Source organism: Streptomyces sp. NPDC091371, assembly GCF_040684275.1.
In the GTDB taxonomy this organism is placed as follows: Bacteria; Actinomycetota; Actinomycetes; order Streptomycetales; family Streptomycetaceae; genus Streptomyces.
Genome location: NZ_JBFBFP010000051.1, coordinates 1 through 53,642, shown reverse-complemented (window position 1 = coordinate 53,642; position 53,642 = coordinate 1). Strand labels below are relative to the sequence as shown.

Annotated in this window: 46 protein-coding genes and 4 pseudogenes; 37 read left to right on the top strand and 13 right to left on the bottom strand. The window is 72.0% G+C overall.

Annotated elements, in window-relative coordinates; all coding sequences use genetic code 11:
• Window positions 1–1,464: 1,464 nt before the first annotated feature.
• Entirely contained in the window at window positions 1,465–1,764 is a 300-nt protein-coding gene (locus tag AB0O21_RS34700) for a YciI family protein (protein WP_365178049.1), read from the bottom strand.
• 26 nt (window positions 1,765–1,790) lie between these two features.
• Here AB0O21_RS34700 and AB0O21_RS34695 point away from each other — a divergent pair, with 26 nt between their 5' ends.
• A complete protein-coding gene (locus tag AB0O21_RS34695) occupies window positions 1,791–2,471 on the top strand; it encodes an endonuclease V (protein WP_365178046.1) in 681 nt (226 codons plus the stop codon).
• A 10-nt stretch (window positions 2,472–2,481) separates the two neighbouring features.
• Here AB0O21_RS34695 and AB0O21_RS34690 read toward each other — a convergent pair whose 3' ends face one another.
• Complete coding sequence (locus tag AB0O21_RS34690; RefSeq protein ID WP_365178043.1) at window positions 2,482–3,696, bottom strand: saccharopine dehydrogenase NADP-binding domain-containing protein; 1,215 nt, start codon at window positions 3,694–3,696, stop codon at window positions 2,482–2,484.
• A 93-nt stretch (window positions 3,697–3,789) separates the two neighbouring features.
• On the opposite strand from AB0O21_RS34690, the gene AB0O21_RS34685 reads away from it, so the two are divergent.
• From AB0O21_RS34685 to AB0O21_RS34635, 11 genes are all read left to right on the top strand, one after another.
• Window positions 3,790–4,191 carry an MmcQ/YjbR family DNA-binding protein gene (locus tag AB0O21_RS34685; protein ID WP_365178041.1) on the top strand — a complete coding sequence of 134 codons (402 nt, stop codon included), beginning with the start codon at window positions 3,790–3,792 and terminating at the stop codon, window positions 4,189–4,191.
• A gap of 94 nt (window positions 4,192–4,285) precedes the next feature.
• Window positions 4,286–5,440, top strand: a complete 1,155-nt coding sequence (locus tag AB0O21_RS34680; RefSeq protein ID WP_365178038.1) for a CaiB/BaiF CoA-transferase family protein — start codon at window positions 4,286–4,288, stop codon at window positions 5,438–5,440.
• Window positions 5,440–6,474, top strand: coding sequence for an LLM class F420-dependent oxidoreductase (locus AB0O21_RS34675; RefSeq protein WP_365178035.1), 1,035 nt, complete (start codon window positions 5,440–5,442; stop codon window positions 6,472–6,474). Before AB0O21_RS34680 ends, AB0O21_RS34675 begins: the two co-directional genes overlap by 1 nt.
• Before the next feature lie 26 nt (window positions 6,475–6,500).
• The gene (locus AB0O21_RS34670; RefSeq protein WP_365178057.1) at window positions 6,501–7,643 is read left to right on the top strand and encodes an acyl-CoA dehydrogenase family protein; all 1,143 of its coding nucleotides are present in this window, start codon (window positions 6,501–6,503) and stop codon (window positions 7,641–7,643) included.
• A 40-nt stretch (window positions 7,644–7,683) separates the two neighbouring features.
• On the top strand, window positions 7,684–8,898 hold the full coding sequence (locus tag AB0O21_RS34665; RefSeq protein WP_365178032.1) for an acetyl-CoA C-acetyltransferase: 1,215 nt from the start codon (window positions 7,684–7,686) through the stop codon (window positions 8,896–8,898).
• 107 nt (window positions 8,899–9,005) lie between these two features.
• The gene (locus AB0O21_RS34660) at window positions 9,006–11,177 is read left to right on the top strand and encodes a 3-hydroxyacyl-CoA dehydrogenase NAD-binding domain-containing protein (RefSeq protein ID WP_365178029.1); all 2,172 of its coding nucleotides are present in this window, start codon (window positions 9,006–9,008) and stop codon (window positions 11,175–11,177) included.
• A 210-nt stretch (window positions 11,178–11,387) separates the two neighbouring features.
• Window positions 11,388–12,293, top strand: a complete 906-nt coding sequence (locus tag AB0O21_RS34655; RefSeq protein ID WP_365178027.1) for a hypothetical protein — start codon at window positions 11,388–11,390, stop codon at window positions 12,291–12,293.
• 332 nt (window positions 12,294–12,625) lie between these two features.
• Entirely contained in the window at window positions 12,626–12,982 is a 357-nt protein-coding gene (locus AB0O21_RS34650; protein ID WP_365178024.1) for a hypothetical protein, read from the top strand.
• Window positions 12,982–14,472 carry a C2 family cysteine protease gene (locus AB0O21_RS34645; protein WP_365178022.1) on the top strand — a complete coding sequence of 497 codons (1,491 nt, stop codon included), beginning with the start codon at window positions 12,982–12,984 and terminating at the stop codon, window positions 14,470–14,472. Before AB0O21_RS34650 ends, AB0O21_RS34645 begins: the two co-directional genes overlap by 1 nt.
• Entirely contained in the window at window positions 14,462–14,806 is a 345-nt protein-coding gene (locus AB0O21_RS34640; protein ID WP_365178019.1) for a DUF6406 domain-containing protein, read from the top strand. Before AB0O21_RS34645 ends, AB0O21_RS34640 begins: the two co-directional genes overlap by 11 nt.
• A gap of 37 nt (window positions 14,807–14,843) precedes the next feature.
• Window positions 14,844–15,602: a hypothetical protein gene (locus tag AB0O21_RS34635; RefSeq protein ID WP_365178016.1), complete on the top strand. Its 759-nt coding sequence runs from the start codon at window positions 14,844–14,846 to the stop codon at window positions 15,600–15,602.
• A 10-nt stretch (window positions 15,603–15,612) separates the two neighbouring features.
• Here the strand turns inward: AB0O21_RS34635 and AB0O21_RS34630 are convergent, their stop codons facing one another.
• Complete coding sequence (locus tag AB0O21_RS34630) at window positions 15,613–16,380, bottom strand: MerR family transcriptional regulator (protein WP_365178013.1); 768 nt, start codon at window positions 16,378–16,380, stop codon at window positions 15,613–15,615.
• Between the two features lie 85 nt (window positions 16,381–16,465).
• Here AB0O21_RS34630 and AB0O21_RS34625 point away from each other — a divergent pair, with 85 nt between their 5' ends.
• The 4 genes and pseudogenes from AB0O21_RS34625 to AB0O21_RS34610 all read left to right on the top strand — a co-directional run bounded on the left by AB0O21_RS34625 (window position 16,466) and on the right by AB0O21_RS34610 (window position 20,655).
• On the top strand, window positions 16,466–18,298 hold the full coding sequence (locus AB0O21_RS34625; protein WP_365178011.1) for an AMP-dependent synthetase/ligase: 1,833 nt from the start codon (window positions 16,466–16,468) through the stop codon (window positions 18,296–18,298).
• Window positions 18,299–18,491: 193 nt separating this feature from the next.
• A pseudogene (locus AB0O21_RS34620) lies at window positions 18,492–19,580 on the top strand (transposase); the annotation flags it as partial.
• A 174-nt stretch (window positions 19,581–19,754) separates the two neighbouring features.
• Window positions 19,755–19,933, top strand: a pseudogene (locus tag AB0O21_RS34615) (aspartate 4-decarboxylase); the annotation flags it as partial.
• Between the two features lie 89 nt (window positions 19,934–20,022).
• Window positions 20,023–20,655: a DUF2461 domain-containing protein gene (locus AB0O21_RS34610; RefSeq protein ID WP_365178008.1), complete on the top strand. Its 633-nt coding sequence runs from the start codon at window positions 20,023–20,025 to the stop codon at window positions 20,653–20,655.
• Between the two features lie 73 nt (window positions 20,656–20,728).
• On the opposite strand, the gene sph is transcribed toward AB0O21_RS34610, so the two are convergent.
• The gene (gene sph / locus AB0O21_RS34605) at window positions 20,729–21,712 is read right to left on the bottom strand and encodes a sphingomyelin phosphodiesterase (protein ID WP_365178005.1); all 984 of its coding nucleotides are present in this window, start codon (window positions 21,710–21,712) and stop codon (window positions 20,729–20,731) included.
• A 218-nt stretch (window positions 21,713–21,930) separates the two neighbouring features.
• Here sph and AB0O21_RS34600 point away from each other — a divergent pair, with 218 nt between their 5' ends.
• On the top strand, window positions 21,931–22,833 hold the full coding sequence (locus AB0O21_RS34600; RefSeq protein WP_365178003.1) for an oxygenase MpaB family protein: 903 nt from the start codon (window positions 21,931–21,933) through the stop codon (window positions 22,831–22,833).
• Between the two features lie 4 nt (window positions 22,834–22,837).
• Here the strand turns inward: AB0O21_RS34600 and AB0O21_RS34595 are convergent, their stop codons facing one another.
• Window positions 22,838–24,358, bottom strand: coding sequence for a M1 family metallopeptidase (locus AB0O21_RS34595; RefSeq protein WP_365178000.1), 1,521 nt, complete (start codon window positions 24,356–24,358; stop codon window positions 22,838–22,840).
• A gap of 678 nt (window positions 24,359–25,036) precedes the next feature.
• On the opposite strand from AB0O21_RS34595, the gene AB0O21_RS34590 reads away from it, so the two are divergent.
• The 5 genes from AB0O21_RS34590 (at window position 25,037) to AB0O21_RS34570 (ending at window position 31,138) form a co-directional block, all read left to right on the top strand.
• Window positions 25,037–25,894 carry a hypothetical protein gene (locus tag AB0O21_RS34590; protein ID WP_365177997.1) on the top strand — a complete coding sequence of 286 codons (858 nt, stop codon included), beginning with the start codon at window positions 25,037–25,039 and terminating at the stop codon, window positions 25,892–25,894.
• A gap of 84 nt (window positions 25,895–25,978) precedes the next feature.
• Window positions 25,979–28,387: a Tex family protein gene (locus AB0O21_RS34585; RefSeq protein WP_365177994.1), complete on the top strand. Its 2,409-nt coding sequence runs from the start codon at window positions 25,979–25,981 to the stop codon at window positions 28,385–28,387.
• Window positions 28,388–28,706: 319 nt separating this feature from the next.
• The gene (locus AB0O21_RS34580; RefSeq protein WP_365177991.1) at window positions 28,707–29,159 is read left to right on the top strand and encodes a hypothetical protein; all 453 of its coding nucleotides are present in this window, start codon (window positions 28,707–28,709) and stop codon (window positions 29,157–29,159) included.
• Complete coding sequence (locus tag AB0O21_RS34575) at window positions 29,149–30,330, top strand: MAB_1171c family putative transporter (RefSeq protein WP_365177989.1); 1,182 nt, start codon at window positions 29,149–29,151, stop codon at window positions 30,328–30,330. The genes AB0O21_RS34580 and AB0O21_RS34575 overlap by 11 nt, the downstream gene beginning before the upstream one ends.
• A gap of 7 nt (window positions 30,331–30,337) precedes the next feature.
• On the top strand, window positions 30,338–31,138 hold the full coding sequence (locus AB0O21_RS34570) for an SDR family oxidoreductase (RefSeq protein ID WP_365177986.1): 801 nt from the start codon (window positions 30,338–30,340) through the stop codon (window positions 31,136–31,138).
• A gap of 61 nt (window positions 31,139–31,199) precedes the next feature.
• Here the strand turns inward: AB0O21_RS34570 and AB0O21_RS34565 are convergent, their stop codons facing one another.
• From AB0O21_RS34565 to AB0O21_RS34555, 3 genes and pseudogenes are all read right to left on the bottom strand, one after another.
• Entirely contained in the window at window positions 31,200–31,448 is a 249-nt protein-coding gene (locus AB0O21_RS34565) for a hypothetical protein (protein WP_365177983.1), read from the bottom strand.
• A gap of 239 nt (window positions 31,449–31,687) precedes the next feature.
• Window positions 31,688–33,325, bottom strand: a complete 1,638-nt coding sequence (locus AB0O21_RS34560; protein ID WP_365177980.1) for an ABC-F family ATP-binding cassette domain-containing protein — start codon at window positions 33,323–33,325, stop codon at window positions 31,688–31,690.
• Window positions 33,326–33,381: 56 nt separating this feature from the next.
• Window positions 33,382–34,679: pseudogene (locus tag AB0O21_RS34555) on the bottom strand (SLC13 family permease).
• A 61-nt stretch (window positions 34,680–34,740) separates the two neighbouring features.
• Between AB0O21_RS34555 and AB0O21_RS34550 the strand changes: the two are divergent.
• Together AB0O21_RS34550 and AB0O21_RS34545 are read left to right on the top strand one after the other, a co-directional pair.
• On the top strand, window positions 34,741–35,718 hold the full coding sequence (locus AB0O21_RS34550) for a GlxA family transcriptional regulator (protein WP_365177977.1): 978 nt from the start codon (window positions 34,741–34,743) through the stop codon (window positions 35,716–35,718).
• Between the two features lie 223 nt (window positions 35,719–35,941).
• A complete protein-coding gene (locus AB0O21_RS34545; RefSeq protein ID WP_365177974.1) occupies window positions 35,942–36,571 on the top strand; it encodes a DJ-1/PfpI family protein in 630 nt (209 codons plus the stop codon).
• 162 nt (window positions 36,572–36,733) lie between these two features.
• On the opposite strand, the gene AB0O21_RS34540 is transcribed toward AB0O21_RS34545, so the two are convergent.
• Window positions 36,734–37,492 (bottom strand): enoyl-CoA hydratase-related protein, encoded by a 759-nt coding sequence (locus AB0O21_RS34540; protein WP_365177971.1) that lies wholly within the window; start codon window positions 37,490–37,492, stop codon window positions 36,734–36,736.
• 76 nt (window positions 37,493–37,568) lie between these two features.
• On the opposite strand from AB0O21_RS34540, the gene AB0O21_RS34535 reads away from it, so the two are divergent.
• Both AB0O21_RS34535 and AB0O21_RS34530 read left to right on the top strand, forming a co-directional pair.
• Entirely contained in the window at window positions 37,569–38,249 is a 681-nt protein-coding gene (locus AB0O21_RS34535; protein ID WP_365177968.1) for an HdeD family acid-resistance protein, read from the top strand.
• Between the two features lie 130 nt (window positions 38,250–38,379).
• Complete coding sequence (locus AB0O21_RS34530; RefSeq protein WP_365178054.1) at window positions 38,380–38,901, top strand: ATP-binding protein; 522 nt, start codon at window positions 38,380–38,382, stop codon at window positions 38,899–38,901.
• 15 nt (window positions 38,902–38,916) lie between these two features.
• Here the strand turns inward: AB0O21_RS34530 and idi are convergent, their stop codons facing one another.
• From idi to AB0O21_RS34515, 3 genes are all read right to left on the bottom strand, one after another.
• The gene (idi, locus tag AB0O21_RS34525; protein WP_365177965.1) at window positions 38,917–39,516 is read right to left on the bottom strand and encodes an isopentenyl-diphosphate Delta-isomerase; all 600 of its coding nucleotides are present in this window, start codon (window positions 39,514–39,516) and stop codon (window positions 38,917–38,919) included.
• A 120-nt stretch (window positions 39,517–39,636) separates the two neighbouring features.
• Window positions 39,637–40,917, bottom strand: coding sequence for a bifunctional class I SAM-dependent methyltransferase/N-acetyltransferase (locus AB0O21_RS34520; RefSeq protein ID WP_365177962.1), 1,281 nt, complete (start codon window positions 40,915–40,917; stop codon window positions 39,637–39,639).
• Window positions 40,918–41,346: 429 nt separating this feature from the next.
• Window positions 41,347–41,490 (bottom strand): hypothetical protein, encoded by a 144-nt coding sequence (locus tag AB0O21_RS34515; RefSeq protein ID WP_365177960.1) that lies wholly within the window; start codon window positions 41,488–41,490, stop codon window positions 41,347–41,349.
• Here AB0O21_RS34515 and AB0O21_RS34510 point away from each other — a divergent pair.
• From AB0O21_RS34510 to AB0O21_RS34460, 11 genes are all read left to right on the top strand, one after another.
• Window positions 41,485–43,092, top strand: a complete 1,608-nt coding sequence (locus tag AB0O21_RS34510; RefSeq protein ID WP_365177957.1) for a DUF5941 domain-containing protein — start codon at window positions 41,485–41,487, stop codon at window positions 43,090–43,092. The two genes, AB0O21_RS34515 and AB0O21_RS34510, sit on opposite strands and share 6 nt — an antisense overlap.
• Window positions 43,089–43,841, top strand: coding sequence for a phosphocholine cytidylyltransferase family protein (locus AB0O21_RS34505; protein ID WP_365177954.1), 753 nt, complete (start codon window positions 43,089–43,091; stop codon window positions 43,839–43,841). The genes AB0O21_RS34510 and AB0O21_RS34505 overlap by 4 nt, the downstream gene beginning before the upstream one ends.
• Window positions 43,829–44,890, top strand: coding sequence for an iron-containing alcohol dehydrogenase family protein (locus tag AB0O21_RS34500; RefSeq protein WP_365177952.1), 1,062 nt, complete (start codon window positions 43,829–43,831; stop codon window positions 44,888–44,890). The genes AB0O21_RS34505 and AB0O21_RS34500 overlap by 13 nt, the downstream gene beginning before the upstream one ends.
• On the top strand, window positions 44,868–45,647 hold the full coding sequence (locus tag AB0O21_RS34495) for a CDP-alcohol phosphatidyltransferase family protein (RefSeq protein ID WP_365177950.1): 780 nt from the start codon (window positions 44,868–44,870) through the stop codon (window positions 45,645–45,647). The genes AB0O21_RS34500 and AB0O21_RS34495 overlap by 23 nt, the downstream gene beginning before the upstream one ends.
• 8 nt (window positions 45,648–45,655) lie before the next feature.
• Window positions 45,656–46,528: a glycosyltransferase gene (locus AB0O21_RS34490; protein ID WP_365178052.1), complete on the top strand. Its 873-nt coding sequence runs from the start codon at window positions 45,656–45,658 to the stop codon at window positions 46,526–46,528.
• A gap of 95 nt (window positions 46,529–46,623) precedes the next feature.
• Window positions 46,624–47,553 (top strand): ABC transporter permease, encoded by a 930-nt coding sequence (locus tag AB0O21_RS34485; protein WP_365177947.1) that lies wholly within the window; start codon window positions 46,624–46,626, stop codon window positions 47,551–47,553.
• Complete coding sequence (locus AB0O21_RS34480) at window positions 47,546–48,328, top strand: ABC transporter ATP-binding protein (protein WP_365177944.1); 783 nt, start codon at window positions 47,546–47,548, stop codon at window positions 48,326–48,328. The genes AB0O21_RS34485 and AB0O21_RS34480 overlap by 8 nt, the downstream gene beginning before the upstream one ends.
• Window positions 48,329–48,707: 379 nt before the next feature.
• Window positions 48,708–49,637, top strand: a complete 930-nt coding sequence (gene hpnC / locus AB0O21_RS34475) for a squalene synthase HpnC (protein WP_365177941.1) — start codon at window positions 48,708–48,710, stop codon at window positions 49,635–49,637.
• Between the two features lie 8 nt (window positions 49,638–49,645).
• Window positions 49,646–50,584: a presqualene diphosphate synthase HpnD gene (gene hpnD, locus AB0O21_RS34470; RefSeq protein WP_365177938.1), complete on the top strand. Its 939-nt coding sequence runs from the start codon at window positions 49,646–49,648 to the stop codon at window positions 50,582–50,584.
• 385 nt (window positions 50,585–50,969) lie between these two features.
• Entirely contained in the window at window positions 50,970–52,349 is a 1,380-nt protein-coding gene (hpnE, locus tag AB0O21_RS34465) for a hydroxysqualene dehydroxylase HpnE (RefSeq protein WP_365177935.1), read from the top strand.
• 110 nt (window positions 52,350–52,459) lie between these two features.
• Window positions 52,460–53,497, top strand: a complete 1,038-nt coding sequence (locus tag AB0O21_RS34460; protein WP_365177932.1) for a polyprenyl synthetase family protein — start codon at window positions 52,460–52,462, stop codon at window positions 53,495–53,497.
• 44 nt (window positions 53,498–53,541) lie between these two features.
• Here the strand turns inward: AB0O21_RS34460 and AB0O21_RS34455 are convergent.
• A pseudogene (locus AB0O21_RS34455) lies at window positions 53,542–53,642 on the bottom strand (aminotransferase class I/II-fold pyridoxal phosphate-dependent enzyme); the annotation flags it as partial.

Below are 53,642 nucleotides of genomic sequence, written 5' to 3'. Positions count from 1 at the left end.
CGTCGCTTCGCGATGGCCTTCGGCCACCCTTGACAAGCCATTCCGCCACGGAAAGACAAGAGACTGCCGGGAAACCCCCAAAAGAACGGGCCGGGCAGAAAGAGGCAGAAGCGGGTCAGCCAGGGATGTCCGACCCCGTAAGCGAGGGGGCGCGCCCCGCCTCGGGTCCTCCCAGGCCGGTTCCCCGAACCGGGCAGGCGGCGCAGCCTCCAATGAACCTCGACCACAAGGAGCTCGGGCGGCGGCGGGCGCGTCAAATCGCTACGCGCTCCTCGAAGACGGCGTCTGCGGCCCTCTTGGGCTGGTCATAAGCCGCCACGGATCGCTACGCGCTCCTCCACGACGGCGTCCGACGGCAGTCTGGGGCTGATGGGACTGAAAGACACCGGGAAAGGGGGCCGGGGAAGGGATCGGGGAAGGGATCGGGGAATGATTCCTCGGCCCATCCGAGCTGGATTCACGTCAGGACGGAGACGCCACTAAAAAGTCACTCCCAATTCATCTCAATTGGGGCATATGGCCTGGCTTTTTCGTCTGCTGCCTCGCTTGACGTGAATGCAGCTCGGAATAGCCGCTGTTTGGGACTCTGGCCGCCTCGGGAGCATCCATTTCCCGATACTGGCTCCATGGGAAGCAGAAGGAAGTCTTATCCGCTTGCGTTCGGAACTCCGAGGATGCTCGTCCTCTACCGCACGCCCGAGCGGTGGCGGTATGCCGTCTACTTCGAAGCGCCGGGCGGAGTAGCGGATGGCGCCCTCGGTCACCCCGCTTCGTCCTGCGGGCCCGAACCGGCACAGGCTGCCCTGTGCCGTAAGGCCGAGGAGCTGACCGGCAGGGACCTGAGCGTCTCGTGGCTGCCTGCCGACAGGCCGGGCTGGTGGACTGGAACCGTCACGACGACCGGCGCGATGCCAATCGATGGGCCGCCTCAACAGGACCAGCCCCAGACGGCCATCAGGCGCTGATCATTGAGGAGCGCGTAGCGATCTGCTGCGGCTTATGACCAGCCCAAGACGGTCGTCAGACGCCATTGGCGAGGAGCGCGTAGCGATTTGACGCGCCCGAAGTCTCCTGAGGTCTTTGTGGTCGAGGTTTGGGGGTGGCTGGTCGCCTGCCCGGCTTGGGAACCGGCCTGGGAGGGCCCGAGGCTGGGTGTGCCCCCTCGCCCGGGGGGCCGGACATCCCTGACCGACCCGTCCTTGGAAACTCTGACCGGCCCGTTCTTTTGGGGGTTTCCTGGCAGTCTCTTGTCTTTCCGTGGCGGGACGGTCTGTCAAGGGTCGCCGTAGGCGATCGCGAAGCGACGCGACGACGAAGGAGGAGCGCCCTTTACAGGCCGGCCCGACACGGAAGGACTATGGGACTGACGGGAAACCCCCCAGGACTTCTCTGATTCCGGCCGGTGAAGGTCCCGCCAACCCCCGACCCCGCCGCACGGGACTGCTCCGGGGGTGTCCTCACAACTCAGGTCAGCGGGGACTCGCGCACCGTCGACAGGTCCGCCGAGGTCTTCGTCGCGATGAACTCCGTGATGCGGTAGGCGCAGACGCCCGTCACCGTGAAGGGGTCCTCGGCCGCGATCTTCTCGATCTCCGCGCGGGAGACCCCGCTGGCCAGGATCACGCCTCCGTCGCGCGGGACCTTGCGGCCCGACGCGAGGAAGATGCCGGAGGCGTAGTAGCCGTCCAGCCAGGCGATGTGGGCGTCCATCTGTTCTTCGACGGCTTCGATGGGGGCCGTGTAGCTGAGCTCCATGACGAACATGATCGCCAGGCTACTCTCGCTGCACCATGACTAGTGTGAAGACGCCTGAAGACGAGGCCGAGGCCCGGGCGATACAGGACGAACTACGCCATCAGGTCGTGCTCGACCAGCCCGGCCCCCCGCCCGGACGCGGGCTGGTCACGGGTGTCGACGTCGCCTACGACGACGAGCGCGACCTGGTCGCCGCCGCGGCCGTGGTGCTCGACGCCGCCACCCTGGAAGTGGTGGAGCAGGCCACCGCCGTCGGGCGCGTCAGCTTCCCCTACGTGCCCGGGCTGCTCGCCTTCCGCGAGCTGCCGACCGTACTCGCCGCCCTCGACGCCCTGACAGCCCCGCCCGGCCTCGTGGTCTGCGACGGCTACGGGCTGGCCCACCCCCGCGGATTCGGCCTCGCCTGCCACCTCGGCGTGGTCACCGGCCTCCCGGCCATCGGCATCGCGAAGAACCCGTTCACCTTCACGTACGAGGAACCCGGCGCCCGGCGCGGAGACGCCGCCCCGCTGCTCGCGCCCGACGGGACCGTGGTCGGCCGGGCGCTGCGCACGCAGGACGGCATCAAGCCGGTCTACGTCTCCGTCGGGCACCGGGTCTCGCTGGACAACGCCTGCGCCCAGGCCCTCGCGCTCAGCCCCCGCTTCCGGATCCCCGAGACCACCCGGCACGCCGATTCGCTGTGCCGCCGGGCCCTGCGGGAGGCGGCCGGGTGACAGGGGCGCCTCAGCGTTCGTCCGCCACCCGGAACGTGATGCCCGCCTTCCGCAGGCGGTCCACCAGGGCGTCGCCCATCGCCACCGCCGTGGTGAGCTGGCCGGCGCGGTCGGGCAGGGTGTCGTAGGCGAGGCACAGCGCGGACTCCGCCAGCATCTTCGCCGTCTCCCCGTATCCCGGGTCCCCGCCCGACACCTCGGTCAGCACGCGCCGGCCGCCGCCCTCGCCCACGAACCGTACGGTGAACCAGCTGCGCGCGCGGCGCTCAGCGTCCGGCCCCTGGCCCGACTCCCAACGGCTCATCAGCCACCGCCGGGCGGGCGGGACCTGGGCCAGTGCGACCGTCGCGCCCACGGCCGCCGTGCCGCCCACCGCGAAGGGGAGGTGCTTGACGGAGGCGTAGTGCCGGTAGCGGAAGTCCGGGCCGTAGCGCTCCAGCGCGGCCGCCGACCGCGCCACGATCGCGGGGTCCAGGGTGGGGAGCGGCAGCGCCCAGGTGCCGGTCTCCCGGCTGAACCGGGGTGCCCCCACGGGCCCCCGGGCGCGGCGGCCCAGGAGCCGCGGCTCGTGCAGTCGGCGGGCGCGCGCGGCGGCGAAGGTCTGGGGGCCGCGCCCCAGGGCCGTCAGCGCGGAGGCCAGGGTCCCGCCGGAGAAGAGGGCGTTGGACCGCATGAAGCCGTCGACCCGCAGGGGAACCCCCTCCGGCAGCCGGGACACCGTGAAGTACGCGCCGAGGTCCGCCGGGATCGAGTCGAAGCCGCACGCGTGCACGATGCGGGCGCCGGTCTCCCGGGCCCGGGCGTCGTGCTCCACGTACATCCGGTCCACGAACTCCGGCTCCCCGGTGAGGTCGACGTAGTCCGTGCCCTCCTCGGCGCAGGCGGCGACCAACTCGGCGCCGTGCCACACGTACGGACCCACGGTGGTGGCCAGCACCCGGGTGGACGCGGCCAGTTGGCGCATCGCCCCGGCGTCCCCGGCGTCCGCCCGGAGCAGGGGCAGCTGCGCGCACGCCGGGTCGGTGAGCGCCAGCCGCTCGCGCAGCCGCTCCAGCTTCCCGAGGTCGCGGCCGGCCAGCGCCCACCGGCAGCCGGCGGGGGCGTGTGCGGCCAGGTACTCGGCGGTCAGCGCCCCCACGAAGCCGGTCGCGCCGAAGAGTACGACGTCGTAGGCCCGTTCAGGTTGGTCCCGCCGAGCCCGTGAACCCCGAACCGTTGTGTTCATGACCGCTCCTCCCAGCTGGTGTCGGGGGCTGAGGCTAGCGTGAGGAGCGGCTGCCCGCGCGGGCAGGTGTACCCAGCGGTAGCAGGAGGCGTGATGAAGGCCGGGCAGGCGGCGGTGCGCAAGTGGGAACAGGTGAGGGAGTTCGCCCTGGGGCTCCCGGAGGCCTTCGAGGACCATCCGTGGGGGCCCGAGGACTGCGTGGTGAAGGTCAACAAGAAGATCTTCGTCTTCCTGGGCGACGCGGCCGTGACCGGGTCGCCGGGCATGTCCGTGAAGCTGAAGGACGAGGCGCTGCACGGGCACGCGATGACGGCGCCCGGCGCGGAGCCCACCGGGTACGGGCTGGGCCGGTCCGGCTGGGTGTCCGTACCCCTGGGGGAGAAGGGGGCGCCCTCGCTGCAGGTGCTGTGCGAGTGGGTGGAGGAGAGCTACCGGACCGTGGCGCTCAAACGGCACGTCAAGGAGCTGGACGCCCGGATGGAGGCAAACGACTAAGCGCTTGCTCTTGTGCTGACGGGGACACGTTCCTAGCATCGCTGGTGTTACATCAGTTGTGTCACACCGTGCGGCTAACAACGCTGGGGGCTCGATGGCAGTGACAGGGAACGGGGACGGTACCGGGCGCGGCCCGCTCGCCGGAGTGCGCGTGGTCGAACTGGCGGGCATCGGCCCCGGGCCGTTCGCCGCCATGCTCCTGGCCGACCTGGGGGCGGACGTCGTGCGCGTGGACCGGCCCGGCGGCGGCGGGCTCGCCGTCAATCCCGCCTACGACGTCACCAACCGCAACAAGCGCTCCGTCCTGGTCGACCTCAAGTCGGCCGACGGCCCGTCCCGCGTCCTGGACCTGGTCGAGCGGGCCGACGTCCTCATCGAGGGCTTCCGCCCCGGGGTCGCCGAGCGGCTCGGCGTCGGTCCGGCCGACTGCCACGCCCGCAACCCGAAGCTGGTCTACGGCCGGATGACCGGCTGGGGCCAGGAGGGGCCGCTCGCGCACACCGCCGGGCACGACATCGCGTACATCGCCGTCACCGGGGCCCTCGGCATGATCGGCAACCCGGGCGAGCCCCCGGCCGTCCCCGCCAACCTGGTCGGCGACTACGCGGGCGGCTCGCTCTACCTCGTGATCGGCGTCCTCGCCGCGCTCCAGCACGCCCGGACCCCCGGCGGCGCCGGCCAGGTCGTCGACGCGGCCATCGTCGACGGGACCGCCCACCTCACCGCCATGATCCACGGCATGATGGCGGCGGGCGGCTGGCAGGACCGGCGCGGGGCGAACCTGCTCGACGGCGGCTGCCCCTTCTACGGCACCTACGAGACCTCCGACGGCCAGTACATGGCGGTCGGCGCGCTGGAGCAGCAGTTCTACGACACCTTCGTCGAGCTGCTCGGCATCAAGGACCAGGCCCCGGCCCGCAAGGACCTCGCCCGCTGGGGCGAGCTGCGCGAGGCCGTCGCCGCGCGCTTCAAGACCCGTACGCGCGCGGAGTGGACGGCCGTCTTCGAGGGCACCGACGCGTGCGTGGCACCCGTGCTCTCCCTGCGCGAGGCCCCGGAACACCCGCACCTCGCCGCCCGTTCCACCTTCACGGAGTTCGGCGGGATCGTGCAGCCTGCGCCGGCCCCCCGGTTCTCGGCCACCCCGGCCGCCGTCACCGCCGGCCCGGCCCAGCCGGGCGCGCACACCGAGTCCGTGGCCGCGGACTGGGACGTCCCGGCGCTGCTGGAGAAGGGGCCCGACGCCTGATGGAACTGTCCACGATGCTCGACTACGCCGGCGACGCCCGCCGGGCCGCCGACGAGGCGGCGGCGCTGGAGGCGGCCGGGCTCGACGCGGTGTGGGTCGCCGAGGCCTGGGGCTTCGACTCCCCGACGATCATGGGCTACCTCGCGGCCCGCACCGAGCGGCTGAAGATCGGCTCGGCCATCCTCAACGTCTACTCCCGCACCCCCGGCCTGATCGCCCAGACGGCCGCCGGGCTCGACGCGGTCTCGGACGGCCGGGCGCTGCTCGGCCTCGGCGCCTCCGGCCCGCAGGTGGTGGAGGGCTGGCACGGGAAGCCGTACGACCGACCGCTCGGCCGGACCCGCGAGACGGTGGACCTGTGCCGCCGCATCTGGCGGCGGGAGACGATCGACCACCACGGCATCACCGACATGCCGCTGCCGCCCGAGAAGGGCGGCCGGCACGGCAAGCCGCTGAAGATCCTCACCCGGCCGGTGCGCAGCTCCATCCCCGTCTACGTCGCCTCGCTCGGCCCGGCCAACGTGGCGATGACCGCGGAGATCGCCGACGGCTGGCTGCCGACCCTCTTCATCCCCGAGAAGGCGCGGGACGTATGGGGCGCCCCCCTCGCCGAGGGCGCCGCCAAGCGGGCGCCCGGGCTCGGCCCGCTCCAGACCGTCGCGGGCGGCCTGCTCGCCATCGGGAACGACGCGGCGGCCGTACGCGACCTCGCGCGCCCGCAGATCGCCCTGTACGTCGGGGGCATGGGCGCGGTCGGCAAGAACTTCTACAACGACCTCGCCGTGGCCTACGGGTACGAGGAGGAGGCGCGCAAGATCCAGGAGCTCTACCTCTCCGGACACAAGCGCGACGCCGCGGCCGCCGTCCCGGACGAGTTCTGCGAGCTGATGACGCTGTGCGGGCCCGAGGGCTATGTGCGCGAGCGCATCGAGGCCTTCCGCGAGGCAGGCGTCACCATGCTCAACGTCACGCCCGTGGCCCCCGAGCCGGGCGGCCGGGCCCGGCTGGTCGAGACCGTCAAGAACTGGCTTTAGGGAGCCCACTGATGCAGAGCCAGACGATGAAGCGCCAGATCTTCGACGCCGACCACGAGGCGTTCCGCGAGACCGTCCGCACCTTCCTCACCAAGGAAGTGCTGCCGCACTACGAGCAGTGGGAGAAGGACGGCATCGTCAGCCGCGAGGCCTGGCGGGCCGCCGGCCGGCAGGGGCTGCTGGGCCTGGCCGTCCCGGAGGAGTACGGGGGCGGCGGGAACACCGACTTCCGCTACGCCGCCGTGATCGCCGAGGAGTTCACCCGGGCGGGCGCCCCCGGCCTGGCCATCGGCCTGCACAACGACATCATCGGCCCCTACCTGACCTCGCTCGCCACCGAGGAGCAGAAGCGCCGCTGGCTGCCCGGCTTCTGCTCGGGCGAGACCATCACCGCCATCGCGATGACCGAGCCGGGCGCGGGCTCCGACCTCCAGGGCATCCGCACGACGGCCGAGGACCGCGGCGACCACTGGGTGCTCAACGGCTCCAAGACCTTCATCTCCAACGGCATCCTCGCCGACCTCGTCATCGTCGTCGCCAAGACCACCCCCGAGGGCGGCGCGCACGGCCTGTCCCTCCTCGTCGTCGAGCGCGGCGCGGAGGGCTTCGAGCGCGGCCGCAACCTCGACAAGATCGGCCAGAAGTCCCAGGACACCGCGGAGCTGTTCTTCCACGACGTACGCGTCCCCAAGGAGAACCTGCTCGGCGAGCTGAACGGCGCCTTCGTCCACCTGATGACCAACCTCGCGCAGGAGCGGATGGGCATCGCGATGGCCGGCATCGCCGCCGCCGAGTACCTGCTGGAGATCACCACCCAGTACGTGAAGGAGCGCGAGGCCTTCGGGCGCCCGCTCTCCAAGCTCCAGCACATCCGGTTCGAGATCGCCGAGATGGCCACCGAGTGCGCGGTCACCCGTACCTTCCTGGACCGCTGCATCGTCGACCACTCGAACGGCGAACTGGACCACGTGCACGCCTCGATGGCCAAGTGGTGGGCCACCGAGCTCCAGAAGCGGGTCGCCGACCGCTGCCTGCAACTGCACGGCGGGTACGGATACATGACGGAATACCGGGTCGCGCGGGCCTTCACCGACGGCCGCATCCAGACCATCTACGGCGGCACGACCGAGATCATGAAAGAGATCATCGGCCGCTCCCTCCTCGGTTGAGACACCACCCAGCACCAGACCTCCCCGAAAGGCTTGACCAGTGAGCACCGAAGCTTACGTATACGACGCGATCCGCACCCCGCGCGGCCGCGGCAAGGCCAACGGCGCCCTGCACGGCACCAAGCCGATCGACCTGGTGGTCGGCCTCATCCAGGCGCTGCGCGAGCGCAACCCCGGTCTGGACCCCGCCACCATCGACGACATCGTGCTCGGCGTCGTCGGACCGGTCGGCGACCAGGGCTCCGACATCGCGCGTATCGCGGCCATCGCAGCCGGACTGCCGGACACCGTGGCGGGCGTACAGGAGAACCGCTTCTGCGCCTCCGGCCTGGAGGCCGTCAACATGGCCGCCGCGAAGGTCCGCTCCGGCTGGGAGGACCTGGTCCTGGCCGGCGGCGTGGAGTCGATGTCCCGCGTCCCGATGGCCTCCGACGGCGGCGCCTGGTTCAACGACCCGATGACCAACTGGGACGTCAACTTCGTCCCGCAGGGCATCGGCGCCGACCTCATCGCCACCATCGAGGGGTTCTCCCGGCGCGACGTGGACGAGTACGCCGCCCTCTCCCAGGAGCGGGCGGCCGCGGCCATCAAGGACGGCCGGTTCGCCAAGTCCGTCGTACCGGTCACCGACCGCAACGGCCTGGTCGTCCTCGACCACGACGAGTTCGTCCGCCCGGGCACGACCGCCGACACCCTCGCCAAGCTCAAGCCCTCCTTCGCCGACATCGGCGAGCTCGGCGGCTTCGACGCGGTCGCCCTGCAGAAGTACCACTGGATCGAGAAGATCGACCACGTCCACCACGCGGGCAACTCCTCCGGCATCGTCGACGGCGCCTCGCTCGTCGCCATCGGCTCCCGCGAGGCGGGGGAGCGGAACGGCCTGACGCCCCGCGCCCGGATCGTCTCCGCGGCCGTCTCCGGATCCGAGCCCACCATCATGCTCACCGGCCCCGCCCCCGCCACCCGCAAGGCGCTCGCCAAGGCCGGGCTGACCATCGACGACATCGACCTGATCGAGATCAACGAGGCCTTCGCGGGCGTCGTGCTGCGCTTCGTCAAGGACATGGGCGTCTCCCTCGACAAGGTCAACGTCAACGGCGGCGCCATCGCGCTCGGCCACCCGCTCGGCGCCACCGGAGCCATGATCCTCGGCACGATCGTCGACGAGCTGGAGCGCCAGGACAAGCGCTACGGGCTCGTCACCCTCTGCGTCGGCGGCGGCATGGGCGTCGCCACCATCGTCGAACGCCTGTAGGCGCCCGGCCCAGCGAGGCCAGACCCCCCGTAGCGCCCGAGCCGGGACGCCCCCGGCCCCTCCCGCCCGGCCCTGCCGAACCAGACTTCCACGGAGAGACCCACCCCATGACCGAGACCCGCACCATCCGCTGGGAACAGGACGAGACCGGCGTCGTCACCCTGATCCTCGACGACCCCGACCAGTCCGCGAACACGATGAACCAGGCCTTCAAGGACTCCATCGCGGCCATCGCCGACCGCGCCGAGGCCGAGAAGGACTCCATCCGCGGCATCATCTACACCTCCGCCAAGAAGACCTTCTTCGCGGGCGGCGACCTCAAGGACATGATCCAGCTGCGGCCCGAGCACGCGCAGCTGGCCTTCGACACCGGCACCGCCATCAAGCACTCGCTGCGCCGCATCGAGACCCTCGGCAAGCCCGTCGTCGCCGCCATCAACGGCACCGCCCTCGGCGGCGGTTACGAGATCTGCCTGGCCTCCCACCACCGCGTGGCCCTCGACGCCCCGGGCTCCAAGATCGGCCTGCCCGAGGTCACCCTCGGCCTCCTCCCGGCCGGCGGCGGCGTCACCCGCACCGTCCGCCTGATGGGCATCGCCGACGCCCTGCTCAAGGTGCTGCTCCAGGGCACCCAGTACAACCCGCAGCGCGCCCTGGACAACGGCCTGGTGCACGAACTGGCCGCCACCCCCGAGGAGATGCTCGCCAAGGCCCGCGCCTTCATCGACGCGCACCCCGAGTCGAAGCAGCCCTGGGACGTGCCCGGCTACAAGATCCCGGGCGGCACGCCGTCCAACCCGCGGTTCGCCGCCAACCTCCCGGCCTTCCCCGCCAACCTGAAGAAGCAGCTCAACGGAGCCCCGTACCCGGCGCCGCGCAACATCCTGGCCTGCGCCGTCGAAGGCGCCCAGGTGGACTTCGAGACCGCGCTGACCATCGAGGCCCGCTACTTCACCGAGCTGGTCACCGGGCAGACCGCCAAGAACATGATCCAGGCGTTCTTCTTCGACCTCCAGGCCGTCAACGCCGGCCGCAGCCGCCCGCAGGGGATCGCCCCGCGCAAGGTCACCAGGGTCGCGGTGCTCGGCGCCGGCATGATGGGCGCGGGCATCGCCTACTCCTGCGCCCGCGCGGGCATCGAGGTGGTGCTGAAGGACGTCACCGCCGAGGCCGCCGCCAAGGGCAAGGCGTACTCCGAGAAGCTGCTCGACAAGGCCGTCTCCCGCGGCCGTACCACCGAGGCCCAGCGCACCGAGCTGCTCGCCCGGATCACCCCGACCGCCGACGCCGCCGACCTCGCGGGCTGCGACGCCGTCATCGAGGCCGTCTTCGAGGACACCGCCCTCAAGCACAAGGTGTTCCAGGAGATCCAGGACGTCATCGCGCCGGACGCGCTGCTCTGCTCCAACACCTCAACCCTGCCCATCACCGGCCTGGCGGAGGGGGTTTCGCGCCCTGCCGACTTCATCGGACTGCACTTCTTCTCGCCCGTCGACAAGATGCCGCTCGTCGAGATCATCAAGGGCGGGCAGACCGGCGACGAGGCCATCGCCCGGGCCTTCGACCTGGTCCGCCAGATCAACAAGACCCCGATCGTGGTCAACGACTCGCGCGGCTTCTTCACCTCGCGCGTCATCGGCCAGTTCATCAACGAGGGCGTGGCGATGGTCGGCGAGGGCATCGAGCCCGCCTCGATCGAGCAGGCCGCCGCCCAGGCCGGCTACCCGGCCAAGGTGCTCTCCCTGATGGACGAGCTCACCCTCACCCTCCCGCGCAAGATCCGCAACGAGACGCGCAAGGCCTTCGAGGCCGAGGGCCGGGCGTGGTCCGAGCACCCGGCCGACACCGTCATCGACCGCATGGTCGACGAGTTCGGCCGCCCCGGCCGCAGCGGCGGCGCCGGCTTCTACGAGTACGACGAGAGCGGCAAGCGCGCCCGCATCTGGCCGGGCCTGCGCGAGCACTTCGCCAAGCCGGACGCCGACATCCCCTTCGATGACATGAAGGAGCGGATGATCTTCTCCGAGGCCCTGGACACCGTCCGCTGTCTCGACGAGGGGGTCCTCACCTCGATCGCCGACGCCAACATCGGCTCCATCATGGGCATCGGCTTCCCGGCCTGGACCGGCGGTGTGATCCAGTACATCAACGGCTATGAGGGCGGCCTCCCGGGCTTCGTGGCCCGCGCCCGCGAGCTGGCCGACCAGTACGGCGAGCGCTTCACCCCGCCCGCCTCCCTCGTGGCCAAGGCCGAGCGCGGGGAGACGTACACGGACTGAGCAGCCGTCCGGCGACTTCGACGCGAGGGCCGCCCCGGGGTTCCCCCGGGGCGGTCCTTCCGCATGCCGGGACCCGAGATGCGCAGCCGCCCGATGCGGCGCACGATGGACAAGGCCCGTGTCCCCGTCCGAAGGGCGCGGCGCAGGGAGCGCCGCCGGTTCACGGCCCTGGGGGACCGAACTTTCCGTTGCGAAGAAACGGGGAGAACCATGAAGAAATCCCTGGTGGCCGCACTGACCAGTGCCGTGGTCGCCGTCACGCTGGCCGGGCCGGCGACGCCCGCGACCGCCGCTTCACAGTTCTGCGAGGAGACCACCCCGAACTCCTCGATCTTCTTCTACAAGAAGGGCAGCGGCGACGCCGGGACCGGCACCCTGAAGGCGGGCCGCTGGCGCTACGTGTCGAACTTCGACCTTCCGAGCGGTTACACGCACGCCGCGGCGTCCCGCGACTCGCTCCTCCTGTACAACGCGGCCACCGGGGAGGGGGAGAGCGGCACCTTCATCGGAGGGGAGTACAGCCGCGTCCAGACCTACGACAACTTCTCCACGGGATGGACCCACGTCGAGGCCGCGGGCGACTCGGTGCTCTTCTACAACTCCGGTAACGGCCACGGCGGTACGGGCACGCTGGTGGACGGCGAGTACCAGCACGTGCGCGACTACGACAACTTCAGCACGGGCTGGGCGTCGATCGCGGCCTCCTGTGACACGGCGGTCACCACGACGGCCAGGAAGGGGTCGGCGCAGTCCCCCAAGAGCAACCTCGGATACGGGACCCTGGACGGCGGTGTCTTCACCAACGTGGGCAACAGGGACGGAGAGGTGTACCTGGGGACCCTGGTCGCGACCAGGGACTCGGTCCTGGCCATGGCGAAGACCGGTGCCCAGCTCCAGTACCGGCTGACCACGGCGGAGGACGGCTCGGTCGGCTCGTTCCGCAAGACCGGCACCTCGGGCGTGTGGGACCTGGTGGGCCGGACCTCGGACAGCCTGTTCTTCTACAAGTACGACGGGACCGCCTGGACCTCGAAGCTCAGCGGCGGCAGCTACGCCAACGTCGGGCCGCTGAACGGGGTCTCCTCGGGCTGGTCGATCATCGAGGGCGGTGTCTGAGCCCTCAGGTACCGCACCAGCGAGCGGCGTTCGCTCGGAACCGTCCGGTTCTTCGGAATCCTCCGGCTCCGACGCGAACGCCGTTCGCTGTCTCGACGAGTACGGCGAGCGCTTCACCCCGCCCGCCTCCCTCGTGGCCAAGGCCGAGCGCGGCGAGCGTGAGGCCGACCAGCGGCGCGACCCGGGGAAGGCCCGCCGCCGCGGACCGCCGGCGGCAGGCTTTCCCCGGGTTCGAACGGACGTGCCGGAGCTGGCTATGCTGCCGTACGAGCCGGGCCCGGGCCGTCGCGCCCGCGGCCTCCGGTGAGCGGGCCGAACGGGGAGGAACCCACATGGGGGAGAAGGACGGCGAGGCAGCCGCCGACCTGAAGAAGCGTGCGAAGGAATTGCGCGACTGTGCGCGGGAGGCGCGATCACTCGCCGCCAGACTGGGACCGTACCTGGACGACGCGGTCAAACGGGCCACCCCCCGTGCGTCCGTCTTCTCCGGCGGCGCTGACCAGGACGTCATCTGGCAGGGTCCGTTCGCGGACCAGTGCACCACCACCCTGCGCACCCACCAGCAGTCGCTGAACGGCATGGGCACCTCGCTGCTGGCCGACGCGAGGCGCTGGGAGACCCAGGCGGACGAGCTCGACCGGCAGGCCACCGCGAAGGACAAGGCAGCGACCGGGACGGGTGCCGGCTGATGACGTTCAGAGGCTTCGACGCCGTCAAGCTGACGGCACTCGCCAAGGACCTCGACGCCCTCGGGCAGCACTCCGGGCGCCTGCACTCCCAGCTCGCCACGGTCCTGACCACTGCCCAGCAGAACCTGCCCCCCGGCCAGCCGGCCTCCCGGGACCAGGCCCTGCAGGGCCTGGTCGGCGACCTGATCCCGATGCCGATCTTCGGTCGCCGGCGCCTGCCCGGCTCGCTGGGCAGCGAACTCAGCGACATGCAGTCGTCGATGAAGCGCCGGATCACCCAGCTCGAAGGGCTCCAGGAGCTCGCCAAGAAGGGCTACCCGGTCAGCGACAGCCTGCTCTTCCTCGACGAGCCGGCGCCCGACCCGAAGAAGATCGACGACGCCCTGCGCCACCTCCAGGAGCTGCAGGGCAAGGACTTCGGCATGAACGGCAACCGCGACGACCTGTTGAAGATCTCCGGAGAGCTGGACGGGCTGACCGCCGGAGAGCTCGACGCCGTGATGGCCAAGGCCTCGCCCAAGGACCTCGCCTTCTTCAACGCACTGGTCACCTGCACCGACGACTCCCCCTGGACGCCCTTCGACCACAACGGCCTGCCGGACAGCCGGTTGCGCCAGACCCTCGGGGGCATGCTGGCGAAGATCAGCCCGGAGAACATCGGCAAGTTCCAGACGGCGTTCCCCGGGATCCAGCCGACCTTCACCAACACGGGCGCGTACGAGGAGGGCGGCAACAACCAGAACGGGCAGACCAACAACGGAATCCACTGGGCCCCGCCCTCGGACCCCCTGTTCAACAACGGGGTCTCCGCGGACGACGTCAACCAACGCCAGTTCGGCGACTGCTGGTACGTCGCCTCACTGGCCGGACTCGCCCAGAAGAACCCGCAGTTCATCCAGGACGGCATCAAGCAGAACCCGAACGGCACGGTCAGCGTGCGCGTCTGGGACAAGAGCGGCAAGGCCCAGTGGATCACCATGACCGCGGACCTGCCCACGGACCAGAACGGCAACCCGATCAGCTCGTACGGCAACGGCGAGACCTGGCCCGCGTACTACGAGAAGGCCTTCGCGATCGCCTACGGTGACGACGGCGACGGCGAGCGCGGCTACGGCGGCATCGAGGGCGACGACCCGAAGAAGTCCGCGCCCTACCTGACCGGCCGGGAGGGCGAGGACCTCAAGGCGGGCGGCTTCTTCGGCATCGGCGACCACGACGACAAGAACCTGTCCTCGCTGAAGAAGGCCTTCGACTCGGGCAAGGTGCTGACGGTCTCCACCCCCGCGGACGAGAAGCTGGGGAAGAACTTCCCGAAGGAGTGGGAGCCCTCGTACTGCACCAACCACGCCTACTACGTACGCGGGTTCACGGACGACGGCAAGATCATCCTGGGCAACCCCTGGGGCACCACCAACTACAAGCCGATCGTCGTGTCCCAGGAACAGTTCAACAAGTACTTCCAGAGCCCGGAGGCTTTCGATGTCCCCTGACGGCCCCCCGCAGGTGAAGTACCCCTTCGAGTTCGACGGCCGCTGGCCGCTGCGCTACCACGTACCGTACGCAGTCGAGTACGAGGGCAGGACCCACATGGTCCTGGCCGACCTCTTCGCCGAGCCCTCCGTGCACGGCCAGATCAAGGTCAGCTGCGCGGGCGAGCTCGTCGCGCGCCACGACGACCTCACGCCCGGGGACACGGTGGAGATCACCGGGGACACCTGGCGGGTCGCGGAGGTCGAGTACCGCAAGCGCGTGGTGCTCGTTCGGGTGACGGACGCCGCAGACCGCGGAGCGACCGAGGAAGACCACGAGGAAGACCATGGGTAAGGGGCGACGGATGCACAGGCCGGCCGCTGGATTCGCCGTGACCACCACCGCTGCCGCGCTGCTGCTGGCCGGCTGCGGAACGGGCGGCGGGGACGACGGCGGCGACGGGCCGACCGCGGCCCCGACCTCCGCCGCGTCGGCCGCCGCGGCCGACAAGGGACCGGTCTGCGTCGGCGAGGCGCCCAAGGACGGGCTGCACCTCCTGCGCGGGGGCGGCTTCCGGCTGCCCGGCAAGGGCGGGGTGCAGTACACCGGCGCGAGCGCCGACGGCACCACTCGCAGCGCTGTCCTGCGCGAGGGGGCCACGTACGAGGAGGGGCAGCAGGAGCAGACCGTCAGGACCGGCCAGCAGGTCACCTACGCGGGCCACGCCTACACCGTCGCCCAGATCTGTACCTACCGGGTGGTCCTCGAACCGCAGGACGCGGCCGACCGCACCGCCCTCGCCGCGGCCCCGGCGTCCATGAAATCGGTCGGCGGCCCCGCCGACGACGGGCTGTGCTTCACGACCAACCCCGAGGTGCTGGCCGCGGCGTCGAAGGGCTTCCCCGCCGAGGGCGGCACGCAGTCGGTCGTCGCCAACGGCGGTGCGACCGCCTTCCCCACCGGCCTGTCCCTCACGGTCTCCGGCGTCGACCCGGCCGCGGCCACGGCCCACTTGAAGGGTGTCTGCGCGGCTGTCATGGTGGCCGACTACAAGGACGTCCGGGTCGGCGACACCGTGGAGCTGGCGGGTGCCCGCTTCGAGGTGTCGGAGCTGACGAAGCGGGCGGTGCGCCTCAAGCGCACCGCGTAGCGCGGCCCGCTCAGGCGGGTCCGGCCCCTCGGACCGGACCCGCCTGGGCCCCGCCCTCCCCGGAGACGAACGCCGCGCGCAACTCCTCCCGCAGGGACCGCTGGAAGGCCGTCACCAGGGCCTGCACCACCATCGGCTGCATGTGCGCGGACAGCGCCTTCATCGACTCCACCCGCTCCGGATCGCTCTCGCCCTCCGTGAACGGCCCCCACACCTCGTCCCGGAACAGCGCCGTCAGCTCGTGCGCCGCCGACCGGGTGTGCTCCATCAGTACCTTGCGCGCCGCCAGGATCGTCTCGTGCGCGATCGGCACGTCGAGCAGCGCGACGCCCAGCCGCAGCAGCCCCACGTCCACCCGGAACCCGTCGCCCGAGGCAGCCAGCACGTTCATCGCCGTCAGGCGCCGCACATCGGTGTCCGACAGGCCCCGCCCGGCCCGCTTCTCCAGCTCCGCCCGGGAGATCTCCTGCGCCGCGTCCGGGGCCCAACTCGCCACCATCGCCCGGTGGATCGCCAGGTCGTGCGCGCTCAGATCGTCCGGCAGCGCCTCCAGATAGCGTTCGATCGCCGACAGGGTCATCCCCTGGTTCTGGAGCTCCTCGATCAGGGCCAGCCGCGACAGGTGCTCCGGCCCGTAGTGGCCCACCCGACGAGGACCGATCACGGGAGGGGGCAAAAGCCCGCGCGTGCTGTAGAACCGTACGGTGCGCACGGTGACGCCCGCCTTGGCCGCCAGCTCGTCGACGGTGAGCATCGGCTCGGGTGCCTGGTCGGCCATCGTCTGCGCCTCGCTCTCTGCTCCACAGCTTGGGTTCAACAGTATTGCTGTCGCACCAACGATGTGAAACGGCCAGGAGCTGCCCATGACCACGAACCTGCGACTGCCCGGACGACCCGAAGAGATCACCTTCCCCGCCCTGCTGGCCCGCAACGCCGCCGAGCACGGGGACCTGCCCGCCCTCTCGTGGCGCTCGGGCGAGGGCTGGGAGACCCTCACCTGGAGCGAGGTCCGCCGCAAGGTCGCCGTCCTCGCCTCCGGATACGCCGCCCTCGGCGTCGAGCGCGGCGAACACGTCCTGATGATGATGGGCAACCGCCCCGAGCACTGGCTCAGCGACCTCGCCCTCGTCCACCTCGGCGCCGTCCCCGTCACCGTGTACGGGACCTCCGCGCCCGAGCAGATCGCCCACATCGCCCGCCACAGCCGGGCCCGGGTCGCCGTCGTCGAGGGCGCCCGGGAGCTGGCCCGGTGGGAACCGCTGCTGGCCGACGACAGCGTGCCCCTGGAGCGCCTGGTCGTCGCCGAGCCCGCGGAGGCGGGCCCGCACCACGGCTACGGCTCCCTGTACGCGAGCGGCGCCCGGCTCCACGCCGCCGAGGCCTTCGAGAAGGCCTGGCAGGAGACCTGCCCCGAGGACCCGCTGACCGTCGTCTACACCTCGGGGACCACCGGCGACCCCAAGGGCGTCCGGCTCACCCACCGCAACCTCGTGCTCCAGGCGGTCCGCCTCGACCGCCACGTCGAACTGCCCGAGCACGCCGAGCACATCTGCTACCTGCCCTTCGCGCACATCGCCGAACGGGTCCTCGGCATCTACCTGCCCCTGCTGCGCGCCGCCCACGTCCGGCTGTGCGCCGACCCGACCGCCGTGTCGGCCGCCGTGCGCGAGCTGCACCCCGTGCAGTTCTTCGGGGTGCCGCGGGTCTGGGAGAAGCTCGCCGCCTCCGTGCGGGCCGTCCTCGCGCAGTTCCCCGAGGAGCAGCGCCGGGCCATCGAGGCCGCCAACGACCTGGCCCGCGCCCGGGCCGGGCACCGGGAGCGGGGCGAAGAGGTCCCGGCCGCGCTCGAAGCCTCGTACGCCACGGCCCGGGAGCAGGTCCTGGAGCCGCTGCTGCGGCTGGCCGGGCTGGACCGCCTCGTCTGGACGGCCAGCGCCACCGCGCCGATGCCCATCGACGTGGTGCGCTTCTGGGCCGGCTGGGGGATCACCATCATGGACGCCTGGGGGCTCACCGAGACCTCCGGCGTGTGCACGGTCAACAGCCCGGACGGCTTCCGGCTCGGCTCGGTGGGCCGGGCGATCGAGGGGCTGGAGCTGAGGCTCGCCGAGGACGGGGAGATCCTGACCCGCGGCGAGACCGTGTTCGCCGGCTACCTGCGCCCCGACGGGTCCGTGGAGAGCGCCGCCGACGCGGAGGGCTGGTTCCCGACCGGGGACGTCGGCCGGCTGGACGAGGACGGGTTCCTCTGGATCACCGACCGGAAGAAGGAACTGATCATCACCTCGAACGGCAAGAACGTCTCGCCGGCCCTGGTGGAGAACACCGTCAAGGAGCACCCGCTGATCGGCCAGGCCCTGGTGCACGGCGACGGCCGCTCCTACCTCGTCTCCCTGCTGGTCCTCGACCCGGAACTGGCCCCGGTGTGGGCCGCGGCCCGCGGCATCGAAGCACGGTCACCCGCCGAGCTCGCCGACCACCCCGCCGTACGCGAGGAGGTGGCCCGCGCGGTCGATGCGGCCAACGAGCGGCTGAACCGCACCGAGCAGATCAAGAGGTACCGGCTGCTCACCGAGGAGTGGGGCCCCGACAGCGGGGAGCTCACCCCCTCGCTGAAGCTGCGCCGCCGGGTGGTCCGCGAGAAGTACGGGGACCTGATCGACGGACTGTACGAGGATTCGTACGAAGCGCCGTAACCCGGATGGCCCTGTCCGGTGAGCGGGGGACCGCTCACCGGGCAAGGGGGTGGGGAAATGTCGATACCTCTCGTGCTCGCAAGCGATGCCCGGCAAGGCCGGGTGACCGCCGATGGGTGTGCTGCGGGTGGACGTGGTTTGACTCGCCGTTGAACTCAAGTATCGCGCGTACCCCACCGGGGATCAGGACCGGATCCTGACCGGGTGGGGTCATACGGCACGTGCTCTGTGGAACGTTGCTCTGGAACAGCGGGTGTACCTGTGGGAGCAGCGCCGGTACACCCTGCGGTCGGTCGAGCAGTGCAGATGTCTGACGGCTGCCCGTGCGGATCTGGGCTGGATCGGTGATCTGCCCGCGCAGACGGGGCAGCAGATTCTGCGTCAGCTGGATCGGGCGTACGACAATTTCTGGAACCCTGGGCATCCGGCCGGGTTTCCGGCGAGGAAGAAGCGCGGCCATCGCCTGTCGGTCCCGTTTCCCGGGCAGGCGGTGGAGGTTCGCAAGCTGAACCGTAAGTGGGCCGAGGTGCGTCTGCCGAAAATCGGCTGGCTGCGGTTCAGGCTCTCTCGCGCCATCGGAGGCACGATCCGCAACGCCACGGTGTCCCGGGACGGCAACGGCTGGCATGTCGCCTTCGGTGTTCACACCGGCCGCAAGTCGGACGGGCTGAACGGGAAGCTCGCGTGCGGGGTGGACTTCGGCGTCGCATCATCCGCCTTCGTGTCCACCGAGACCACACCCCGCCTCATGCCGCCCACGCTCAGAACCAACGAGAAGAAGCGGCTCAAAGCACTGGAACAGCGCAAGGCCCGCCAGCTCACCTACGCGAAGAAGCACAACGGTGGGAAGTACGGCTGCCGTCTGCGCACGACGATCGCCCAGATCGCAAAGCTCACCACCCGCCGGGCCAATCGGCGGCGCGACTTCACGCACAAGCTCACCACCGACCTCGCCAAGAACCACGGCCTGATCGGTATCGAGGACCTGCGCGTGAAGAATGTGACCGCCTCGGCCAAGGGCAGCGTCGAGGCGCCGGGGAAGAACGTCCGACAGAAGGCCGGACTGAACCGGTCGATCCTCGACAACACCCCCGGGGAGCGGCGGCGCCAGCTTGAGTACAAGTGCCGCATGTACGGGTCCGTACTGGTGGCCGTGCGGCCGTTCCACACCCCCCAGACCTGCGCCGCCTGCGGCCAGGTTGATCCGGAATCCCGTAAGGGATGCGGTCGGCTGTTCGCCTGCACACGGTGCGGGCACGAGGATGATGCCGACCACAATGCCTCGGTGGAGATCGAGGCCCGAGCCCGCCGGACGGGTGGCTCGGTCATCAACAGCACGCGCAGCATCCCCAGGGTGCGAGTCCCGGCCACCGGCCAGAGGCGGATGCGTGAAGCCCCGAAGCCCCCCACTCGAGCTGAAGGGAATCGTCCCATTCACGGGGGCGAGAACCGTCAATACATCGAACTCGACCTGCCGGTTGAGGCCGAGCCGGACCACGGCGAGGACTCGCGGACTTCCTGGAGGTTTCCCTGGCCAACCTCGACGACCTGGACTACCTGAAGATCGGCCACCACCTGCGGGAGATCTTCCAGGACTACGCCGCGGAATGGGAGCGCGCGAAGGCGTCCGGCTGAGCGGATGCGGAAGGGTGCGACGCGGCCGGCCGGGTCGCACCCCGTTCCCGCGGGCTGCGTGGAGTGGCCCGCCGGTGTCTACTGGCGTCATGGTTTTCTCCGGATTCCCCCAGGAGGCGTTCGCCTTCTACGAGGCTCTGGCCGCGGACAACTCCAAGAGTTACTGGACCGCGCACAAGGAGACGTACGAGTCGGCCGTGCGCGAGCCGATCCAGGAGCTGTGTGCCGAGCTCGAAGCCGAGTTCGGCCCGGCGAAGATCTTCCGCCCGTACCGGGACGTCCGGTTCTCCGCCGACAAATCGCCCTACAAGACCCAGCAGGGCGCGCACACCTCACAGGGCTACTACGTCGCGGTCGACGCGGACGGCCTCCTGGTCGCCGCCGGGCTCCACGGGCCCTCCGGCGAGCAGCTCGCCCGCTACCGGGCCGCCGTGGACGCCGACCGTCCCGGCACGGAACTGGCCGCCGTCCTCGAAACCCTCCGGGCCGACGGTTTCGAGCTGGCGGGCGAGCGGCTCAAGACCCGACCGCGCGGCGTCGCGGAGGACCATCCGCGCCTCGACCTCCTCCGGTACCGCAGCATCTACGCCCACCGGGGCTGGCCGCCCGACGCCTGGGTCAGCACCCTCGAGGCCCTCGACCGTGTCCGCACGTCCTGGCGGGCCCTGCGCCCGTTCGCCGAATGGTGCGCCACGCACGCCGGCGCTCCCGGGGAGCAGTAGCGAGGTCGGGGAGGTCGCGGCAGGGTGGTGGGGGTGCGATCCGGCGGGGCCGGGGCGCACCCCTTCGTCCGGACTAACGCCCGATCAGCGGGTAGTGGTCGGAGAGGTTGGTGTAGGTGTAGGAGGTGCCCCAGCTGGAGACCGTCCACGGCGCCGACTGCTCCGGCACCACGTTGTTCTCCCAGCCCGCCGGACGGGCGTTGCCCTTGCGGTAGAGGACGTAGTCCAGGTCCTCGCGCGGGTCGGTCGGGTAGCGGTACTTCGCGATCGAGTTCAGCGCGGTGTCGAAGGAGTACGGGTGACCCGTGCGGGTGTCGGAGTTCACCAGGTCGGCGTTGGCGAGCATCGAGGCCAGCTCCGGCGTGCGGGAGTCGACGTTCAGGTCGCCCGCGACGATGACCTGCTCGTTCGCCGGGATGTTCTTCCCGTCCAGGAACGCGTCTATGGAACGGAACTGGCGGGCGCGCATCTCAGCCGCCTCGCCCGCGCCGCAGCCCGGGTCGGTGGACTGGGCGTGGGTGCCGACCACGTGCACCTTCGTGCCGTTCACGTCCAGCACCACGTAGGCGAAGCCCTTGTTGGACCACCAGTCGGCGCCGCAGGCGTCCTTGTAGACGACCTGCTCCTTGCGGATGATGGGCCACTTGCTGAGGATCGTGACGCCGCCGTCCTCCGGGGTGGTGGAGGAGTACGCGCCGCCCGTGGCGTCCCAGCCGGTCTTGCTGCGGCCGACGACCGGGGTCTGGTACGGGTACTGGGCGGCCGACTTGGCCTTGAGCGCGTCCGAGGCGGAGTTGTCGAACGCCTCCTGGAGCACGACCACGTCGTGGCCCTGGTAGAAGGACGCCTTCGGGATCTCGGCGGCCCGGTGGTCCTGGCCCCAGTTCGGGTACAGGTTCTTGCTCATCAGGAAGACGTTGTACGAGAGCACGCTGAGCCGCGGCGTGGCGGACTCGGCGGCCGTCGCGGCGGGCGCGGTGGTGACGGCGAGCGTGCCGGCGGCGACCGCGGCTACGGCCGCGGCGGCGGCCCGGTGACGGCGGGAGGAAGGCAGCATGAGGACTCCATCGTTCCTGCGGGGGAAGATCGGCTCCGCCATCCAAGCAGCCGCGGTTACCTCTGGGTAACACCCGTGCAGCGACTTTCTGTCCGGGCCGCGACAAGGTGGGGAACCGGGCCTCCCGGCCGCCCCGGGACGACCCGGTGCCGCGCACGGGCCGCAGGTCATACGGGTCATACTGGGAATCGGCCGGATCGACACCCTGGGGGCGAAACATGAGCGGGACCGAGCAGCGGGCCGCGTCCGGGGCGCCCCGGACGCCCGGCGGCCGCACCGACCCCGAGCCGCCCCCGCCCGGCGGAGTGCTGTGGACCATCGCGGGAGACGTACGCGCCCTGCTGATGCTGCCCGCCGCGTTCACCATGCAGGTCGCGCACCCCGCCATCGCGGCCGGCGTCGACCAGTACTCCGTCTTCCGCACCGACCCCTGGGGCCGCGGCGAGCGCTCCCTGCGCTCCGTCCAGCTGTGGGTGTACGGCGGCGAGGAGGCCGCCGAAGAGGGCCGCCGGGTGCGCCGCCTGCACAAGGACATCCAGGGCACCGACACCCGCGGCCGCCGCTACCACTCCCTCGACCCCGCCTGCTACGCCTGGGTCCACGCCACCGGCTTCCCCGTCTACCTCTACGCCGGGCGCTACCTGCTGCGCCGCTTCACCCCCGCCCAGGAGCGGCAGCTCTACCGGGAGTGGCTCCAGGTCGGGCGGATCCTCGGCCTGCGCGACCGGGACATGCCGCAGAGCATCGAGGAGTACTGGGAGTACTGGGGCCGGATGCTGGCCGAGGAGATCGAGCCCACCGCCGTCGCCCGCGAGCTGATCGCCACCGATGTGCGGCTGCCGCGGCCGGAGGGCGGCGGGCCCGTGGTGCGGCTGCTGCTGCGGCTCACCTGGCCGGCGCTGCGGGTCGCCTTCCTGCGCCTGCGGGCCTTCGTCACCGTCGGGTACATGCCGCCGGAGGCCCGCGCCGCGATCGGGCTGGAGTGGAGTCCGGCCCAGGAGCGCAGGCTCCGGCGGTTCAGCACGGCCGTGCGGATCCTCGTACCGCTGCTGCCGGAGCGGCTGCGGTACCTGCCCATCGCGCGGGCGGCGCGAGCGCGTTGGCGCGGCGCCGCCCGCTGACGGGTCAGCGCCGCCCGGCGTGCTCGTGGATCGTGTTCGTCTCGGCGATCTTCTTCCAGGACTTCGGCTCGGTCCTGTCCGCCGGGGCCGAGAAGCCGCGGGCGGCCGGGCTCGCCGCCGCCGGGTTCAGGGCCGAGGCGTCCGGCTTGCCCGGCGTGTACAGCCAGGTCTGGAAGAGCTGGGACAGGGGCTGCCCCGAGACCTTCTCCGCGTACGAGACGAAGTCCGCGACCTTGGCGTTGCCGTAGGCGCGCTCGGTCGGCCAGCCCTTGACGATCTGGAAGAACTTCTCGTCGCCGATGCGGTTGCGCAGCGCCTGCAGGGCGATCGCGCCGCGGTCGTAGACGGCTCCGTGGAACTGGTTCTCCGGGCCCGGGTCGCCCGGCTTGACCTGCCAGAACGGGTCCTCGGCCGGGCGCGCGGAGTAGGCCCAGTCGGCGAGCTCCTGCGCGGTGCCCTCGCCCTCCTTCTCCGACCACAGCCACTGGCTGTAGCGGGCGAAGCCCTCGTTGATCCAGATGTCCTTCCATCCCTCGACGGACACGCTGTCGCCGTACCACTGGTGGGCCAGCTCGTGCACGACCACCGAGACGTTGGCGCCGTTCTGGAACTGGCGCGGCCCGTAGAAGGGGCGGGTCTGCGTCTCCAGGGCGAAGCCGGCGGTCACGTTCGGGACGTACCCGCCCAGGGCGTTGAAGGGGTACGGCCCGAAAACCCCCTCCAGCCACTCCGCGACCTCGGCGGTCCGTTCGACGCTCGCGCGCGCGGCGCCGGCGTTGTCGCCGAGGTCCTTGCTGTAGGCGTTGAGGACCGGCAGGCCGCTCGCCGTCTTGTCGGTGGTGATGTCGAACTTGCCGACGGCGAGGGTCGCCAGGTAGGTGGCCTGCGGCTTGTTGGAACGCCAGTTGTAGCGGGTCCAGCCGAGCCGGGAAGTCTGCGACTGGAGCACGCCGTTGCTGATGGCCTGGGTTCCGTCCGGAACGTTCACGGACACGTCGAAGGTGGCCTTGTCGAGCGGGTGGTCGTTGCTCGGGAACCACCACACGGCGGAGTCCGGCTCCTGCGCCGCCACACCGCCGTCGGGCGTGCGGTGCCAGGCCGTCCAGCCGTCCACCTTCAGCTCGGAGGGCTTGCCGGCGTACTTGACGACCACGGTGAGCGGGGTGCCCCGGCCGAGCGGCTTCGCCGGGGTGACCTCCAGCTCCTGGGCGCCGGAGGTGGCGAACTTCGCCTTGACTCCGTTGACCCGGATCTCGCTGACCTGGAGGCCGAAGTCGAGGTTGAAGCGGGACAGGTCCTGCTTGGCGGTGGCGAGCAGGGTGGCGGTGCCTTCGAGCAGGTCCGTCTGCGGCTGGTACTTCAGCCGGAGGTCGTAGTGCGACACGTCGTATCCGCCGTTGCCGCTGGCCGGGTAGTAGGGGTCGCCGATACCCGGGGCGCCCGGACCGTAACTGGCCGCCGACGCCGGGATCACCAGCAGAAGGGAAGCGGCGAGCACGCTCGGGGCGATGACTTTGCGGTGCACGAATGGCTCCAAGTGGTAGGGGAGACAGGTCGGTTCGAACTGTGGTCGTCCGACCGTATTCATCCGTGCGGGCCAGGTCATGTCCATGGCGCGTGTTGACACATGATCGCCATTCGGCCGACACGCTCCGCGGGGTGGCTCCGCCGGGGTGACGCGGCGAGCGGCGCCCCGGGGCGGCGGTGGCCTGCGGCGCGGCCCCGGACCCGGGTACGGGAGTGCGTGGGGGTCGGGCCTCGCGGGCCCGCGGTGCGCGGCCCCGACGGCCGCGAATCGGCCGGATCCAAGCGGCCGCGCGGCTCCGCCGGAACCGGCACCCGCACCGGCCGGACCCCGCTCCGCCGGGGTCGGGTGTGCGTCGGGGCGCCCCCGCAGGGCGTCGAACACAACCACGCTCGGCCCGCCGACCCCTGGAAGCGTTCGACGCCCGAGGAGGTGCCCCGACGCGCGCCCGGCCCCGGCGGAACCCCGCGACGCCCCGCCCCGGCGGCACCCCCCGCCTCCGGGCCCTGGCGGAACCCTCAACCCCGGGCGCCGGCGGAACCTCCGACCTCGGGTACCGGTGGAACCCGCCCCCCGGGGGTCCGGGGAACCCCCGACACCGGGGATCGGGGAACCCCCCGACCGCCCGGCCACCCGCGAGGGTTCCCGGCATACTGAGCAGTCGGTAACCTGGCGCGCATGACGCTTCCCCCGCTCGCGGCCCGGCACTGCTGGCACGCGGCCATCAATCCGCTGCACTCCACGATCTACTTCTCGCCGGAGACCGCGAAGGAGTTCGCCGCCCTCGGGATCACCGACCCCGTCGCCGTCAACCTCGCCCACCGGTCCGCGGCCATGGGCGCCGTCGGGGCCGGTGCCGTGACGGCCGCCTTCTACAACTACCGCCACGACCTCGTCGCCCGGCACCTGCCCGCCGTCTGGGACGCCGCCACCCCCGAGCAGGTCCTCGCCGCCCGGCTGCGGACCACCGACGCCACCCTGCGCCGGCTCCTCGGCAGCGAGACCATCGAGTCGCCCGAGCTCGCCGAGGCCGCCGACCTCGCGATACGCGCCGCCGAGGGCTGCACCCGGCACGCCCGCGTCCTGTACGCGGCCCACGCCGACCTCCCCGTCCCCGAGGAGCCGCACCTGCGGCTGTGGCACGCCACCACCCTGCTGCGCGAGCACCGCGGCGACGGCCACCTCGCCGCCCTGCTCCTCGCGGACCTGGACCCGCTGGAGGCCCTGGTCAGCCACACCGCCACCGGCAAGGGCATGAGCCCGAAGTGGCTCAAGCGCATCCGCGGCTGGGAGCAGGCCGACCTGGACGCCGCCGCCGACCGGCTGCGCGCCCGCGGCGTGCTCGACGCCGCCGGAGCCCTGACCGAGGAGGGCGTCGCCCTGCGCGAGCGGCTGGAGACCGAGACCGACCGCCTCGACGCCGCCCCGTACGAGCACCTCGGCGCGACCGGCCTGGCCCGCCTCACCGAACTCGGCGGCGCCATCGTCCGCAAGGCCCTCGCCGCCGGCGCCTTCCCCGCGGACCTCAGGGGCTGACGGGCAGGGCTCCCGCCGTCAGCCACCGCCACCTGCCACAATTGGCAGCCTTCCAGTGCAAACGAAGGCAGGCGGGACCCGATCGTGACGACGTCCATCGAAGGCAGGATCGCCGAGGAGCTCGGCGTACGGGAGCGGCAGGTCAAGGCCGCGGTGGAGCTGCTCGACGGCGGCTCCACCGTGCCGTTCATCGCGCGCTACCGCAAGGAAGCGACCGAGATGCTCGACGACGCCCAGCTGCGCACCCTCGAGGAGCGGCTGCGGTATCTGCGCGAGCTGGAGGACCGGCGCTCGGCGATCCTGGACTCCGTACGGGAGCAGGGCAAGCTCGACGCCGAGCTGGAGGCGCGGATCAACGCGGCCGACACGAAGGCCCGGCTGGAGGACATCTACCTCCCGTTCAAGCCCAAGCGGCGCACCAAGGCGCAGATCGCCCGCGAGGCCGGTCTGGAGCCGCTCGCCGAGGGGCTGCTGGCCGACCCGTCGGTCGAACCGGCCGCCGCCGCGGCCGGGTTCGTCAGCGCCGACAAGGGCGTCGCCGACCCGGCCGCGGCCCTGGAGGGCGCCCGCGCCATCCTCACCGAGAAGTTCGCCGAGGACGCCGACCTGATCGGCGAACTGCGCGAGCGCATGTGGGGCCGCGGTCGGCTCGCCGCCAAGGTGCGCGAGGGCAAGGAGGAGGCGGGTGCCAAGTTCGCCGACTACTTCGACTTCGCCGAGCCGTTCACCGCACTGCCCTCGCACCGCGTCCTGGCGATGCTGCGCGGGGAGAAGGAGGACGTCCTCACCCTGGAGCTGGAGCCGGAGGAGCCGAGCGAAACCCCCGGCCCGTCCACGTACGAGGGCATGATCGCCCGCCGCTTCGGCGTCGCCGACCGCGCCCGCCCGGGCGACAAGTGGCTCGCCGACACGGTCCGTTGGGCCTGGCGTACGAAGATCCAGGTGCACCTCGGCATCGACCTGCGGACCCGGCTGCGCGCCGCCGCCGAGGACGAGGCCGTACGGGTCTTCGCGTCGAACCTGCGCGACCTGCTGCTCGCCGCCCCCGCCGGCACCCGCGCCACCCTCGGTCTCGACCCGGGCTTCCGCACCGGCGTGAAGGTCGCCGTCGTCGACGCCACCGGCAAGGTCGTGGCCACCGACGTGATCTACCCGCACGTGCCCGCCAACAAGTGGGACGAGTCCCTCGCCAAGCTGGCCCGCCTGGCGAAGGAGCACGCGGTCGACCTGGTCGCCATCGGCAACGGCACGGCCTCCCGCGAGACCGACAAGCTCGCCGGGGACCTCATCACCCGCCACCCCGAGCTGGGGCTCACCAAGGTGATGGTCTCGGAGGCCGGCGCCTCCGTGTACTCGGCGTCCGCCTTCGCCTCGCAGGAACTGCCGGGCATGGACGTGTCGTTGCGCGGTGCGGTCTCCATCGCCCGCCGCCTCCAGGACCCGCTCGCCGAGCTCGTCAAGATCGACCCGAAGTCGATCGGCGTCGGCCAGTACCAGCACGACCTGTCCGAGGTGAAGCTGTCCCGCTCCCTCGACGCGGTGGTCGAGGACTGTGTGAACGGCGTCGGCGTGGACGTCAACACCGCCTCCGCGCCGCTGCTTTCGCGGGTGTCGGGCATCAGCGGGACCCTCGCCGAGAACATCGTGGCGCACCGCGACGCCAACGGCCCCTTCCGCAGCCGCAAGGGGCTCAAGGACGTGGCCCGGCTCGGCCCGAAGGCGTACGAGCAGTGCGCGGGCTTCCTGCGCATCCGCGGCGGGGACGACCCGCTGGACGCCTCTGCCGTGCACCCCGAGGCGTACCCGGTGGTGCGGGCCATGGGCAAGACCTCGGGCGGCGAGGTGGCGGCGCTGATCGGAAACACCTCCGTACTGCGCTCCCTGCGGCCCGAGCAGTTCGTCACCGAGGCCTTCGGCCTGCCCACGGTCACCGACATCCTGCGCGAGCTGGAGAAGCCGGGCCGCGACCCGCGTCCCGCCTTCAAGACGGCCACCTTCAAGGAGGGCGTGGAGAAGATCGGCGACCTGGCCCCCGGGATGATCCTGGAGGGCGTGGTCACCAACGTGGCCGCCTTCGGCGCCTTCATCGACATCGGCGTCCACCAGGACGGCCTGGCGCACGTGTCGGCCCTGTCGAAGAACTTCGTCAAGGACCCGCGGGACGTGGTCAAGCCGGGCGACATCGTCCGTGTGAAGGTCATGGACGTGGACATCCCGCGCAAGCGGATCTCGCTGACGCTGCGGCTGGAGGACGAGGCCGACCGTTCGGCGGGCGGCGCCCCGAGGCAGGAGCGGCAGGAGCGCCGGTCCGGCGGCGGCCGCCCGCCGCAGCAGCGCGGCGGCGGTGGAGCCGGCGGCCAGGGCCAGGGTCAGCGCGGCCAGGGCCAGCGGCAGGGCGGGGGAGCCTCCGCCCCGGCCCCCGCGAACAGCGCGATGGCCGACGCCCTGCGCCGCGCCGGCCTCACCGGCCCCGAGGAGCGCCGCAAGCGGTAGGGCGCGGTCCGTGCGGAGGCCCGTACGGATGCCCCTTCGGAATGGCCGAATACCTTCCCCACCTGGGGAGTTGCCTTGCCAATGGCCGTAGAAGATATGTAGGCATGGTGGAACGCCCGTTCGTCACTTCGGCGGACGGGCCTTCCGCGTTCCCCTCAGGACCTCATTGCCCGAGGCCGGTTTGAAGGCACAGGACACCATGCCCATGCCCCCGCACGCCTACAGACGCTGCCCGAGAAAGGGTCCGAAGAGGGATCACATGTCCCACCGGCAAGTCAGTCTGCGCAAAAGGTGCGAGAACATTCTCGGCCATCTGGAATTGCCTCATCCGTTCTCCCTGGACGAGCTCTGCAACCGAATAGCCGAGCAGCGGGGCCGCCCCATCCGCCTCCACCCGCTCCCCAAGGAGGCGGCCGAGACGGGCGTCTGCGGGCTCTGGGTGGGCACCGCCAGCGTCGACTACGTCTTCTACGAGGCCCAGACCACCCCGCTGCACCGGGAGCACATCGTGCTCCACGAACTGGGCCACATCCTGTTCGGCCACCACTCGGTGGAAGGAGAGGAGTCCGACGGGAACGACGGCCACGTCCCCACCGTCCTCGGGCGCACCAACTACACCACCCGCCAGGAGCAGGAGGCGGAGATGCTCGCCAGCATGATCCGCATCCGCACCGCGAACAGCGGAGCGCACGGCACCGCCGTGCGGCCGCTCGGCACCCTGGCCCGGCTGGAGTCCGCCATGGGGTACGAGCGGAGGAACGATGGCAGCTGACCTGACCGCCTTCGGCAACTGGCTCGCCGTGCCCAGCGTGGTGTGCCTGTGGATCGCGCTCCTGCTCCGCGCCCCTGGCGCCCTGCGCTCCCCGCAACAGCGCGGACTGTGGCTGGCGGTGGCCACCGCGGCCGCCGCGATGACCCTGAACCTGCCCGACGTCGTCACGTACGCGATGCGCCGCGGCCCCGACTACGCCCACGCCATCGGGCTCACCCGCAACCTCATCGGCGTGCTGTCGGCGGGCGCCGTGCTCTACTTCGTGGCCGCCACCACCCGGGGCCGCCGACTCCAACTCGTCTCCTGCGTCGCGACCGCGGGCTGGCTCGCCGCCCTCCTCGCCCTGGACGCTGCCGCCCCCGAGCACGGCAGCCACACCATGCCGCCGGTCGGCGACCCGGTGCCCTCCCTCGCGTACTGGCTGGTGCTGATCTCCGCGCACCTGGCCGCCAACACCGTCTGCGTGGCCCTGTGCTGGCGCTACAGCCGGCGCACCGAGAGCCGGGGGCTGGCGGCGGGGCTGCGGCTGTTCGGGCTCGGCACCGCACTCGCGGGCGTCTTCTGGTTCGCGTACCTGCTCAAGGGCCTGTTCGGCAGCACCTGGGCGATGCCCGCCCTGCCGCTGCTGATGAACTTGCACGGCCTGCTGCGCGCCGCCGCGATCCTCGTGCCGACGCTGTTCACCTTCCGCCGCGGCGCCGCCGACATCGCCACCGCGTGGCGGCTGTGGCCGCTGTGGCGCGACCTGGTGCAGGCCGTCCCGCACGTGGCCCTCAACAAGCCGCGGGCCGGGCGGGTGGTGGAGCTGCTGTGGCCGCCCGTACCGCGCAACCTGCTCGTCTACCGCAAGGTCATCGAGACGCGCGACGCGATCCTGATCCTGGGGGAGTACGTCGCCCCGGGCGCCCTCGAGCAGGCCCGCGGCCAGGTCGCCGGGCGCGGGGTCCCCGAGCAGCGGCGCACCGCGGCCGCGCTGGCCTCCGTACTGCGCGAGGCGCGGCAGGCGAAACTCGACGGACTGCCCGGGCGGCCGGGCGAGGCGGCCGGGCTGGAACTGCCGGCCGCGATCCAGACCACGAAGGCGGACGGCGACCTGGCGGACGAGGCCGCGTTCCTCGTCGACGTCGCCCAGGAGTACGCCGCCGCCGCACCGGCACCGAGCAGGAAGTGAACCCGTCGTGTCGACGCCGTCGATGACCGTACTGATCACAGGCGCGAGCGCCGGACTGGGCGCGGCCTTCGCCCGCGGCTTCGCCGGGAAGGGCTGCGACCTGGTCCTCGTGGCCCGCGACAAGGCGCGCCTGGACGCCCTCGCCGGGGAACTGGGCCGGGAGTTCGGCGTCGCCGCCGAGGTGCTGCCGGCCGACCTCCTCGACACGGCGCAGTGCGCCGCCGTCGCGGAGCGGCTCGCCGACCGGGCCCGGCCCGTGGACGTCCTGGTCAACAACGCGGGCTTCGGGCTGCCGGCGCCGTTCCCGCACAGCCCGGTGGAGGACGAGGAGCGGATGCTGGACCTGCTGGTCAAGGTCCCGCTCCGGCTCACGCACGCCCTGCTGCCGGGCCTGCGCGAGCGCCGCCGGGGGGCCGTCCTCAACGTCTCCTCGGTGGCGGGCCTGCTGCCCACCGGGACCTACGGCGCGGCCAAGGCCTGGGTCACCGCCTTCAGCGAATCCCTGCGGGTGGACATGGAGCCGTACGGCGTCCGCGTCCTGGCGGTGGTACCGGGCTTCACTCGCACCGAGTTCCAGGAGCGGGCCGGCATGGACGTCAGCGCCCTGCGCGAGGCGGTCTGGCTCGAACCGGAAGCGGTCGTCGCCCGCGCCCTGCGCGACCTCGCCCTGCGCCGCCCGCTCAGCATCACGGGCCGCCGGTATCAGGCGTACGCCCTGGCGGTGCGTCATCTCCCGCGCGATTTCGTGGCCCGCAGGATGGCCCGCAAGCGGCGTGCCCCGGCCGACCGGGCGGACAACGGGAACTGAAGGCGCCGGACAGGCCGCCGCGCGGCCCCGTCAGGGGCCGCGCGGGCCTTGGTTGAAGGGACTAGTCGCAGTCGTCGTCGTCCCAGTTGCCGTGTCCGTATCCTCCGCGGTCGTGGTCCCAGCCACCGTGGTGGCCGTACCAGCCGCCGTAGTCGTCGTCATCGTCGTCCCAGCCGCCGGCGACGTAGCTGACGTGTTGGGCCGGGGTTGCCGCGGAGGCGGTTCCGGCGGTGCCGATGGCGGCCCCGCCGGCCATCAGGAGACCGGCAGCGGAGACCGCGAAGAGGCGCTTCGCTCTCTGTGCAAACATGAGAATTTCCCTTTCCTCCCGCTCTCTCGCACCTCATCCGGGGCGTGAGGGGGCGGAACCGCAGCCGCAGAAGCAGAATGCGCAGCGCGGATCGGATACAGGGCCGCGGGAATGGCGGAAGCACGTTTCCAGTCGACGCGGGATTCCTGCCCGCGTGGGAGTGCTCCGCGGTTGCGGCTCTCACTCACAAAGGCTAGTCGCCTTCGAGCCGGTCGGCACCTTGGGACGCACCCCGCCGACTAGAGCTCGACGACCTTCCCGGCCGAGACCTCCAGGCGGCGCGTCACCTGAACGGCGTCCAGCATGCGGCGGTCGTGCGTGACCAGCAGGAGGGTGCCCTCGTAGGACTCCAGGGCGGACTCCAGCTGCTCGATCGCCGGGAGGTCCAGGTGGTTGGTCGGCTCGTCCAGGACCAGCAGGTTCACCCCGCGGCCCTGGAGCAGCGCCAGCGCCGCGCGGGTGCGCTCGCCGGGGGAGAGGGTGGCGGCCGGGCGCAGCACGTGGGCCGCCTTCAGACCGAACTTGGCCAGCAGCGTGCGGACTTCCGCCGGCTCGGTGTCCGGGACCGCGGCGCAGAAGGCCTCCAGCAGCGGCTCGTCGCCCAGGAACAGGCCGCGGGCCTGGTCCACCTCGCCGACCAGGACGCCGGAGCCGAGGGTGGCCGAACCGGAGTCCGGGAGCAGCCGGCCCAGCAGCACCGCGAGGAGGGTGGACTTCCCGGCGCCGTTGGCCCCGGTGATCGCCACCCGGTCCGCCCAGTCGATCTGCAGGCTGGCCGGGCCGAAGGCGAAGTCCCCGCGCTTGACGGCCGCCTCGCGCAGGGTGGCCACCACCGCGCCGGAGCGCGGGGCCGCCGCGATCTCCATGCGCAGCTCCCACTCCTTGCGCGGCTCGTCCACGACCTCCAGCCGCTCGATCGCCCGCTGCGTCTGGCGGGCCTTCGCGGCCTGCTTCTCGCTGGACTCGCCGCGCAGGTTCTTGCCGATCTTGTCGTTGTCGCTCGCCTTGCGGCGGGCGTTGCGCACGCCCTTGTCCATCCAGTTGCGCTGCATCTGCGCCCGGCCTTCGAGCGCGGCCTTTTTGCCCGCGTACTCGTCGAACTCCTCGCGGGCGTGCGACCGGGCCCGCTCGCGCTCCTCCAGGTAGGACTCGTAACCGCCGCCGTAGAGGTTGATCTGCTGCTGCGCCAGGTCCAGTTCGAGGACCTTGGTGACCGTCCGGGTCAGGAACTCGCGGTCGTGGCTGATCACGACCGTGCCCGCGCGCAGCCCCTTGACGAAGCGCTCCAGCCGCTCCAGACCGTCCAGGTCCAGGTCGTTGGTGGGCTCGTCGAGCAGGAACACGTCGTAGCGCGACAGCAGCAGCGAGGCGAGGCCCGCGCGGGCCGCCTGGCCGCCGGAGAGCGCCGTCATGGGCAGGTCCAGGCCGACGGTGAGGCCGAGCTCGGCGGCGACCTCCTCGGCCCGCTCGTCGAGGTCCGCGCCGCCGAGGTCCAGCCACCGGTCCAGCGCGGTCGCGTACGCGTCGTCCGCCCCCGGCACCCCGTCCACCAGGCCCTGCGTCGCCGCGTCGAGCTCCGTCTGCGCTGCGGCCACGCCGGTGCGGCGCGCCAGGAACTCCCGTACGGACTCCTCCGGCCGGCGCTCCGGCTCCTGCGGGAGGTGGCCGACGGCGGCGGTGGGCGGGGAGAGCCGCAGCTCACCGGTCTCGGGGGTGTCCAGCCCGGCGAGCAGGCGCAGCAGAGTGGACTTCCCGGCGCCGTTGACGCCGACGAGACCGATGACGTCGCCGGGCGCGACGACGAGGTCGAGATCGGCGAAGAGGGTGCGCTCACCGTGCGCGGCGGTGAGCTTCTTGGCGACGAGGGTTGCAGTCATGATGCGCCGATCCTATCGGGCCCGCCCGCACGGCCCCGGCCGCCGATCACCGCTGATCAGCCGCCGATCACCCGCAGAGCGGCCCACAGGGCCGTCACGGCGGCCGCGAGGGCGAGCGGGGTGGTGACCAGGCCGAGACGGGTGAAGTCGGACACGGAGACGCGGACCGCGTGGGCCTGCAGCACCCGGCGCCACAGCAGGGTGGCCAGGGACCCGGCGTAGGTCAGGTTCGGGCCGATGTTCACGCCGATCAGCACGGCCAGTACCGGTCCCGGCCCGCCGGGCGCCGCCGGCGGGACAGGGCCGGCACGGCCGGCAGGTTGTTGATCAGGTTGGCCAGTACGGCGGCCACGGCGGCGGTCGCCAGCAGCGCGGGCAGCGAGTCCCCGGCCGGCAGCACCCGGGCCGGCCCGTCGCCCAGCCCGTGGTCCACGACCGCCCCCACGACCACCCCCAGCGCCGGCACGAACAGGCAGAACGCCGGCGCGGTCGAGGCCAGGACCCGGCGAGGGGTCGTCTCCCGGCGCCGCAGCGCCCGGGCGCCCAGCACGGCGGCACCCGCGAGGGCCGCCCACGCGGGACTCGCCCCCGCGAAGGAAGCCAGGGCGAAACCGGCCAGGGTGAGCAGGAGCACGGCGAGCGCGAACCGGGGCAGCGGCGGGTGCTCGCCGGCCACCGGGACGTGCTCCGGCGGAGCCGCCAGGTCGGCGCGGAAGCGGCGGCGGAACACCGCGTACTCGACCCCGATCGCCGCCGGCCACGGCAGGGTCATCAGGGCCGCGAAGCGGGTGAAGGAGAGCCCGCTCGCGGTGAAGGCGAGCAGGTTGGTGAGGTTGGACACGGGCAGGAGCAGCGACGCCGAGTTCGCGAGGTGCGCGGTGGCGAGGACGTGCGGGCGGGGCCGGGCCCCGAGCCGGGCCGTCGCCGCCAGCACCACCGGGGTCAGCAGCACGACCGTGGCGTCCAGGCTCAGCGCGGCGGTGATCACCGAGGCCACCGCGAACACCCCGCCGAGCAGCGCCGTCGGCCCGCGGTCGGCGGCCCGCCGGGCGATGGCGGCGCCCGCGGCCTTGAAGAGGCCCTCGTCGGCGCAGAGCCGGGCCAGGGCCAGGACCACCGCCAGGAACCCGACCACCGGCAGCAGGTCGCGGACCTGCGCCCAGGCGTCCGCGGGCGACACCGCCCCGCAGGCGACGAGCAGCGCGGCCGCCGGGACCGCGGCACGGCCGACAGGGACTCGGCGGCGACGGTGTTCAGGGGGTACTCCGGAGGGGCGGCGCGGGGACCCCGGAAGGATGGCATCGCGGCGTCCGGCCGCCGGAGCCGGGGTCGGGCCGCCCGCCCCGTGCGCGATGGCGGGATAGGTGGGAACCGCGTCATTGCGGCCATCGCGGGCGGCGGCCCACCATGAGGCCATGACCTCGTCGCCACGAAACGTGCTCGTCGTCCTCTACGACGGAGTGCAGAGCCTGGACGTGACCGGTCCGGTGGAAGTGTTCGCGGCGATCGCCCGGTTCCCCGGGCGGACGGGGTACGCGATCCGGACGGTCTCGCCCGGGGGCCTGCCCGTGCGGACGGGCAGCGGGCTGACGCTGGTGCCCGACGGGGACATGGAGAGCGCCCGGCCCGGTCCCGGGACCACGCTGCTGGTGCCCGGGGGCCGGTACCGGGCCGACTTCGAGCCCCGGCTCACCGACTGGCTCCGCGCCCACGGGGGTGCCGCGGAGCGGCTGGTGTCCGTGTGCACGGGAGGGCTGCTGCTCGCGGAGGCGGGCCTGCTGGACGGCCGGCGCGCGACGACGCACTGGAACGCGTGCGAGCAGATGGCGCGGGACTACCCGGCCGTCGTCGTGGAGCCGGACCCGATCTACGTGCGGGACGGGCCGGTGGCCACCTCGGCCGGGGTCACGGCGGGGATCGACCTCGCGCTCGCGCTGGTGGAGGAGGACCACGGACAGGAGGTCGCGCTCACGATCGCCCGGCACCTGGTGGTCTTCCTGCGCAGGCCCGGCAACCAGGCGCAGTTCAGCGCGCAGCTGGCGGCGCAGACGGCCCGGCGCGATCCCCTGCGGGACGTCCAGCAGTGGATCGCGGAGCACCCGGACTCCGACCTGAGCGTGGAGACCCTCGCGGCCCGCGCCCGCCTCTCGCCGCGGCACTTCGCCCGTGCCTTCCAGGCGGAGACGGGGGTGACACCGGGCCGGTACGTGGAACGGGTCCGCGTCGAACACGCCCGCCGCCTGCTGGAGGAGAGCGGGGACGGGGTCGCCCAGATCTCCCGCGCCTGCGGCTACGGCACACCGGAGGCCCTGCGCCGGGCCTTCGTACGGACCCTGGGCCAGCCCCCGGCCGAGTACCGCCGCCGCTTCGGCCCCACCGCTGGCCGCCGCTGAGCCCACCCCACCCCCACCCGAGACCGCGCGCTTCGCCCAGACCCGGGCTTCGCCCAGACCCGGGCTTCGCCCAGACCCGGGCTTCGCCCAGACCCGGGCTTCGCCCAGACCCGGGCTTCGCCCAGACCCGGGCTTCGCCCGGGGGCGGGGCTGGGGCCCGATGTAGAGGCACCGCCCCGGCCTGGGGCCGTGTCGTGGTTCGTCTACCGCTCCGGAGGAGACAATGCAGATCGCCGTACTGCTCTACGACCGTTTCACCGCCCTCGACGCCATCGGGCCCTTCGACACACTCGGCCGGCTCGCCGACGCGGAGGTCGTGTTCGTCTCCGAGCGGCCCGGGCCCGTGCGCACCGACAACGGGGCGCTCGCCCTCGTGGCGGACAAGGGGCTCGACGAGGTGACCCGGCCCGACATCGTCATCGTGCCGGGTGGGCCGCGGCCCGATCTGGAGATGGCGAACCCGGTCGTCCTGGACTGGCTGCGCGCGGTCGACGCCACCAGCGCCTGGACCACCTCCGTCTGCACCGGGTCCCTGCTGCTCGCCGCCGCCGGGCTGCTCGACGGGCGCCGGGCCACCAGCCACTGGATGTTCCTGGAGCAGCTGCCGAAGTTCGGGGCCGAGCCCACCGGGGAGCGCGTGGTCATCGACGGGAAGTACGTCACCGCCGCCGGGGTGTCCTCCGGCATCGACATGGGGCTCACCCTGCTCGGCCGGATCGCCGGTGACGCGTACGCCCAGGCGGTCCAGCTGATGACCGAGTACGACCCCCAGCCGCCCTACGACGCCGGTTCGCCGGAGAAGGCCCCGGCCGCGATCGTGGAGATGCTCCGGGCGAACAACCCGCTGCGCTAGTGCTGTGGCCGGAAAGGTTTGCCGGGTCGCGGTGTCCGGTGCGGTGCATCGCAAGGCGGAGGGCCGCGGCTCGTACTGGACGTACTTGCGCGGTCCGACAACGCAGCGAGGTGCCGTGCCGGGCGCCGTGACCCGGTGAACCTTGCCGGTCACAGCACTAGCTCACGGCGTCCACGTGAACGCGGGCGGCCGGCGCTCCAGGAACGCGGCGACACCCTCCGCGGTGTCGTCGCTGTCGGCCGCCTGGTCCTCCCAGTACCCGTCCCGGTCCGTCCGGCCGTCCGCGAACTCCTTGGCCGCGGCCTGCGTCAGCTGCGACCGCGCGGCCAGGATCCGGGTGAACTCGGCCACGCGCTTGTCCAGTTGCCCGGCCGGCAGCAGCTCGTTCAGGAACCCGGCGCGCAGCGCCTGCTCCGCTCCGATCAACTCCGCCGAGAAGAGCAGGTACTTGGCCCACGCCGGGCCGACCAGGGCCGCCAGCCGCCGGGTGGAGGAGGCCGGGTAGACGATCCCCAGCTTGGCCGGGGTCACCCCGAAGGACGATCCCTCCTCCGCGAAGCGCAGGTCGCACGCCGCCGCCAGCTGGCTGCCGCCGCCCACGCAGAACCCGCGGATCGCGGCGAGCGTCGGCTTCGGGAAGGCGGCCAGGGCCTCCTCCGCCGTGACGGCGAGGGCCCGCGGGTCCTCGTTCTCGTTCCCGGTCAGGGAGGAGATGTCGGCGCCCGCGCAGAAGGTCGCTCCGGCCCCGGTCAGCACGAGCACCCGTACGGCCGGGTCGTCCGCCATGCCCGCCAGCAGTTCCGGGAGCGCCCGCCACATCGCCGCCGTCATGGCGTTGCGCTTGGCGGGGTGCGAGATCACCACGGTGGCGACCCCGTCGGCGAGCGTGTGGAGGAGCGTGGAGCCCCCGGCTGCGTTCATGCGCCGGATGCTATCCCGGGGCGCCGATCCTATGATCAAGAGAGTCCGTCCGGGGGGTGCTGAAAGGGGCACGTCCGTGGGCGAGGAACCGCAGCGCGAGGAGAACCGGGGCAAGGAGCAGCGGGACAAGCAGCAGCTGAGCCGGAGCTTCGGCTGGCTGGCCCTGCTCGGGGTGGTCCTCGTGATCGCCGGTCTCGTCGGCCTCGTCTACACCGGCCTGGCCACGCTGACCTCGATGTTCCTCTTCGGCTGGCTGCTGCTGATCGGCGGTGTGGTCGGTCTGCTCCAGGCCGTGCAGCAGCGCCACAGCAACTCCTTCTGGCTCGCCGTCATCGTGGCCGCCGTCAACCTGGCGGCCGGATTCGTGATCCTGCGCCGCCCCGAGGCGAGCGCCGAGGCGCTGACGATGTTCGCCGCGCTGTTCTTCCTCACTAGCGGGGTGTTCCGGCTGGTCGGCGCGCTGGTGGTGCGCGGCGCCAACTTCGGGCTCTCGCTCGTCCAGGGCGCCTTCGGCATCCTGTTGGGCGTCCTGATCCTGTCGAGCTGGCCCGGCAGCAGTCTGTACGTGATCGGAACCTTCTTCTCCCTCGCCCTCCTGTTCGACGGGCTGAGCCTGGTGGCCCTGGGCATGGGTGCCCGCCGCATCCTGGGCTTGGTCAGGGAGGACGAGGCGGCCGAGCTGAGCGAGGGGCCGGACGCGGAGGGCGGCGCGGCCGAGAAGCGTCCGGCGGGAGATCAGGAACAGTCGAACAACTGACTCTGTCATACGCCAGCGGTCAGAAAGTGTCCGATTGACGCTGTCTTCTGGTCAGCGGTTCGGTCCGGACCAGGCCGTTCCCCACTCTTGTCGCGTGGAGACGATCGAGCGCGAAGACGGGGGACGGAAGATGGATGTCAGCGGGAGCGTCCCGCCAGCCAAGGAAGCGGAGCAGCAGCCTCCGGCCGACCCCCTCGCGTACGAGGGGGTGTGGAGGTTCACCGCCCCCGCAGTAGAAGAATCCGTTCCGCAGGCCCGCCGCGCGGTGCGCGACCTGCTCGGGCGCCAAGGGGTGCCCGCCCATCAGGACCTCGTCTACTCCCTGCTGCTGATCGTCTCCGAGCTGGTGACGAACTCGGTCCGGCACGCCGCCCTGCTCTCGCCCGAGGTGGCGGTGGAGGTGGCGATCGGCCGCTCGTGGGTACGGGTGGCCGTCGAGGACAACCACCCGTACCGCCCCAAGGCGCTGGAGGCCGATTTCGGCCAGACCGGCGGCCGGGGCCTGCTCCTCGTACGGGAGATCACGCTGGAGGCCGGCGGGGTCTGCGACGTCGAGCACACCTCGACCGGCGGCAAGGTCATCTGGGCGGCCCTGCCGCTCACCGCGCCCGCCGGCCCCGCGGTCCCCACCGTGCCGTCGCCGGCCGGCTGAGGGACGTACGACGGGCTACCAGCCCGCCGCGTCGCCCGTCAGCTCACGGATCGCCGGCCGCGCCGCGTCCAGTACGGTCATGAACCAGGCAGAGAACGGCAGTTCGGCGTGCTGCTTGGCCAACTCCTCGGCGGTGACGAAGGCGGTGTCCGCGATCTCCTCCGGATCGGGGTGCACCGACGCCTGCGCCAGTCCCACGAAAAGGTGGTTGAACTCCTGCTCCACCAGACCCGATGCCGGGTCGGGGTGGTTGTACCGCACGGTTCCCGCCTCCGCGAGCAGCGAGGGCGAGAGCCCCAGCTCCTCGTGGGTCCGCCGGGCCGCCGCCGCGAACGGCGACTCCCCCGGATAGGGGTGCCCGCAACAGGTGTTCGACCAGACGCCGGGGGAGTGGTACTTCCCGAGGGCCCGCTGCTGGAGCAGCAGGCGGCCCTGCTCGTCGAAGAGGAACACCGAGAACGCCCGGTGCAGCTGCCCCGGCGCCTGATGGGCAGTGAGTTTCTCGGCCGTGCCGATGGTGTTCCCGGACTCGTCGACCAGTTCGAGCATGATCGGTTCTTGGGTCCCGGTGCCGTTGGACGCACTGTTGGCGGCGGTGGCTGGTGTGGTCGGCATACCCATCCTTCGCTTCGGACTTCGGCCTTCAGTCTGCCGTACAAAAGAGGCTTGTCCCCACTTCGAAGATCTGTCCGTGCCAGCCCCCCGCCGCGTGCTACGCGACGGGGGGGCGGAAGATCAGACTCCGAACGGGGCCGGATAGGTGATCGTGCCCGCCGGTACCGGAACGGAATCGTCCAGCACCAGCGCCATCATCGCCTCGTCCGGCACCTCGAAGGGCGCCCGGATCCCGAAGCGCGACGCCGGTACGAAACCGAAGCGCGGGTAGTAGTCCGGGTGCCCCAGCACCAGGACCAACGACTCCCCGCGCTTCCTGGCTGCCGCGAGCACCGCCCGTACGACGGCGCTGCCGGCGCCCGAGCGCTGGAGCGCGGGATCGACCGCGACCGGGGCGAGCGCGAGCGCCCGTGCCCCGTCGACCTCGCAGGCGGTGAGCAGGGCGTGCGCCACCACCGCCCCGTCCGGTCCCTCGGCCACGTACGACAGCCCGGGCAGCCAGGAGCCGTCCGTGCGCAGGGCATCCACGAGGTCCGCCTCCAGCGGAGTCCCGAAGGCCGCCAGGTTGACGTCCCGTACGGCGGCCGCGTCGGCCGTCGTCTCCGGGCGGGCCGGCCAGGCGTCGCCGTCCCCCGCGGTCACCGGGCGCAGCGCGTAGCCCGTGTACCCGTACTCGTGCCCGTGGCGGGCGCGTACGTCGAGCTCCTCGCGGGTGGCGGCCAGCGCGGCCGCCGTCGCCGGGGAGCCGGCGGGCGGGTGGGTGCGGACCCGCTCGGCGAGCGGGCCGTAGTACTCGGCCCAGTCGGAGTCGGGCAGGTGGTGCACGCCCAGCACCCGGTACCCGGCGGCCTGGGCGGCGGCGAGGTTCCCGGCGGTGGAGCGCAGCGGGCACTCCTGGTCCCAGAAGGCGCGCGCCCCGGCGGACGGCTCCGGAGTCGTCCACTCGCACTCGGTCAGCACGATCGTGCCGCCCGGGGCGAGCAGCCGCCGCCACCGCGCGAGGGCGGTGTCGAAGCCGATGACGTACGCGGAGCCCTCGGCCCACACGAGGTCGAAGGAGCCGTCCTCGAACTGTTCGAGCGCGCCCATGTCCGCCTCGACGGTCCGGACCCGGTCGGCGAGCCCGCGGGCCTCGGCGGCCGTACGGAGCTCGTCGAGGAAGGGGGCGTGCAGGTCGACGGCGGTCACGTCGCCGCCGTGCGCGCCCGCCTCGGCGGCGAGCAGCAGGGCGCTGCGGCCCGGACCGCAGCCCAGATCGAGGACGCGCGGCCGCTCGGTCAGCGGTCCGCACAGGGACAGCAGGTGACGGGTGCTCGCGTCGGAGCCCGGAGCCTGCCGGGGCAGGCCGTGGTGGAGGGTGAAGAAGGCCTCGATGAAGCCGTTGGAGGTGGTGTCGGTCAACGTGAACCCTTGGAACGGGGGCTCCGGCCGACCAGGGGGCCTGTCAGAGGTGTGATCAGGCCCGGCCGGATGCCCTGGAGGAATGGGGGATGCACCGGAGTTCGCTGCGCGCGGCCGCGACCACTACGACGGTCATCAACCCACCTCTTCCTCGCTCATCACGCCTACAGGGCGTGTCCACCGTAACATCCAGGCCGTTTGTGGTACCGGCCATGATCGTCAATGATGGCCCGGCAGGGCTCGATCAGGGCCCGACGCCCGGGAATATTCCGCTTATCAGGGCGTAAACGGGTGGTGAACCCCTGCTTCCATTCATCCGATAGCCTCAGCCGACGTGCCGCGCCCCCACCCGGGCGCCCGTTCGCAATCCGTCACAAGGAGTGAGTTCGTCTGCCGACCGTCATCCTCACCGGCCTGCCGGTCCCCGGATCACCGCTCGCTGACGAGCTGCGCTCCCTCGGCTTCGACGTCCGCCCCGCCGCCGGTCCCCAGGACACCGCCGCCGCACTCGCCGGCGTACCCGCCGACCAGCGCGTCGCCGTCGTCGACAGTGCCTTCGTCGGACACGTGCACGCGCTGCGCCTCGCGCTGACCGACCCGCGCTTCGAGGCCTGCGCCGTCACCGGCGCCCTTTCCGTCCAGCCCGGCGCCCGCCCGGCCCTCGACCGGGCCGTCGCCACCGAGCGCGACGGGTCCGGCCCCTACGCGGACCGGCTCGCCACCGCCGTCGAGGCCGCCGGGACCACCGTGCAGCGCCCCGACCTCGGCACCCTCGTCGCCGCCGTCCCCGCCACCGCGGCGGACCGGGACGCGGCGAGCGCCGCGGTCGCCGCCGTGGACGACGAGGCCGTACGGCTGCGGACCGCCGTGAAGTCCCGCGACGGGTTCTTCACCACCTTCTTCATCAGCCCGTACTCGCGCTACATCGCCCGCTGGTGCGCGCGCCGCGGCCTGACCCCGAACCAGGTCACCACCGCCTCGCTGATCACCGCGCTGATCGCGGCCGGCTGCGCCGCCACCGGCGAGCGCTGGGGCTACATGGCGGCCGGCGTGCTGCTCCTCGTCTCCTTCGTACTGGACTGCACCGACGGGCAGCTCGCCCGCTACTCGCTCCAGTACTCGACGATGGGCGCCTGGCTCGACGCCACCTTCGACCGCGCGAAGGAGTACTCCTTCTACGCGGGCCTCGCGCTCGGAGCCGCCAAGAACGGCGACGACGTGTGGGCCCTCGCCGTAGGCGCCATGGTCCTCATGACCTGCCGGCACGTCGTGGACTTCTCCTTCAACGAGGCCAACCACGACGCGACCGCCAATACGAGTCCCACGGCGGCCCTCTCCGACAAGCTCGACAGCGTCGGCTGGACGGTCTGGGCCCGGCGGATGATCATCCTGCCGATCGGCGAGCGCTGGGCGATGATCGCGGTCCTGACCGCCTTCACCACCCCCCGGATCGTCTTCTACGCCCTGCTCGTCGGCTGCGCCTTCGGCGCGCTCTACACCACCGCCGGCCGGGTCCTGCGTTCGCTGACCCGCAAGGCCACCCGCACCGACCGGGCCGCCCAGGCCCTCGCCGACCTGGCCGACTCCGGCCCGCTCGCCGAGCTCCAGGCCCGGCTGCTGCGCGGCCGCGCCGGCACCTTCGGATCGGTGTACGTCGCCGCCCTCGGCACGCTGCTCATGCTCGGGGCCGCCCTGTACCTGCCGTTCGGCGACCGGCGGCTGATCGCCGTCGCGGTGATATACGTCATGACCGCCGGCCTTGCCGTCGCGGCCCCGCTCAAGGGCGCCCTCGACTGGCTGATCCCGCCGCTGTTCCGGGCCGCCGAGTACGTGACGGTCCTCGTGCTGGCCGCCAAGGCGGACGTCCCAGGGGCCCTTCCGGCGGCATTCGGCCTGATCGCGGCGGTCGCCTACCATCACTACGACACGGTGTACCGCATTCGCGGCGGCACCGGAGCGCCCCCGCACTGGCTGGTGCGGACGATCGGCGGCCACGAAGGCCGGGTCCTGCTGACCACGGTCCTCGCCGCCGTCCTCGTGGGGCGCGCATCGGACTTCCCCGTCGCGCTCACGGTCCTGGCCGTGTTCGTGGCAATCGTGGTGCTCGCGGAGAGCATCCGCTTCTGGGTCTCCTCCGGGGCACCCGCCGTACACGACGAAGGAGAACCAGCATGATCGGCCTTGTACTCGCTGCCGGTGCCGGACGCCGCCTGCGTCCCTACACCGACACCCTGCCCAAGGCCCTCGTGCCCGTCGGTCCCGAGGGCGACGAGGAGAGCCTGACGGTCCTCGACCTGACCCTGGGCAACTTCGCCGAGGTCGGCCTCACCGAGGTCGCGATCGTCGTCGGCTACCGCAAGGAAGCCGTCTACGCGCGCCGGGAGGCCCTGGAGGCCAAGTACGGCGTCAAGATCACGCTGATCGACAACGACAAGGCCGAGGAGTGGAACAACGCCTACTCCCTGTGGTGCGCGCGTGAGGTCCTCAAGCAGGGTGTGATCCTCGCCAACGGCGACACCGTCCACCCGGTCTCCGTCGAGCAGACCCTGCTCGCCGCCCGCGGCAACGGTCAGAAGATCATCCTCGCCCTCGACACGGTCAAGAACCTGGCCGACGAGGAGATGAAGGTCGTCACTGCCGACGGTCAGGGCGTGCAGAAGATCACGAAGCTGATGGACCCCGCCGACGCCACCGGCGAGTACATCGGTGTCACCCTCATCGAGCCCGAGGCCGCCGAGCAGCTCGCCGAGGCCCTGAAGACGACCTTCGAGCGCGACCCCGACCTCTACTACGAGGACGGCTACCAGCAGCTCGTCAACGACGGCTTCACGATCGACGTGGCCCCCATCGGCGACGTCAAGTGGGTCGAGATCGACAACCACGACGACCTCGCCAAGGGCCGGACGATCGCATGCCAGTACTGACGAGGCTCATCCCCTCGCCCGTCGTCGTCGACATCAGCGGCGGGGCGATGGACAAGCTGGACGGCATCCTCGCCGACCAGCGGATCTCCGCCTCCGGCAAGCTGGCCATCGCGATCAGCGGGGGCTCCGGCGTGGCGCTGCGCGCCCGGCTGGAGCCCGTCCTGCCGCACGCCGACTGGTACCCGGTCGTCGACGGCACCATCGACTCCGCGGTCAAGCTCGCCGACGACATAAAGGGCCGCCGCTACGACGCCGTCGTGGGCCTGGGCGGCGGCAAGATCATCGACGTCGCGAAGTACGCCGCGGCGCGGGTCGGGCTGCCCATGGTGGCCGTCGCCACCAACCTCTCGCACGACGGCATCTGCTCGCCGGTGTCCATCCTGGACAACGACAACGGCCGCGGCTCCTACGGCGTCCCCACCCCGATCGCCATGGTGATCGACCTCGATGTGATCAAGGACGCCCCGGTACGGTTCATCCGCGCCGGCATCGGCGACGCGATCTCCAACATCTCGTCCATCGCCGACTGGGAGCTCTCCCGAGAGGTCACCGGCGAGCCCGTGGACGGCCTGGCCGCCGCCATGGCCCGGACCGCCGGCGAGTCCGTCCTGCGCCACCCCGGCGGCTGCGGGGACGACGAGTTCCTCACCGTGCTCTCCGAGTCGCTCGTCCTCACCGGCATCGCCATGTCGATCAGCGGGGACAGCCGCCCCGCGTCCGGCGCCTGCCACGAGATCAGCCACGCCTTCGACCTGCTCTACCCCGGGCGCTCCGCGCTCCACGGCGAGCAGGTCGGCATCGGCGCCGCCTTCGCGATGCACCTGCGCGGGGCGAAGGAGCAGTCCGGGCTGTTCGTGGAGGTGCTGCGCCGCCACGGCCTGCCGGTGGGACCGGAGGAGATCGGCTTCAGCGTCGACGAGTTCGTCGCGGCCGTCGAGTACGCCCCCCAGACCCGCCCGGGACGCTTCACGATCCTGGAGCACCTCAACCTGTCCGCCGCCGAGATCAGGGACGCTTACGCCGACTATGCCAAGACCATCCGTAGCTGAACTCCGCCCCGTCGTTCACCCGGCGGGCGTCAAGGACCGGGTCAGTGGCGAGCACTGGGGCGGGCGCCTCTACATGCGCGAGATCTCCCTGCGCATCACCCGTCTCCTGGTCACCACCAAGGTCACGCCGAACCAGCTGACCTACGTGATGACCCTCGCCGGCGTCCTCGCCCTCCCGGCCTTGCTGGTGCCCGGCATCCTCGGCGCCGTCCTCGGCGTCCTGGCGGTCCAGCTCTACCTGCTGCTCGACTGCGTCGACGGCGAGGTCGCCCGCTGGAAGAAGCAGTTCTCGCTCTCCGGGGTGTACCTGGACCGGGTCGGCGCCTACCTGTGCGACGCCGCGGTCCTCGTCGGCTTCGGCCTGCGAGCCGCCGACCTGTGGGGCGGCGGGCGGATCGACTGGCTGTGGGCCTTCCTGGGCACCCTGGCGGCCCTCGGCGCGATCCTGATCAAGGCCGAGACCGACCTGGTCGGCGTCGCCCGGCACCAGGCCGGCAAGCCCGTGGTCCAGGACGCGGCGGCCACGCCGCGCTCCTCCGGCATGGCGCTGGCCCGCCGGGCCGCCGCCGCGCTGAAGTTCCACCGCCTCGTCCTCGGCATCGAAGCCTCGCTGCTCATCCTGGTGCTGGCCGTCGCGGACCAGATCCGCGGCGACCTGTTCTGGTCCCGGGTCGGCGTCGCCGTCCTCGCCGGCATCGCGCTGCTCCAGACCGTGCTGCACCTGGTGTCGATCCTGGCCTCCAGCAGGCTCAAGTGAGTACGCCGATGCGGCTGGGCGCCGTGATCATCACCATGGGCAACCGCCCCGACGACCTGAAGGCCCTCCTCGACTCCGTGGCCCGCCAGGAGGGCGACCCGATCGAGGTCGTCGTCGTGGGCCAGGGCGTGAAGGTCACCGGCCTTCCCGACGGGATCCGTACCGTCGACCTCCCCGAGAACCTGGGCATCCCCGGCGGGCGCAACGTGGGCATCGAGGCCTTCGGCCCCGGCGGCTCCGATGTGGACGCGCTGCTCTTCCTGGACGACGACGGCCTCCTGGAGCGCACCGACACCGCCGAGCTGTGCCGGCAGGCCTTCGCCGAGGACCCGCGGCTCGGCATCGTCAGCTTCCGGATCGCGGACCCTGAGACGGGCATCACCCAGCGCCGTCACGTGCCCCGGCTGCGCGCCTCGGACCCGATGCGCTCCTCCCGCGTGACCACCTTCCTGGGCGGCGCGAACGCCGTGCGTACCAAGGTGTTCGAGCAGGTCGGCGAGTTGCCCGGGGAGTTCTTCTACGCGCACGAGGAGACCGACCTGGCCTGGCGGGCGCTCGACGCGGGGTGGTCGATCGACTACCGAGCGGACATGGTGCTGCTGCACCCGACGACCGCCCCCTCCCGGCACGCCGTTTACCACCGTATGGTGGCCCGTAATCGTGTGTGGCTGGCCCGCCGCAACCTGCCCGCTCCGCTGGTCCCGGTCTACCTGGGCGTCTGGCTCCTGCTGACGCTCCTGCGCAAGCCCTCGGGACCCGCGTTGAAGGCGTGGTTCGGCGGATTCAGGGAGGGATGGACCACTCCCTGCGGTCCCCGCCGCCCGATGAGATGGCGTACGGTCTGGCGGTTGACCCGTCTGGGCCGACCACCTGTCATCTGACCAGCCCGCGTCTGGGAACATGGCGCGATCATGGGCCTCGTGCCACCGGCCTGATGCCCGACCTGGCCGCATCTTGAAGACGAAAGTTTCAACTTGTGAGTGACACAACCCACGACGGCGCCCTCGCCACGAGCAGGCCGCCGTCCGCCGACGCGGGGCTGAGCCCCGCGGAGCTCGCCAGGAAGTACGGCCTCTCGGTGAGCGGCGCCCGGCCCTCCCTGGGCGACTACGTCCGCCGGCTCTGGGGCCGGCGCCACTTCATCATGGCGTTCTCCCGGGCCAAGCTGGTCGCGCAGTACAGCCAGGCGAAGCTCGGTCAGGTCTGGCAGGTGGCGACCCCACTGCTGAACGCGGCCGTCTACTGGCTGATCTTCGGCCTGATCCTCGGTGCGGACAAGCAGATGCCCGAGGGCGTCTACGTCCCGTTCCTGATGATGGGCATCTTCGTCTTCACCTTCACGCAGAGCTCGCTGATGGCGGGTGTCCGCGCGATCTCGGGGAACCTCGGGCTGGTGCGGGCGCTGCACTTCCCGCGCGCGTCCCTGCCGGTCTCGTTCTCGCTGCAGCAGCTCCAGCAGCTGCTGTACTCGATGATCGTGGTCTTCGTCATCGCCATCGCCTTCGGCAACTACCCGCAGCTCTCGTGGCTGCTGGTGATCCCCACGCTGGCGCTGCAGTTCGTCTTCAACACCGGCCTCGCCATGATCTTCGCGCGGATGGGTTCCAAGACCCCCGACCTGGCGCAGCTGATGCCGTTCGTGATGCGCACCTGGATGTACGCCTCCGGGGTCATGTTCCCGCTCGGGATCTACCTCAAGGACCAGCCGCAGTGGATCAGCGACGTGCTGCTGTGGAACCCGGTGGCGATCTACATGGACCTCATCCGCTTCGCGCTGATCGACAACTACGGCAGCAGCAACCTGCCCCCGCACGTGTGGGCCTTCGCCGTGGGCTGGGCCGTCGTGATCGGCCTCGGCGGCTTCGTGTACTTCTGGAAGGCTGAGGAGCGGTACGGCCGTGGCTGACAACACCCAGGGGCGCGTCCCCACCGTGATCGCGGACGGCGTCCACATCGTCTACCGGGTCAACACCGGCAGCGCGGGCAAAGGCGCGGCCACGGCCGCGCTGAGCAAGATAGTCCGCCGGCGCAAGGGCGACGCGCCCGGCGTCCGCCGGGTCCACGCCGTGCGCGGCGTCTCGTTCACCGCGTACCGCGGCGAGGCCATCGGCCTCATCGGCTCGAACGGCTCCGGCAAGTCGACCCTGCTGCGCGCCATCGCGGGCCTGCTGCCCTGCGAGGAGGGCAAGGTCTACACCGACGGCCAGCCCTCGCTGCTGGGTGTCAACGCGGCCCTCATGAACGACCTCACCGGTGAGCGCAACATCGTCCTCGGCGGTCTCGCGATGGGAATGAGCCGCGAGCAGATCAAGGAGCGCTACCAGGACATCGTCGACTTCTCGGGCATCAACGAGAAGGGCGATTTCATCTCGCTGCCGATGCGCACCTACTCCTCCGGTATGGCGGCGCGTCTGCGTTTCTCCATCGCTGCGGCCAAGGACCACGACGTCCTGATGATCGACGAAGCGCTCGCCACCGGTGACCGCAGCTTCCAGGTGCGTTCCGAGAACCGCATCCGCGAACTGCGGGAGAAGGCCGGCACCGTCTTCCTGGTGAGCCACAACAACAAGTCCATCCGCGACACCTGCGACCGGGTGCTGTGGCTGGAGAAGGGTGAGCTCCTGATGGACGGGCCCACGGAGGAAGTGGTCTCGGCCTACGAGAGGGCCTCCAACGGCTGACGCGCTTCGGCTCCGCCCGGGCCCCCGCCGCTTCGTGCGGCGGGGGCCCGAGCGCGTTTCGCGGCCCGGTCCCACCATGATCTCGGCGGGTTTTCGCATTCCGGCGACGACATTCAGTGGCGCGATGAATACCCGAGAGGCCTTCGCGGCGTTGTACAGCGTAAGCTGATGCGGTCCTGAATCGAGCCAAGAGGGGACGATTCCCCGCAGGTGAGCGGCCCGTGGGGAGTTCCGGGGAGAGTCCCCGGGATACCCAGGCGGCGTGTCCGAAATAGGATGTATTGGGTCGGCAGTGTAGAACGGGAGATGTGACGGCAATGGCTACGGGAATTCTCCGGCCCCCAGGCAGCACAGCCGTCCCCGCCCCGGGCGGCGGGCGGTGACCCCGGGGCACGGCATCCACCCCTCGTCCGACACCGTCCACGTGCGCGCCACCCTCGACAAGGCAGCCTCGGAGAACTTCCCCGTGGCCCCCGCCTTCCTGCCCCGCGCCTGGCGCGACGGCCTGACCGCGGTCTACGGCTACGCCCGCCTCGTCGACGACATCGGCGACGGCGACCTCGCCCCCGGCGGACTGGACGCCGTACTCCTCGGCCTCGAGCCGGCCGCCGTCGACGACCGGCTCGCCATGCTCGACGCCCTCGAGGCCGACCTGCTGCGCGTTTTCGGAGGCACCGACGGCCCGCCCCGGCACCCGCTGCTGCTGAACCTCCAACCCGTCGTCCGCGCCCACGGCCTGACGCCCGAGCCGTTCCTCGGGCTCATCGAGGCCAACCGCAGGGACCAGCTCGTCGCGCGTTACGACACGTACGCGGACCTGGTCGGCTACTGCGAGCTCTCCGCCAACCCGGTGGGCCGGCTCGTGCTCTCCCTCACCGGCACCAGCACCCCCGAGCGGATCCGCCGCTCCGACGCCGTCTGCACCGCCCTGCAGATCGTCGAGCACGTCCAGGACGTCGCCGAGGACCTCGGCCGGGACCGGATCTACCTGCCCGCCGAGGACATGCGGCGCTTCCACGTCACCGAGAACGACCTCGCGGCCCCGTCCGCGGGCGCGGCTGTACGCTCCCTGATCGCATACGAAGCCGAGCGCGCGCGGGAATTGCTGAATGAAGGCACCCCGCTCGTGGGTAGCGTGCACGGCAGACTCCGGCTGCTGCTCGCGGGATTCGTGGGAGGGGGGCGCGCCGCCCTGCGAGCCGTCACCGCCGCCGGCTTCGACGTACTCCCCGGACCGCCCAAGCCCACCAAGAGCGGCCTGCTCCGCGAGGTGGCCGCCGTCCTGCGCACTGCGCCGAGAAAGGGGTGAGCCCGACCGTGGAGGGACCCACACACGTGTCCGCACCCGTCCAGGCGGCCTACGGCTACTGCGAGGCCGTCACCGGATCGCAGGCGCGCAACTTCGCGTACGGCATCCGGCTGCTGCCCGCCGACAAGCGGCAGGCGATGTCCGCGCTGTACGCCTTCTCCCGGCGGGTCGACGACATCGGCGACGGGACGCTGCCCCCCGAGGCGAAGCTGGCCCGCCTGGAGGAGACCCGCGCGCTGCTCGGGCGGATCCGGGCCGAGGAGGTCGACGAGGACGACACCGACCCGGTCGCCGTCGCCCTCGCGCACGCCGCACGCCGCTTCCCGATCCCGCTCGGCGGCCTCGACGAACTCATCGACGGCGTCCTGATGGACGTCCGCGGCGAGACCTACGAGACCTGGGACGACCTCAAGGTCTACTGCCGCTGCGTGGCCGGCGCGATCGGACGGCTCTCGCTCGGCGTGTTCGGGACCACCCCCGGAGCCGCCGACGCCGCGCGCGCCGGGGAGTACGCCGACACGCTCGGCCTCGCCCTGCAGCTCACCAACATCCTCCGCGACGTCCGGGAGGACGCGGGCAACGGCCGTACCTACCTGCCGGCCGAGGACCTCGCCAAGTTCGGCTGCTCGGAAGGCTTCCACAGCGACAGGGCCCCCGCCGGCTCCGACTTCGCCGGGCTCGTCCACCACGAAGTCCGGCGCGCCCGCGCCCTGTTCGTGGAGGGCTACCGGCTGCTGCCCATGCTCGACCGGCGCAGCGGCGCCTGCGTGGCCGCCATGGCGGGCATCTACCGGCGCCTCCTCGACCGCATCGAGCGCGAGCCCGAGGCGGTGCTGCGGGGCCGCGTCTCGCTCCCGCCGCACGAGAAGGCGTACGTGGCGGTGCGCGGCCTGTCCGGCCTGGACGCCCGCACCATCTCCCGCCGGCGCAACCGGGGGCGAGCCTGATGCCCCCACTGACGCTGACCGGCCGCACCCTCCACCCCGGCCGCACCATCCAGCCGGGCCGCACCTTCCAGCCCGTCCGGCGTTTGAGGACCGGGGTCTGGGGCGGAGCCCCAGTTTCGGGAAGGGGCGGGGTGGGGGACAGCTCCGCGCAGCGGCCCCACCCCGCGCCCCGAGGGGCAAGGGCCGGGGCCGGGCGCGCGCCGGGGCGCCTCCTCGGACGTCGAACGTTTCCACGGGTCGGAGGGCCGAGGCTGGTTGTGTTCGGAGCCCTGCGGGGGCACCCCACCGCACACCCGACCCCGGCGGGGCGGAGTGCTGCCCAGGCAACCGCCGCGGCGGCGGGCGCGTCTCTTCCGGAGGGCCGGCGCTTCGATGGGGAGGGAGCATGAGCGGCAACGACAACCGCGCCGTCGTCGTCGGCGGAGGGCTCGCCGGGGTGACGGCCGCGCTCCAACTCGCCGACGCCGGGCTGGAGGTGACCCTCCTCGAAGGCCGCCCGCGGCTCGGCGGGCTCGCCTTCTCCTTCAAGCGCGGCGACCTCACCGTCGACAACGGGCAGCACGTCTACCTGCGCTGCTGCACCGCCTACCGCTGGTTCCTCGACCGAGTGGAGGGCGCCGCACTGGCCCCTCTGCAGGACCGGCTCGACGTACCCGTGCTCGACGTGGCGCACCCGCGCGGCCCGCGCCTCGGCCGACTGCGCCGCAGCGCCCTGCCCGTGCCCCTGCACCTGGCCGGCTCGCTGGCCCGCTACCCGCACCTCTCCCTCGCCGAGCGCGCGAGCGTCGGCCGCGCCGCGCTCGCGCTGCGCCGCCTCGACCCCGCCGACCCGGCCCTGGACGGCGTGGACTTCGCGACCTGGCTCGGCCGCTACGGCCAGTCCGCCCGTACGATCGAGGCCCTCTGGGACCTCGTCGGCATCGCCACCCTCAACGCCACCGCCGAGCACTCCTCGCTCGGCCTGGCCGCGATGGTCTTCAAGACCGGCCTGCTCTCCGAGAACGGCGCCGCCGACATCGGCTGGGCCCGCGTACCCCTCGGCGATCTGCACGACACCCTCGCCCGCAAGCAGCTCGACGCGGCAGGGGTACGGACGGAGCTGCGCACCCGGGTCACGGGGATCTCCACCACCGGCGAGGGGACCTGGCGGGTCGACACCGAGGGCGAGTCCCTCGACGCGGGAACGGTCGTCCTCGCCGTCCCGCAGCGCGAGGCGCACGGGCTGCTCCCGGCCGGGGCGCTCGCGGATCCCGACAAGCTCCTCGACATCGGGACCGCTCCCATTCTGAACGTCCACGTCGTCTACGACCGCAAGGTGCTCAAGCAGCCCTTCTTCGCCGCACTGGGCTCCCCGGTGCAGTGGGTCTTCGACCGCACCGACTCCTCCGGACTGCCCGACGGCGGCCAGTACCTGGCGCTGTCCCAGTCCGTGGCCCAGGACGACATCGACGAACCCGTCTCCGTCCTGCGCGCCAAGTACCTGCCCGAGCTGGAGCGGCTGCTGCCCGCCGCGCGCGGCGCGAAGGTACGGGACTTCTTCGTCACCCGGGAGCGGACGGCAACCTTCGCCCCCACCCCCGGCGTCGGCCGGCTGCGCCCCGGGGCGCGGACCGACACGCCGGGGCTCTACCTGGCCGGTGCGTGGACTGCCACCGGTTGGCCCGCGACCATGGAGAGCGCCGTCAGGAGCGGACTGAGCGCGGCACACGCCGCGCTCGCCGCCCTCGGCCGCCCCCGCGAACACCCTCTGCAGGAGGCGGCATGACGACCATCAGCACGAACGCAGCACGTACAGGAACCAGAGGAGAGCCAGTGAACCCGGGGAATCCGGCTGTCGAGAACACGGGTGCCAGTGTGGGCACGGCCGGAGGGGGCATGGAGAAGGCGGATACGCTCGCACTCCTGGAGCGCGGCCGCACGCTGTCGACCCCCGTGCTCCGCGCCGCCGTCGACCGGCTCGCGGCGCCCATGGACACCGTCGCCGCCTACCACTTCGGCTGGATCGACGCCCAGGGCAACGCGGCGGACGGCGACCAGGGCAAGGCCGTCCGCCCCGCCCTCGCACTGCTCTCCGCCGAGGCGGCGGGCGTTCCCGCCGAGGTCGGGATCCCGGGCGCCGTCGCGGTCGAGCTCGTACACAACTTCTCCCTGCTGCACGACGACCTGATGGACGGCGACGAGCAGCGCCGCCACCGGGACACGGTGTGGAAGGTGCACGGCCCGGCCCTCGCGATCCTGGTCGGCGACGCGCTGTTCGCCCTCGCCAACGAGGTCCTGCTGGAGCTCGGGACGGTGGACGCGGGGCGCGCCACGCGCCGGCTGACCACCGCCAGCCGCAAGCTCATCGACGGCCAGGCGCAGGACATCTCCTACGAGCACCGCGAGCGCGTCAGCGTCGAGGAGTGCCTGGAGATGGAGGGCAACAAGACCGGCGCCCTGCTCGCCTGCGCGGTGTCCATCGGCGCGGTGCTCGGCGGCGCCGACGACCGTACGGCCGACAAGCTGGAGGAGTACGGCTACCACCTGGGCCTCGCCTTCCAGGCGGTGGACGACCTGCTCGGCATCTGGGGCGACCCGGAGGCCACCGGCAAGCAGACGTGGAGCGACCTGCGCCAGCGCAAGAAGTCCCTGCCGGTCGTCGCCGCGCTGGCGGCGGGCGGGCCGGCCTCGGCCCGGCTGGCCGAGCTGCTGGCGGCGGACGCCAAGAGCAGCGACTTCGCGAACTTCTCGGAGGAGGAGTTCGCGGCCCGCGCGGCGCTCATCGAGGAAGCGGGCGGCCGCCAGTGGACCGCCGACGAGGCGCGCCGCCAGCACGCGATCGCGATCCGCGCGCTGGACGACGTCGACATGCCGCAGCGGGTGCGCGACCAGCTGGTCGCCCTCGCCGACTTCGTCGTCGTGCGCAAGAGGTGACCGCCACCCGACGGCGGATATGACTCGCGAGTCGTCGGCCGACGCCTGAGGGCGTCGGCCACGGCGGGGTGCGCGGCCAGGTAGCCCAGGCGCAGGCCGGCGGCGCCGAAGGCCTTGGACATGGTCCGGGAGACCACCATGTTGG

Coding starts and splice junctions, on each gene's coding strand:
- AB0O21_RS34700 (WP_365178049.1), bottom strand. CDS start 1,764: ATGTTCGTCATGGAGCTCAGCTACACGGCCCCCATCGAAGCCGTCGAA.
- AB0O21_RS34695 (WP_365178046.1), top strand. CDS start 1,791: ATGACTAGTGTGAAGACGCCTGAAGACGAGGCCGAGGCCCGGGCGATA.
- AB0O21_RS34690 (WP_365178043.1), bottom strand. CDS start 3,696: ATGAACACAACGGTTCGGGGTTCACGGGCTCGGCGGGACCAACCTGAA.
- AB0O21_RS34685 (WP_365178041.1), top strand. CDS start 3,790: ATGAAGGCCGGGCAGGCGGCGGTGCGCAAGTGGGAACAGGTGAGGGAG.
- AB0O21_RS34680 (WP_365178038.1), top strand. CDS start 4,286: ATGGCAGTGACAGGGAACGGGGACGGTACCGGGCGCGGCCCGCTCGCC.
- AB0O21_RS34675 (WP_365178035.1), top strand. CDS start 5,440: ATGGAACTGTCCACGATGCTCGACTACGCCGGCGACGCCCGCCGGGCC.
- AB0O21_RS34670 (WP_365178057.1), top strand. CDS start 6,501: ATGAAGCGCCAGATCTTCGACGCCGACCACGAGGCGTTCCGCGAGACC.
- AB0O21_RS34660 (WP_365178029.1), top strand. CDS start 9,006: ATGACCGAGACCCGCACCATCCGCTGGGAACAGGACGAGACCGGCGTC.
- AB0O21_RS34655 (WP_365178027.1), top strand. CDS start 11,388: ATGAAGAAATCCCTGGTGGCCGCACTGACCAGTGCCGTGGTCGCCGTC.
- AB0O21_RS34650 (WP_365178024.1), top strand. CDS start 12,626: ATGGGGGAGAAGGACGGCGAGGCAGCCGCCGACCTGAAGAAGCGTGCG.
- AB0O21_RS34645 (WP_365178022.1), top strand. CDS start 12,982: ATGACGTTCAGAGGCTTCGACGCCGTCAAGCTGACGGCACTCGCCAAG.
- AB0O21_RS34640 (WP_365178019.1), top strand. CDS start 14,462: ATGTCCCCTGACGGCCCCCCGCAGGTGAAGTACCCCTTCGAGTTCGAC.
- AB0O21_RS34630 (WP_365178013.1), bottom strand. CDS start 16,380: ATGGCCGACCAGGCACCCGAGCCGATGCTCACCGTCGACGAGCTGGCG.
- AB0O21_RS34625 (WP_365178011.1), top strand. CDS start 16,466: ATGACCACGAACCTGCGACTGCCCGGACGACCCGAAGAGATCACCTTC.
- AB0O21_RS34610 (WP_365178008.1), top strand. CDS start 20,023: ATGGTTTTCTCCGGATTCCCCCAGGAGGCGTTCGCCTTCTACGAGGCT.
- sph (WP_365178005.1), bottom strand. CDS start 21,712: ATGCTGCCTTCCTCCCGCCGTCACCGGGCCGCCGCCGCGGCCGTAGCC.
- AB0O21_RS34600 (WP_365178003.1), top strand. CDS start 21,931: ATGAGCGGGACCGAGCAGCGGGCCGCGTCCGGGGCGCCCCGGACGCCC.
- AB0O21_RS34590 (WP_365177997.1), top strand. CDS start 25,037: ATGACGCTTCCCCCGCTCGCGGCCCGGCACTGCTGGCACGCGGCCATC.
- AB0O21_RS34575 (WP_365177989.1), top strand. CDS start 29,149: ATGGCAGCTGACCTGACCGCCTTCGGCAACTGGCTCGCCGTGCCCAGC.
- AB0O21_RS34565 (WP_365177983.1), bottom strand. CDS start 31,448: ATGTTTGCACAGAGAGCGAAGCGCCTCTTCGCGGTCTCCGCTGCCGGT.
- AB0O21_RS34560 (WP_365177980.1), bottom strand. CDS start 33,325: ATGACTGCAACCCTCGTCGCCAAGAAGCTCACCGCCGCGCACGGTGAG.
- AB0O21_RS34550 (WP_365177977.1), top strand. CDS start 34,741: ATGACCTCGTCGCCACGAAACGTGCTCGTCGTCCTCTACGACGGAGTG.
- AB0O21_RS34545 (WP_365177974.1), top strand. CDS start 35,942: ATGCAGATCGCCGTACTGCTCTACGACCGTTTCACCGCCCTCGACGCC.
- AB0O21_RS34540 (WP_365177971.1), bottom strand. CDS start 37,492: ATGAACGCAGCCGGGGGCTCCACGCTCCTCCACACGCTCGCCGACGGG.
- AB0O21_RS34530 (WP_365178054.1), top strand. CDS start 38,380: ATGGATGTCAGCGGGAGCGTCCCGCCAGCCAAGGAAGCGGAGCAGCAG.
- idi (WP_365177965.1), bottom strand. CDS start 39,516: ATGCCGACCACACCAGCCACCGCCGCCAACAGTGCGTCCAACGGCACC.
- AB0O21_RS34505 (WP_365177954.1), top strand. CDS start 43,089: ATGATCGGCCTTGTACTCGCTGCCGGTGCCGGACGCCGCCTGCGTCCC.
- AB0O21_RS34500 (WP_365177952.1), top strand. CDS start 43,829: ATGCCAGTACTGACGAGGCTCATCCCCTCGCCCGTCGTCGTCGACATC.
- AB0O21_RS34495 (WP_365177950.1), top strand. CDS start 44,868: ATGCCAAGACCATCCGTAGCTGAACTCCGCCCCGTCGTTCACCCGGCG.
- AB0O21_RS34490 (WP_365178052.1), top strand. CDS start 45,656: ATGCGGCTGGGCGCCGTGATCATCACCATGGGCAACCGCCCCGACGAC.
- hpnE (WP_365177935.1), top strand. CDS start 50,970: ATGAGCGGCAACGACAACCGCGCCGTCGTCGTCGGCGGAGGGCTCGCC.
- AB0O21_RS34460 (WP_365177932.1), top strand. CDS start 52,460: ATGGAGAAGGCGGATACGCTCGCACTCCTGGAGCGCGGCCGCACGCTG.